This is a genomic window from Aeromonas sp. 75A (assembly GCF_051919425.1).
Taxonomy (GTDB): domain Bacteria; phylum Pseudomonadota; class Gammaproteobacteria; order Enterobacterales; family Aeromonadaceae; genus Aeromonas; species Aeromonas veronii.
Genome location: NZ_JBQBES010000002.1, coordinates 2,015,001 through 2,070,829 on the forward strand (window position 1 = coordinate 2,015,001; position 55,829 = coordinate 2,070,829).

55 protein-coding genes (1 of these 55 only partly in view) are annotated in these 55,829 nt (G+C 59.0%); 19 read left to right on the top strand and 36 right to left on the bottom strand.

What is annotated here, in order from left to right; genetic code table 11:
• Positions 1 to 107 precede the first annotated feature (107 nt).
• The 6 genes from ACTG2T_RS09255 to ACTG2T_RS09280 are packed head-to-tail and all read right to left on the bottom strand — an operon-like array spanning position 108 to position 4,935.
• Positions 108 to 1,286, bottom strand: a complete 1,179-nt coding sequence (locus tag ACTG2T_RS09255) for a hypothetical protein (protein ID WP_330125608.1) — start codon at positions 1,284 to 1,286, stop codon at positions 108 to 110.
• A 2-nt stretch (positions 1,287 to 1,288) separates the two neighbouring features.
• Positions 1,289 to 1,951 carry an energy transducer TonB gene (locus ACTG2T_RS09260; RefSeq protein WP_330125607.1) on the bottom strand — a complete coding sequence of 221 codons (663 nt, stop codon included), beginning with the start codon at positions 1,949 to 1,951 and terminating at the stop codon, positions 1,289 to 1,291.
• Entirely contained in the window at positions 1,948 to 2,349 is a 402-nt protein-coding gene (locus tag ACTG2T_RS09265) for an ExbD/TolR family protein (protein WP_005339369.1), read from the bottom strand. The genes ACTG2T_RS09260 and ACTG2T_RS09265 overlap by 4 nt, the downstream gene beginning before the upstream one ends.
• Positions 2,346 to 2,876: a MotA/TolQ/ExbB proton channel family protein gene (locus ACTG2T_RS09270; protein WP_005339367.1), complete on the bottom strand. Its 531-nt coding sequence runs from the start codon at positions 2,874 to 2,876 to the stop codon at positions 2,346 to 2,348. The genes ACTG2T_RS09265 and ACTG2T_RS09270 overlap by 4 nt, the downstream gene beginning before the upstream one ends.
• Positions 2,873 to 4,177, bottom strand: coding sequence for a MotA/TolQ/ExbB proton channel family protein (locus tag ACTG2T_RS09275; protein ID WP_330125606.1), 1,305 nt, complete (start codon positions 4,175 to 4,177; stop codon positions 2,873 to 2,875). The genes ACTG2T_RS09270 and ACTG2T_RS09275 overlap by 4 nt, the downstream gene beginning before the upstream one ends.
• Positions 4,174 to 4,935: a DUF3450 domain-containing protein gene (locus ACTG2T_RS09280; protein ID WP_005339362.1), complete on the bottom strand. Its 762-nt coding sequence runs from the start codon at positions 4,933 to 4,935 to the stop codon at positions 4,174 to 4,176. Before ACTG2T_RS09280 ends, ACTG2T_RS09275 begins: the two co-directional genes overlap by 4 nt.
• A 210-nt stretch (positions 4,936 to 5,145) precedes the next feature.
• On the opposite strand from ACTG2T_RS09280, the gene ACTG2T_RS09285 reads away from it, so the two are divergent.
• Positions 5,146 to 5,922: a helix-turn-helix transcriptional regulator gene (locus tag ACTG2T_RS09285; protein ID WP_005357256.1), complete on the top strand. Its 777-nt coding sequence runs from the start codon at positions 5,146 to 5,148 to the stop codon at positions 5,920 to 5,922.
• A 59-nt stretch (positions 5,923 to 5,981) separates the two neighbouring features.
• On the opposite strand, the gene glmS is transcribed toward ACTG2T_RS09285, so the two are convergent.
• Positions 5,982 to 7,814, bottom strand: a complete 1,833-nt coding sequence (glmS, locus tag ACTG2T_RS09290) for a glutamine--fructose-6-phosphate transaminase (isomerizing) (protein ID WP_005355853.1) — start codon at positions 7,812 to 7,814, stop codon at positions 5,982 to 5,984.
• 56 nt (positions 7,815 to 7,870) lie between these two features.
• Entirely contained in the window at positions 7,871 to 8,644 is a 774-nt protein-coding gene (locus ACTG2T_RS09295; protein WP_064335026.1) for a DeoR/GlpR family DNA-binding transcription regulator, read from the bottom strand.
• Between the two features lie 122 nt (positions 8,645 to 8,766).
• On the opposite strand from ACTG2T_RS09295, the gene blrA reads away from it, so the two are divergent.
• From blrA to creD, 5 genes are all read left to right on the top strand, one after another.
• Positions 8,767 to 9,441, top strand: a complete 675-nt coding sequence (blrA, locus tag ACTG2T_RS09300; RefSeq protein ID WP_033138557.1) for a beta-lactam response regulator transcription factor BlrA — start codon at positions 8,767 to 8,769, stop codon at positions 9,439 to 9,441.
• Positions 9,438 to 10,859: a beta-lactam sensor histidine kinase BlrB gene (gene blrB / locus ACTG2T_RS09305; protein ID WP_330125605.1), complete on the top strand. Its 1,422-nt coding sequence runs from the start codon at positions 9,438 to 9,440 to the stop codon at positions 10,857 to 10,859. The genes blrA and blrB overlap by 4 nt, the downstream gene beginning before the upstream one ends.
• 78 nt (positions 10,860 to 10,937) lie before the next feature.
• Positions 10,938 to 11,732 carry an OXA-12 family class D beta-lactamase gene (blaOXA, locus tag ACTG2T_RS09310; RefSeq protein WP_268011660.1) on the top strand — a complete coding sequence of 265 codons (795 nt, stop codon included), beginning with the start codon at positions 10,938 to 10,940 and terminating at the stop codon, positions 11,730 to 11,732.
• 83 nt (positions 11,733 to 11,815) lie between these two features.
• A complete protein-coding gene (locus ACTG2T_RS09315; RefSeq protein ID WP_157161684.1) occupies positions 11,816 to 12,295 on the top strand; it encodes a DUF1566 domain-containing protein in 480 nt (159 codons plus the stop codon).
• A 117-nt stretch (positions 12,296 to 12,412) separates the two neighbouring features.
• On the top strand, positions 12,413 to 13,789 hold the full coding sequence (gene creD / locus ACTG2T_RS09320) for a cell envelope integrity protein CreD (RefSeq protein WP_330125604.1): 1,377 nt from the start codon (positions 12,413 to 12,415) through the stop codon (positions 13,787 to 13,789).
• A 51-nt stretch (positions 13,790 to 13,840) separates the two neighbouring features.
• Here the strand turns inward: creD and glmU are convergent, their stop codons facing one another.
• From glmU to mioC, 15 genes are all read right to left on the bottom strand, one after another.
• Positions 13,841 to 15,202, bottom strand: a complete 1,362-nt coding sequence (gene glmU / locus ACTG2T_RS09325; RefSeq protein WP_139495515.1) for a bifunctional UDP-N-acetylglucosamine diphosphorylase/glucosamine-1-phosphate N-acetyltransferase GlmU — start codon at positions 15,200 to 15,202, stop codon at positions 13,841 to 13,843.
• A gap of 94 nt (positions 15,203 to 15,296) precedes the next feature.
• Complete coding sequence (locus ACTG2T_RS09330; RefSeq protein ID WP_005339345.1) at positions 15,297 to 15,725, bottom strand: F0F1 ATP synthase subunit epsilon; 429 nt, start codon at positions 15,723 to 15,725, stop codon at positions 15,297 to 15,299.
• Positions 15,726 to 15,743: 18 nt separating this feature from the next.
• Positions 15,744 to 17,132, bottom strand: a complete 1,389-nt coding sequence (atpD, locus tag ACTG2T_RS09335; protein WP_005339344.1) for a F0F1 ATP synthase subunit beta — start codon at positions 17,130 to 17,132, stop codon at positions 15,744 to 15,746.
• A gap of 33 nt (positions 17,133 to 17,165) precedes the next feature.
• The gene (atpG, locus tag ACTG2T_RS09340; RefSeq protein ID WP_005339343.1) at positions 17,166 to 18,032 is read right to left on the bottom strand and encodes a F0F1 ATP synthase subunit gamma; all 867 of its coding nucleotides are present in this window, start codon (positions 18,030 to 18,032) and stop codon (positions 17,166 to 17,168) included.
• A gap of 43 nt (positions 18,033 to 18,075) precedes the next feature.
• Positions 18,076 to 19,617, bottom strand: a complete 1,542-nt coding sequence (gene atpA / locus ACTG2T_RS09345; RefSeq protein WP_005339342.1) for a F0F1 ATP synthase subunit alpha — start codon at positions 19,615 to 19,617, stop codon at positions 18,076 to 18,078.
• A 15-nt stretch (positions 19,618 to 19,632) separates the two neighbouring features.
• A complete protein-coding gene (gene atpH / locus ACTG2T_RS09350; RefSeq protein WP_005339341.1) occupies positions 19,633 to 20,166 on the bottom strand; it encodes a F0F1 ATP synthase subunit delta in 534 nt (177 codons plus the stop codon).
• 13 nt (positions 20,167 to 20,179) lie between these two features.
• A complete protein-coding gene (gene atpF / locus ACTG2T_RS09355; protein ID WP_005339336.1) occupies positions 20,180 to 20,650 on the bottom strand; it encodes a F0F1 ATP synthase subunit B in 471 nt (156 codons plus the stop codon).
• A 54-nt stretch (positions 20,651 to 20,704) separates the two neighbouring features.
• A complete protein-coding gene (atpE, locus tag ACTG2T_RS09360; RefSeq protein WP_005307205.1) occupies positions 20,705 to 20,947 on the bottom strand; it encodes a F0F1 ATP synthase subunit C in 243 nt (80 codons plus the stop codon).
• A 58-nt stretch (positions 20,948 to 21,005) separates the two neighbouring features.
• Positions 21,006 to 21,788, bottom strand: coding sequence for a F0F1 ATP synthase subunit A (atpB, locus tag ACTG2T_RS09365; RefSeq protein WP_005339335.1), 783 nt, complete (start codon positions 21,786 to 21,788; stop codon positions 21,006 to 21,008).
• Between the two features lie 8 nt (positions 21,789 to 21,796).
• Positions 21,797 to 22,207 (bottom strand): ATP synthase subunit I, encoded by a 411-nt coding sequence (locus ACTG2T_RS09370; RefSeq protein ID WP_019445506.1) that lies wholly within the window; start codon positions 22,205 to 22,207, stop codon positions 21,797 to 21,799.
• Between the two features lie 190 nt (positions 22,208 to 22,397).
• A complete protein-coding gene (locus ACTG2T_RS09375) occupies positions 22,398 to 23,306 on the bottom strand; it encodes a ParB/RepB/Spo0J family partition protein (protein WP_330125603.1) in 909 nt (302 codons plus the stop codon).
• A complete protein-coding gene (locus ACTG2T_RS09380; RefSeq protein ID WP_005342341.1) occupies positions 23,303 to 24,106 on the bottom strand; it encodes a ParA family protein in 804 nt (267 codons plus the stop codon). Before ACTG2T_RS09380 ends, ACTG2T_RS09375 begins: the two co-directional genes overlap by 4 nt.
• Before the next feature lie 26 nt (positions 24,107 to 24,132).
• On the bottom strand, positions 24,133 to 24,759 hold the full coding sequence (gene rsmG, locus ACTG2T_RS09385; RefSeq protein ID WP_005339331.1) for a 16S rRNA (guanine(527)-N(7))-methyltransferase RsmG: 627 nt from the start codon (positions 24,757 to 24,759) through the stop codon (positions 24,133 to 24,135).
• A gap of 8 nt (positions 24,760 to 24,767) precedes the next feature.
• On the bottom strand, positions 24,768 to 26,657 hold the full coding sequence (gene mnmG, locus ACTG2T_RS09390; RefSeq protein WP_058056584.1) for a tRNA uridine-5-carboxymethylaminomethyl(34) synthesis enzyme MnmG: 1,890 nt from the start codon (positions 26,655 to 26,657) through the stop codon (positions 24,768 to 24,770).
• 506 nt (positions 26,658 to 27,163) lie between these two features.
• A complete protein-coding gene (gene mioC / locus ACTG2T_RS09395) occupies positions 27,164 to 27,613 on the bottom strand; it encodes an FMN-binding protein MioC (RefSeq protein ID WP_330125602.1) in 450 nt (149 codons plus the stop codon).
• A 396-nt stretch (positions 27,614 to 28,009) separates the two neighbouring features.
• On the opposite strand from mioC, the gene ACTG2T_RS09400 reads away from it, so the two are divergent.
• The 5 genes from ACTG2T_RS09400 to fhuB all read left to right on the top strand — a co-directional run bounded on the left by ACTG2T_RS09400 (position 28,010) and on the right by fhuB (position 35,541).
• Entirely contained in the window at positions 28,010 to 30,106 is a 2,097-nt protein-coding gene (locus ACTG2T_RS09400; RefSeq protein WP_330125601.1) for a TonB-dependent siderophore receptor, read from the top strand.
• A 79-nt stretch (positions 30,107 to 30,185) separates the two neighbouring features.
• Entirely contained in the window at positions 30,186 to 31,832 is a 1,647-nt protein-coding gene (locus ACTG2T_RS09405) for a multidrug ABC transporter permease/ATP-binding protein (protein WP_330125600.1), read from the top strand.
• Between the two features lie 46 nt (positions 31,833 to 31,878).
• On the top strand, positions 31,879 to 32,643 hold the full coding sequence (locus ACTG2T_RS09410; RefSeq protein ID WP_330125599.1) for an ATP-binding cassette domain-containing protein: 765 nt from the start codon (positions 31,879 to 31,881) through the stop codon (positions 32,641 to 32,643).
• A 34-nt stretch (positions 32,644 to 32,677) separates the two neighbouring features.
• On the top strand, positions 32,678 to 33,562 hold the full coding sequence (locus ACTG2T_RS09415) for an ABC transporter substrate-binding protein (RefSeq protein ID WP_330125610.1): 885 nt from the start codon (positions 32,678 to 32,680) through the stop codon (positions 33,560 to 33,562).
• Entirely contained in the window at positions 33,559 to 35,541 is a 1,983-nt protein-coding gene (fhuB, locus tag ACTG2T_RS09420; RefSeq protein ID WP_330125598.1) for a Fe(3+)-hydroxamate ABC transporter permease FhuB, read from the top strand. Before ACTG2T_RS09415 ends, fhuB begins: the two co-directional genes overlap by 4 nt.
• A gap of 71 nt (positions 35,542 to 35,612) precedes the next feature.
• On the opposite strand, the gene mnmE is transcribed toward fhuB, so the two are convergent.
• The 8 genes from mnmE to ACTG2T_RS09460 form a co-directional block, all read right to left on the bottom strand.
• Positions 35,613 to 36,974, bottom strand: a complete 1,362-nt coding sequence (gene mnmE, locus ACTG2T_RS09425; RefSeq protein WP_019445516.1) for a tRNA uridine-5-carboxymethylaminomethyl(34) synthesis GTPase MnmE — start codon at positions 36,972 to 36,974, stop codon at positions 35,613 to 35,615.
• Between the two features lie 98 nt (positions 36,975 to 37,072).
• Positions 37,073 to 38,719, bottom strand: a complete 1,647-nt coding sequence (gene yidC, locus ACTG2T_RS09430) for a membrane protein insertase YidC (protein WP_005355794.1) — start codon at positions 38,717 to 38,719, stop codon at positions 37,073 to 37,075.
• A gap of 5 nt (positions 38,720 to 38,724) precedes the next feature.
• Positions 38,725 to 38,973 carry a membrane protein insertion efficiency factor YidD gene (gene yidD / locus ACTG2T_RS09435; RefSeq protein ID WP_010672280.1) on the bottom strand — a complete coding sequence of 83 codons (249 nt, stop codon included), beginning with the start codon at positions 38,971 to 38,973 and terminating at the stop codon, positions 38,725 to 38,727.
• Complete coding sequence (gene rnpA, locus ACTG2T_RS09440) at positions 38,940 to 39,299, bottom strand: ribonuclease P protein component (protein WP_005339313.1); 360 nt, start codon at positions 39,297 to 39,299, stop codon at positions 38,940 to 38,942. The genes yidD and rnpA overlap by 34 nt, the downstream gene beginning before the upstream one ends.
• Positions 39,299 to 39,433 carry a 50S ribosomal protein L34 gene (gene rpmH, locus ACTG2T_RS09445; RefSeq protein ID WP_005307156.1) on the bottom strand — a complete coding sequence of 45 codons (135 nt, stop codon included), beginning with the start codon at positions 39,431 to 39,433 and terminating at the stop codon, positions 39,299 to 39,301. The genes rnpA and rpmH overlap by 1 nt, the downstream gene beginning before the upstream one ends.
• A gap of 270 nt (positions 39,434 to 39,703) precedes the next feature.
• Complete coding sequence (locus tag ACTG2T_RS09450) at positions 39,704 to 40,438, bottom strand: amino acid ABC transporter ATP-binding protein (RefSeq protein ID WP_128816799.1); 735 nt, start codon at positions 40,436 to 40,438, stop codon at positions 39,704 to 39,706.
• A 12-nt stretch (positions 40,439 to 40,450) separates the two neighbouring features.
• Positions 40,451 to 41,119: an amino acid ABC transporter permease gene (locus tag ACTG2T_RS09455; protein WP_330125597.1), complete on the bottom strand. Its 669-nt coding sequence runs from the start codon at positions 41,117 to 41,119 to the stop codon at positions 40,451 to 40,453.
• On the bottom strand, positions 41,120 to 41,878 hold the full coding sequence (locus ACTG2T_RS09460; protein ID WP_005339308.1) for an amino acid ABC transporter substrate-binding protein: 759 nt from the start codon (positions 41,876 to 41,878) through the stop codon (positions 41,120 to 41,122). It abuts the gene before it with no gap.
• A gap of 311 nt (positions 41,879 to 42,189) precedes the next feature.
• On the opposite strand from ACTG2T_RS09460, the gene dnaA reads away from it, so the two are divergent.
• The 4 genes from dnaA to gyrB all read left to right on the top strand — a co-directional run bounded on the left by dnaA (position 42,190) and on the right by gyrB (position 48,261).
• Positions 42,190 to 43,560 carry a chromosomal replication initiator protein DnaA gene (gene dnaA, locus ACTG2T_RS09465; RefSeq protein WP_005339307.1) on the top strand — a complete coding sequence of 457 codons (1,371 nt, stop codon included), beginning with the start codon at positions 42,190 to 42,192 and terminating at the stop codon, positions 43,558 to 43,560.
• A gap of 83 nt (positions 43,561 to 43,643) precedes the next feature.
• The gene (gene dnaN / locus ACTG2T_RS09470) at positions 43,644 to 44,747 is read left to right on the top strand and encodes a DNA polymerase III subunit beta (RefSeq protein ID WP_216956783.1); all 1,104 of its coding nucleotides are present in this window, start codon (positions 43,644 to 43,646) and stop codon (positions 44,745 to 44,747) included.
• A 2-nt stretch (positions 44,748 to 44,749) separates the two neighbouring features.
• Positions 44,750 to 45,853, top strand: a complete 1,104-nt coding sequence (recF, locus tag ACTG2T_RS09475; protein ID WP_005339305.1) for a DNA replication/repair protein RecF — start codon at positions 44,750 to 44,752, stop codon at positions 45,851 to 45,853.
• Positions 45,850 to 48,261, top strand: coding sequence for a DNA topoisomerase (ATP-hydrolyzing) subunit B (gene gyrB, locus ACTG2T_RS09480; RefSeq protein ID WP_005357188.1), 2,412 nt, complete (start codon positions 45,850 to 45,852; stop codon positions 48,259 to 48,261). The genes recF and gyrB overlap by 4 nt, the downstream gene beginning before the upstream one ends.
• Positions 48,262 to 48,354: 93 nt before the next feature.
• On the opposite strand, the gene ACTG2T_RS09485 is transcribed toward gyrB, so the two are convergent.
• Both ACTG2T_RS09485 and ACTG2T_RS09490 read right to left on the bottom strand, forming a co-directional pair.
• A complete protein-coding gene (locus tag ACTG2T_RS09485; protein WP_330125596.1) occupies positions 48,355 to 49,314 on the bottom strand; it encodes a helix-turn-helix domain-containing protein in 960 nt (319 codons plus the stop codon).
• 92 nt (positions 49,315 to 49,406) lie between these two features.
• On the bottom strand, positions 49,407 to 50,177 hold the full coding sequence (locus ACTG2T_RS09490) for an MBL fold metallo-hydrolase (protein ID WP_279488639.1): 771 nt from the start codon (positions 50,175 to 50,177) through the stop codon (positions 49,407 to 49,409).
• Positions 50,178 to 50,457: 280 nt separating this feature from the next.
• On the opposite strand from ACTG2T_RS09490, the gene ACTG2T_RS09495 reads away from it, so the two are divergent.
• On the top strand, positions 50,458 to 50,871 hold the full coding sequence (locus tag ACTG2T_RS09495) for an Hsp20 family protein (RefSeq protein WP_005339298.1): 414 nt from the start codon (positions 50,458 to 50,460) through the stop codon (positions 50,869 to 50,871).
• Positions 50,872 to 50,963: 92 nt separating this feature from the next.
• Entirely contained in the window at positions 50,964 to 51,404 is a 441-nt protein-coding gene (locus ACTG2T_RS09500; protein ID WP_005339297.1) for an Hsp20 family protein, read from the top strand.
• A gap of 72 nt (positions 51,405 to 51,476) precedes the next feature.
• Here ACTG2T_RS09500 and ACTG2T_RS09505 read toward each other — a convergent pair whose 3' ends face one another.
• The gene (locus tag ACTG2T_RS09505) at positions 51,477 to 52,727 is read right to left on the bottom strand and encodes a valine--pyruvate transaminase (RefSeq protein ID WP_279488638.1); all 1,251 of its coding nucleotides are present in this window, start codon (positions 52,725 to 52,727) and stop codon (positions 51,477 to 51,479) included.
• 293 nt (positions 52,728 to 53,020) lie between these two features.
• Between ACTG2T_RS09505 and ACTG2T_RS09510 the strand changes: the two genes are divergently transcribed.
• Positions 53,021 to 53,254: a hypothetical protein gene (locus ACTG2T_RS09510; protein ID WP_021230450.1), complete on the top strand. Its 234-nt coding sequence runs from the start codon at positions 53,021 to 53,023 to the stop codon at positions 53,252 to 53,254.
• On the opposite strand, the gene ACTG2T_RS09515 is transcribed toward ACTG2T_RS09510, so the two are convergent.
• Positions 53,184 to 54,008, bottom strand: a complete 825-nt coding sequence (locus ACTG2T_RS09515) for an AraC family transcriptional regulator (RefSeq protein ID WP_330125595.1) — start codon at positions 54,006 to 54,008, stop codon at positions 53,184 to 53,186. The genes ACTG2T_RS09510 and ACTG2T_RS09515 overlap by 71 nt on opposite strands.
• Before the next feature lie 92 nt (positions 54,009 to 54,100).
• Between ACTG2T_RS09515 and ACTG2T_RS09520 the strand changes: the two genes are divergently transcribed.
• Positions 54,101 to 55,228, top strand: coding sequence for a multidrug effflux MFS transporter (locus tag ACTG2T_RS09520; protein ID WP_330125594.1), 1,128 nt, complete (start codon positions 54,101 to 54,103; stop codon positions 55,226 to 55,228).
• Between the two features lie 4 nt (positions 55,229 to 55,232).
• Here the strand turns inward: ACTG2T_RS09520 and ACTG2T_RS09525 are convergent, their stop codons facing one another.
• On the bottom strand, positions 55,233 to 55,829 hold the 3' portion of the coding sequence (locus ACTG2T_RS09525; RefSeq protein ID WP_005357169.1) for a response regulator. Its footprint extends 87 nt past the window's final position; the window shows 597 of its 684 coding nt (coding positions 88–684); the start codon falls outside the window, past its right edge; it ends in the stop codon at positions 55,233 to 55,235.

A 55,829-nucleotide genomic window follows, 5' to 3' on the forward strand; every position in this document is an offset into this window, starting at 1 on the left:
GCGCATTATAGGGAGCGGCGCCGGGATGACAAGGGCTTTTTGCAAAAATGCGTTCGTTTGCTGAAAAAGCGAACTGAACGCCCCAAAACAACCCCTTGGCATCTCTTTTACGCCGCTTTTTTGCTCAATTCTTCGCTTTGTGCCCGGATATAGTTGACCCAGCTGGTTGCCTTCTGCTGCCAGTTATCCTGTTGCTGCAGCTCACGGGCCAGTTCCAGCGCCTGGGCATACTGCTCCTTATTAAGGTGTGCCTGCACCAGCAACGCTTTGGCGCGATTGCCTTGCTCGCCCTTCACCGACTTGATGGCAGCGAGCTGGGTCATGGCAGCATCAGTCTTGCCCTGTTGCAGCAGCAGTTCGGCGGCGCGCATGGCGGCTTTGGGCTGACCGTGCTGGTTGGCGAGCAGCTGCCAGCTATCGACCGCTTGTGACCACTCCCGGGCCCCTTCCCACAATTGGGCAAGCAGTTGGCGATTTTCAGCACTTTGCTTCATCTGTCCCTTGGCCATGGCCGCTTCCAGCAGACGGGCACCACGATAAGGCAGCCCTTGCCAGGCATAGAGACGGATCAGCTGATTGCGGGCAGACACATCATCCATCAGTTTTCTGTCGATAGCTGTTTGCAACAGAGCCAACGCCTGATCGCCGCGTTTGGCGGAGAGGTTGAGCGACACCGCCTGCTGCCACCATTTGCTCTCTTTGGGTTCGTGGCTGATCAACTCGGCCGCCTGATCGGCAGCCACGCCATAACGTTGCTGAGCGGTGAGGGCGGATAGACGAATAATGGCGGCCTGTTTCTGCCAACCCTTTTTCAACAACTGTTCGCTCTGACTGGCGGCGTCACCGTACTGCTTGTTGTGGTAATAGAGACCAGCCAGACGCAGGCGCAGCGCATCGTCTTGCTTGAGCGCCAGCGCCGCCTTGTAGCTGGCGATGGCACCCGACCAGTTGGATTGCTGGGCCTGAATATCGCCGCGCAGTCGCAGCAGCTGGAGCTGTTGTTGCTCGGGCCACTCTTTATAGGCAAGGGCCTGTTCGACATAACGGCTCGCCTGGGCGGTCTGTTGCAGATTGGCCGCCAGCGAGGCTTGCAACTGCGCCAGCCAGGCATGCTCGGCATCGCTATTTGGCTTGAGGCCGGACGCCTTGCTCTGGGCTTGTTGCCACTGACCGGACTGATAGAGCTTCATCACGGGTTCAAGCTGACGGGAGAAGTGAGGGCTGACCTCCATCGCCAGACAGGCTTGGCCGACCAGGGCCAGCAGACAAATCCAGATCCGCAACATAGTTATGACTCCAGTTTGAATTTGAGCGTGATGACTTGCACCAGCTTGTCGGTAGCGCCCGGTCTCGGCTGATAGCGCCACTTGTTGATCGCCTGAATGGCCGCCCGCTCGAACTGACGCTTGGGTTTGGCCTCGACCACTTCCACATCCTGCACGCCACCGTCGGCATTCACGCTAAAGCGCAGGGTGACGAATCCTTCGATCCCTGACTGCTGGGCACGATAGGGGTAGACCGGCTCGATCCGTTGCAGCGGCATCAGCATGTCACCTGCGCCGACACCCGCTCCCTGCTGCTGGCCATGGTAGTTGCCACTCAATACCGGTGCGGTACTGGTCGCCACTCCGGGGGCATAGACCTGCACCGCGCTGAGACTGGAGACCAGATCCAGACTCGGCTCAACGGCCGCCAAGGGGGCCGTGGCAGGCATCGGCAGCGGTGTCGAGGCCAATGCCGCGGGAGGCTCTGGCAGAGGTTCAGGCTCCTGCGGTACCGGACGCTCGCGCACCTGCACCTCGGTCACCTCGTTCTGCATATTGATGACGATGGGCTTCTGCTCGCTCGCCACCTTTTCGCCCCGGGGCGGTTCAACCAGCGTGGCCATGAACAGCAGGATACCCAGACTGAGGGCGATCCCCAGCCCCAGGCTCATCAGCTTGTATTTCATTTCGGTGCCACCGCCACGGCGATATTGGCGATACCCGCCGCCTTGGCCTCATCCATCACCCGCACCACCTTGCCGTGGGGCACACGCTCGTCGGCCTGGATCACCAGACTGGCATCTGGCTGCTCCGCCAGCAGACGGGCGATGGTGGCTTGTACCCGCTCCACATCGATCTGCTTGCGGTCGAGGAAGATCTGACCCTGTGCCCCGATCGCCAGCATGATGCTGGAAGATTTCTGCGCCTTGGCCTGACTGGCCTGGGGTCTGTGCACCTCGAGCCCGGCTTCGCGCACGAAGGAGGTGGTGACAATAAAGAAGATCAGCATGATGAACACGATATCCAGCATGGGAGTCATGTCGATCTGCACTTCGTCACGCTGGCGTTTGGATTGCCGTCTCATTGCATTACCTTCTCTTCTCGCAGGCCGTCCCGGGTCTTGGCCAGCGCACGCTTGGCCTGACTCTCGAGCCGACTGAGTAACAACACGCCGGAGAGCGCCACCACCATGCCTGCCATGGTGGGGATGGTGGCGCGGGAGATCCCGCCCGCCATGCTCTCCGGGTTAAAGCGGTTGGCCGCAGCCAACGCATCGAATACGCCGATCATGCCGGTCACAGTGCCCAGCAACCCCAGCATGGGGCAGAGCACCACCAGGGTGCGGATGAAGATCAGATGACGGTTCAGTTCCAGCTCCGCCTGTGCCAGCCAGCGGCTGCGGATCGCTCGGGCGTGCCAACTGTGGCGCTCGCTGCGGGCTTGCCAGCGGCCGAGCAGCTGTTGCTGCAGCGGGCCGAAACCCAGATTGAGGTAGAGCAGCCGCTCGATCATCAAAATCCACATCAGCACCAGCAGGGCCAGAATGACCCAGAGCACCGGGCCGCCACGGCCCATGAAGCTCTGCAGCTGTTGCCAGATGTCGAGCATCATGCTGCTCGCTCCATCCCGCCGTTATTGCTCTCGGCGCGCTCGGCCAGAATGCCGGCCACCTGCTGCTCCAGTACATTGGAAAGCTCGGTGAAGCGCGATTGCAGCAGGCTGTGGGCCAGGATCAGCGGAATGGCCGCCACCAGACCCTGTACCGTGGTAACCAGCGCCATGGAGATGCCGCCAGCCATGATCTTGGGATCGCCGGTACCAAACTGGGTGATGGCCTGGAAGGTGCCGATCATCCCGGTCACGGTACCGAGCAGACCCAGCATGGGGGCGATGGCCGCGATTACCTTGACCATGCCGATGCCGCGCTCCATGCGAGGAGTCTCCTGCAGGATCGCCTCATCAAGACGCAGCTCGAGGGTCTCCATGCTCAGCTCGGGGTGTTTGTCTGCCACCGTCAGCACCCGGCCGAGGGCGTTGTCGGCGTGATACTCGCCGCTCTTGAGCTGGCGGCGCACCCGACCCAGTTCGCGGGAGAGGCTCCACAGCCGTACCGCAGCGATACCCAAACCGATGGCGGCCAACAGCACGATAATGGCGCCGACCTGACCACCTTGTTGTACCTGCTGCCAGAAGGTGGGCGCCTGTGCCAGCATCGCCAGCAGAGTGCCATGCGAAGGATCCAGCGGCAGCGCTTCCCCTTCCTGACCCTGATAAGCCGCAACGGCAGAGAGCACGCTACCGGGCAGACCCAGTACCGGGCTCAGGCCTTCGGCGGTCGGTTGCAGGAAGCCTTCGCTCCCCAGCAGGGCAAAACTGCCAACCCGGGTCAGCGACTGCTCGCTGGCAGCCCCCTGGGCATCGAGCACCTTGCCGTTGAACCGGGCAATCCGGCCAGATTCGCGGATCTCCTGCAGCAGAGTGGCGGGCAGCAGGGCGAGGGCGGCGCGATCCGGCACCTGTTTATCCTGTGCCATGGCTTTCAGCGGGGCGAGACGTTCCGGGTACTGGCCCTCGACGGCGGATTCGCTCAGCAGCTTGACCGCATCGCTGGCGCCCTGACGGGTGACCGCGAAGATCTCGTTCATGTCGCCGGAGGCTTGCTCCCACTGGGCGTTAAGCTCGACCAGCTGCTTCTCGTTGCTGGCGAACTTGCCGGCCAGCTCCTTGCTCAAGCGCTGGGCCTCGGCCAGTCTGGCGCGGGCAGTGCCGAGCTCCTTGGCAACGGTCGCCAGATCTTGCTGAGCCTGCTGTTCACGAGCCTGTTCCTGCTGCTGCCACTCATCAGCGACAGCGGCATTGGCACCGCAGGAGAGAGCAATAAGGAGGGGGAACCACTTCATGGTGACTCTCATGATTGGGCCTCCTGACTGCGGCTGACAGAGAGGGGGACATTGAGCAACTGGGGAACTTTCTTGTCGGCGGCCACATCCATCGCCTCGGCGATAGGGGAGAGCCACTGGCTGTCGAGGGCTTGCCACTGCTTAGACTCGGCAGACCAGCGCCATGCCTGACTGCGATCGGCCGTCATTGCCAGCAGGGAGACCCGGCCCAGCGCCAGCACATCGACCCGACGCGGGGCACCATCCAGCTCCAGCTCGGCGGAATAGCTGTCCATCCGGCTGCCGTACTCGGCTTCAATCTGATATGCCTGCAGCAGCTGACGGAATTTCTCTGCCTCGCTAACGTCTGCGCGAGCCAGGGTCGCTTTCAACTGTTCAACCCGCGCCAAACGATCTTCCTTGCGCAGCGGGATGTCGTTTTGCACCAGCTGTTCCAGATCTGCCTGCATCTGCAACATCAGCGGGATCAAGCCCTGACGGGTCTCTTGCACCGCTTCCAGCTGCTGGCTCAATTTACCCAGCTCATTTTGCTGATCGGCCACCAGAGATTGCATGTAGCGGTTGTAGGCTTCGAGGTCACGCAGTTGCAGCTGGGCGTTTTGCAGCTCCAGTCGTGCGGCAACAGCGGCATCGGCGGCTTTTTCCACTCGCTGCTGGGAGGCTTTCCCGGCAGCTATGCTGTTCTTGAGGGCGGGAGCAACCAGCTCATCCCCGATGGCAGCAAAGTGGACTGACAGTGGCAGCAGGGCCACACCCCATAATTTGTTCATTGAAATACATCTTACTAATGATAACTATTATCATTATCTCAAATGCAGGGCGGACTGGCAACGAGAGGATTTTCTTGGCCTTTATGCACAAAAACAGGATAATTTTTAAGCACGCACGGAATAAGTGGCGCCAATAGCCACCGCACAAATATAAATAACGAGAAAAAATCTTTTCGATCAGTGTGATAGAGATCGAAAAAGGAGAAAGTAATGCTCAACGATGCGATCTGGGAACATATCGACAAGTTCACCAAGGCAACAAAAACCAGCGATATCCAGCAACTGCTGGAGCGCTTCAGTCATCAAATGGGCTTCGATTACTTTCGGCTGCTGATTATTTTCCCCATCAGCATGCAAAAATCCCACGTGGCACTGTTCAACAACTGTCCGACCACCTGGTTTGACGCCTACAGCGAAAACCAGTATCTGACCCAGGATCCGGTGGTCTATCTGGGGCTGAAACAGACCCAGCCGATCTTCTGGAACAAGCTCGACTGCGATTCGCCCTGGCTGCCCAGCGCCAGCCGCGACGTGATGAACCTGGCCGCCGATTTCGGGGTACGCAATGGCGTCTCCTTTCCGCTGCACACCCCGCAGGGGGAGCACGGCATCCTCTCATTCATCACCAAGGAGAAATCCAACTCCGACCTGATGTTTGAAAATGTCCCGCTGCTGTCGTTCTGCGCCAGCTATATCTTCAACTCCGCGCTGCAACTGATCAAAAGCAGACCTGATATGATGAAATACCTGACCGAACTGTCGGATCGGGAGAAGGAGTGCCTGTTCTGGGCCAGCGAGGGCAAGACCTCCTGGGAGATCGCCACCATCCTCGGCATCAGTGAGCGGACGGTCAACTTTCACCTGACCCAGGTGACCAACAAGACCGACTCGAAGAACCGCAGTCAGGCCATCGCCAAAGGGATCACCAGCGGTATCATAGTGCCCTCCCTCGACGAGGTCACCATCACCAACCTGCGGCTGTCGTAACCCCTCAGCCGAAACAAAAAGAGCCGCAATAGCGGCTCTTTTTCATTTGAGAGAGTGACTTACTCGACGGTCACCGATTTGGCCAGGTTGCGCGGCTGGTCCACGTCGGTGCCCTTGATCAGGGCGACGTGGTAGGAGAGCAGCTGCAGCGGCACGGTATAGACGATGGGGGCGATCACCTCTTCCACATGGTTGAGGTTCATGACCCGCATGGTCTCATCGCTCTTGAAGCCGGTATCGGCATCGGCGAACACGTAGAGGATACCGCCACGGGCGCGCACCTCTTCCACGTTGGACTTGAGCTTCTCCAGCAGATCGTTGTTCGGCGCCACCACAATGATGGGCATCTCGGCATCGATCAGCGCCAGCGGGCCGTGCTTCAGTTCGCCAGCGGCGTAAGCTTCGGCGTGGATGTAGGAGATCTCTTTGAGCTTGAGCGCCCCCTCCATGGCGATGGGGTACTGGCTGCCACGGCCGAGGAACAGGCTGTGCTGCTTGTCGGCAAACTCTTCGGCCAGGGTTTCGATATCCTTGGCCAGCGCCAGGCTCTCTTTAATACGCAGCGGCAGGGCTTGCAGCGCCTTGACCAGTTCGGCTTCGGCGGCGGCGCTCAGGTGGCCACGGCAGTGACCGACGGAGGCCACCAGCATCAGCAGGCCAGCCAGCTGGGTGGTGAACGCCTTGGTGGAGGCCACACCAATTTCTGCCCCCGCGCGGGTCATAAAGGCCAGATCCGATTCACGCACCAGCGAGGAGCCCGGCACGTTGCAGATAGCCAGCGAGCTCATGTAGCCGGATTCCTTGGCCAGACGCAGCGCCGCCAGGGTATCGGCGGTCTCGCCGCTCTGGGAGAGGGTCACCAGCAGGCTGTTGGGGCGCACTACCGATTTGCGATAGCGGAACTCGGAGGCGATCTCCACATCGCAGGAGACGCCAGCGATCTCTTCGAACCAGTAGCGAGCCACCATGCCGGAGTGATAGGAGGTGCCGCAGGCGACGATCTGGACGTGCTCGACCTTGTCAAAGATGGCGCGCGCGCCGTTGCCGAACGATTCGACCACCACGTGATCGCTGCCCAGACGCCCTTCCAGGGTGTTGGTGATCGCTTTGGGTTGCTCGTGGATCTCCTTGAGCATGTAGTGACGGTATTCGCCCTTGTCACCGGCATCGTGGGAGAGTTCGGACTCCTGCTCTTCGCGCACCACGGCGTTGCCGTTGGTATCGAAGATGTGCACGTCGCGGCGGGTCACTTCGGCCACATCACCCTCTTCCAGGAAGATGAAACGGCGGGTCACCGGCAGCAGCGCCATCTGGTCGGAGGCGATAAAGTTCTCGCCGATACCGCGGCCGATCACCAGCGGTGAACCGGAGCGGGCCACCACCACGCGGCTGTCGTCGCGGCTGTCCATCACCACGGTACCGTAGGCACCGCGCAGCTGCTTCACCGCAGTCTGCATGGCGGCCAGCAGGCTGCCGGCGCTCTTCAGTTCATGATGGACCAGATGGGCAATCACCTCGGTATCAGTGTCGGAGCTGAACACATAACCCAGCGCCTTCAACTCTTCCCGCAGCTCTTCGTGGTTCTCGATGATGCCGTTGTGCACCACCACGATATGCTCGGAGACGTGGGGGTGGGCATTGCGTTCGGAGGGCTCGCCGTGAGTGGCCCAGCGGGTATGGGCGATGCCAGTACCACCGTGGACGGACTGCTCGTCGAGCGCCTTGGCCAGCTCGGCCACCTTGCCCAGACGGCGAACCCGCTGCAACGGCTGGTTGGCGCTGAACACGGCCACACCGGCGGAGTCATAACCGCGGTACTCCAGACGGCGCAGGCCCTCTACCAGAATTTCAGCCACATCACGTTGGGCAACAGCCCCGACGATGCCACACATACACTTCTCCTTGAGATGCAAATCGTAAAGTCAGTTGGATGGTTCAGAGCTCGATGTCAGCAAGTGACCGGGGCGCAGATAAGCGTCACCCCCTGGGCTTGAATCTGTTCTCTGGCCTCGCTGGCCAGCCCCTCGTCGGTCACCAGGGTATGGATGCTCGACCAGGGAAGTTCGAGATTGGGGATCTTGCGGCCGATCTTCTCTGATTCGACCATCACAATGACCTCCCGCGACACCTCGGCCATGACCCGCGACAGGCCCACCAGCTCGTTGAAGGTGGTGGTGCCACGCTCCGGGTCGATGCCGTCGGCACCGATAAAGAGCTGGTCGAAGTCGTAGGAGCGCAGCACCTGTTCCGCCACCTGCCCCTGGAAGGATTCGGAGTGAGGGTCCCAAGTGCCACCGGTCATTAACAGGGTAGGCTCATTTTCCAGCTCGCGCAGGGCTCCGGCCACATTGAGGGAGTTGGTCATCACGATGAGGCCGCGCTTGTTGCCCAACATGGGGATCATGGCGCTGGTGGTGCTGCCGCTGTCGATGATGACGCGGTTGTGATCACGCAGCCGCTCGGCCGCCGCACGGGCAATGGCTAACTTTCGGTTCGAAACTTGTTCAGGGTTGACCTCGACCACCATCTCGTTCGGCAAGGGGACGGCACCACCGTAACGGCGCAGCAGCAGACCGCCGGTCTCCAGTACGGCCAGATCTTTACGGATAGTCACTTCGGAGGTAGAAAAGTGTTTGGCGAGGGCGTCGACGCTCACTTCACCCTGCTCTTGTACCAGGGTCACTATGGTGTGGCGGCGTTGTTGAGTATTACGTTTGGTCATTTTTAAGTTTCGATTCGAAAGAACATCGAAATATTAGCCCCTTTTTCGGAAAAATAAAACAGCAAATAGGATCCGATTTGGTTCGATGCCAGAATGGGGTGCCAATTTGCGACGAGGATGCCATGCAAAAGAGAGTCATCTGGCTGGTGGAGGATGAGGCCAGCATCGCCGACACCCTGATTTATGCCCTGCAGACCGACGGGTTCGAGGTGGAGTGGTTCATGCTGGGCCAGCAGTTGCTGACACGACTGGAACAGACGCGACCCGACTTCCTGATCCTCGATGTGGGGCTGCCCGACATCAGCGGCTTCGAACTCTGCAAGCAGGTGAGGGCGCTGACCGATATTCCCCTGATGTTCCTCACCGCCCGCAGCGAGGAGATAGACCGGCTGATCGGGCTGGAGATCGGTGCCGACGACTATGTGGCCAAACCCTTCTCGCCACGGGAAGTGTGTGCCCGGGTGCGGGTCATCCTGCGCCGCAGCCAGCCCGTCGCCCCCCAGCCCAGCGCCCTGCTGGTGCTGGATGAGGAGCGTGCCCGCATCCATTTTCGCGGCCAACCGCTGGCCCTCACCCGCTACGAATATCTGCTGCTCAAGACCTTGATGCAGGCGCCGGGCCGGGTCTACTCCCGCCAGCAGCTGATGGATCTGGTGTGGCAGGATGCGGAGGAGAGTCTGGATCGCACCGTCGATACCCATATCAAGACCATCCGCGCCAAGCTGCGCGAACATGATCCCGAAGCCAACCTGATCCTCACCCATCGCGGGCTGGGCTACAGCCTGGAGCTGGCATGAGACTCGGGTTGCAACTGCTGTGCGGCCTGCTGCTGATCTTCGCGCTGGCCGCCTGGTTCGTGCTGGAGATCTTCGTCGAGGAGATAAAACCCGGGGTGCGCAGCGCCACCGAGGATACCCTGGTAGACATGACCCAGCTGCTGGCACCGCTGGCGCTCGATGATCTGAAAGAGGGCAATATGATGAACGGGCGGTTGGCCAGCGCCTTCGCCCGTCTCAACCAGAATCCCATCAATGCGATGATCGACGGCCACCTCAAACAGCAGGCGGAGTACCGCATCTATGTGACGGATCGGCAGGGGGTGGTGATTTACGACTCCGACGGCACGGATCTGGGCAAGGACTATTCCCGCTGGAACGATGTCTACCGCACTCTGCGCGGTCAGTATGGCGCCCGCAGCACCCGCACCGATCCCGACGATGCCGCCAGCTCGACCATGTATGTGGCGGCACCGCTGCGGGAGGGGACAGAGATCATCGGCTCCCTCACCGTCGCCAAACCCAATCGCACCCTGATGCCCGCCATCGAGCGGGGTGAACGGGAACTGCTGCAGGCCGCCGGCCAGATGCTGTTCATCTCGCTATTGATCGGCAGTCTGCTGGTTTGGTGGCTCAACCGCTCCATCGGCAAACTGGTGCACTATGCCGAATCGGTCAGCAAGGGGGAGGCGGCACCGCTGCCGCAACTGCACACCGTCGAGCTGGATCGGCTCGGCCACGCCCTCGAAACCATGCGCCACCAGCTCGATGGCAAGAGCTATATCGAGGGCTATGTCCACAGCCTGACCCACGAGTTGAAGAGCCCGTTGGCCGCCATTCGCGGGGCAGGGGAGATCCTGGCCGAAACGCCGCCGCCCGAGGTGGCCAGGCGCTTTATCGGCAATATCAATCAGGAGAGTGCCCGCATGCAGCAGCTGATCGAGCGAATGCTGCAACTGGCACGGCTGGAGTCGGGGCAGGGGCTGGATCGGCAAGCGGTAGAGCCGGCCGGGCTCGGCAAGCGGGCGCTCGATGCCCGCCAGATTATCGCCCAGCGCCGGCAGGTAGCGCTGGTGGCTGAGCTGGCCAGCGCGCCGAAACAGAAGTGGGACCCGCTGCTGGTGGAGCAGGCCATCGGCAACCTGCTGGACAACGCCATCGACTTTTCACCGGCAGGCGCCAGCGTCACTCTCAGCGGCACCCAGCAGGAGGATGGCTACTGTTTTCGGGTCACCGACAGCGGCCCCGGCATTCCCGACTACGCATTGCCACGGATCTTCGAGCGCTTCTACTCCCTGCCGCGCCCCGACAAGGGGAAGAGCAGTGGTCTCGGGCTCAGTTTTGCCCATGAGGTGGCCCACCAGCATGGCGGCCGTCTGACCCTCGCCAACCGGCCGGAGGGCGGTGCAGTGGCCGAACTCTGGCTGCCGCTCATCTAGCAACGGCCACTTCACATTCACCACACAGAGCGGCGCTATCCTGCCGCTCTTTCACTTATCAACCCAAGGAATCGCCCCATGTCTCGCCTGCTTCTTTCCGGCCTGCTGGCTACCGGTCTACTCTGCGCAGTGCCGGCCTCTGCCGCCAGCGGCTGTTTTCTCTATGCCGACGGCAACGGTCAGACCCTCTCCAGCGAAGGGGACTGCTCCAGCCAGCTGCCGCCCGCATCCACCTTCAAGATCCCGCTGGCACTGATGGGATATGACAGTGGCTTTCTGGTGGATGAAGAGCATCCGGCGCTGCCCTACAAGCCGAGCTATGACGGCTGGCTGCCCGCCTGGCGTGAAACCACTACCCCGCGCCGCTGGGAAACCTATTCGGTGGTCTGGTTCTCCCAGCAGATCACCGAGTGGCTGGGGATGGAGCGCTTCCAGCAATACGTCGACCGCTTCGACTACGGCAACCGGGATCTCTCCGGCAATCCGGGCAAGCATGACGGTCTGACCCAAGCCTGGCTCAGCTCCAGCCTCGCCATTAGTCCGGAGGAGCAGGCTCGCTTCCTCGGCAAGATGGTGAGCGGCAAGCTGCCGGTCTCGGCGCAGACCCTGCAATACACCGCCAATATCCTCAAGGTGAGCGAGATCGACGGCTGGCAGATCCACGGCAAGACCGGCATGGGCTACCCGAAGAAGCTGGATGGCAGCCTCAACCGCGATCAGCAGATCGGCTGGTTCGTCGGCTGGGCCAGCAAACCGGGCAAGCAGCTCATTTTCGTTCATACCGTGGTGCAGAAACCGGGCAAGCAATTCGCCTCTATCAAGGCGAAAGAAGAGGTGCTGGCCGCCCTGCCTGCACAACTTAAAAAGCAGTGAGCTCGCTTCCCGCCAGATAATCCCCGATAACCACGGTCAGCCCACCAGCAACGGGCTGACCGTCATACGTACACGAGACAAACATGAAATCATTTCTATTGCTGCTCTGGCTTCCGGCCAGCATGGCGCTGGCTGCCTGCGATCTCTCCGACCGCCTGACGCGGCAGGGAGAAGTCATCCATGATCGGCTAAACCACCTCGAATGGCAGGCGTGCAGTCTGGGCAGCCAGTGGCAGGAGGGGAAAGGGTGCGTGGGCACACCGGCCCTGCTGACGCTGCTTGAAGCCAAGGATGAAGCAGCCCGCCTTGGCGAGGGGTGGCGACTCCCCACCATCGAGGAGCTCTTCACCCTGCTCGACGAAAATTGCCGGGCGCCGATGACAGACCCGCGCTTCTTCTCCGATATCCATGACAACGGGGAAAATTCAGCCCCCTACTGGACCTCCAGCTCCATTGAGGAGATGCCGGAACTGGTCTATTACATCGACTTTATGCACGGACTCATCGACGGCCACACCGATCGTTTCGCACAAGCCGCTCGGTTGGTGCGCTCCCGCCCCTGAACAATCCAACGGCGTCTGATGGCGCCGTTTTTCAACAGTTCACCGCCACTTCACACAAGCCCATCACCACTTCACGCCGGACTGACAGACTCACTCCATCAAACAAGGAGACGTGTCATGGTCAAACAGATATTCACCCACAAGATCTTTCTGCTGCTGTTGCTCAGCCTGTTGTTGATGGTGCCGGTGCAATCCATCATGGAGCTCAACCGGGAGCGTCAGGCTTACCGCAATCAGGCCATTCACAGCATCATGGCCAGCAGCAGCGGCCCGCAACGACTGATGGGGCCCATTATCGTGCAGCCCTATACCCGTTCGGTGACGGTCGAGCAGGAGGGCAAGCGCTTCGTCCGTCAGGAGCAGATCTACCGCTACCTGCTGCCGGAGCAGTTGGATATCAAGGCCAACATGGAGGTCACCCCGCGCAAGCTGGGCATCTATCAGGCGCAGGTCTATCAGACCCGGCTCTCCCTCTCGGGCCGCCTGCCAACCCGGCAGAGTCTGCTGAATGACACGACCTCACCGCTCGGTGAAACGGCCGAGCTGGTGGCGGGCAAACCCTACCTGAGCCTGGTGCTCTCCGATGCCCGCGGCATCAACAGCGTCCCCGAGCTGCAGCTTGGCACACAGCGGATCCCGTTTACCCCCGGCGCCCGCCTCGGTGACGCACTGGCGGGTATCCATGCACCGCTCGACAGCCTGCCGCAGCAGGATGGCACCTTCCATCTGGAGCTCAATCTGCAGGGGATGAACGCCCTTGATATAGTTCCGCTGGGCAAGGAGAGCACCCTGCAGATGGCGGGCAACTGGCCCCACCCCAACTTTATCGGTGACTTTCTGCCGGGCAGTCGCACCCTGAGCCCACAAGGGTTTGAGGCCAACTGGCAAACCAGCTGGTTCGCCAGCGACATGGAGACCCGCTTCAACCGGATGATGAACGGGGGCGATAGCCATCTCTCCACCTTCAGCGTCAGTCTGGTGCAGCCGGTGGATCACTATCAACTCAATGAGAGGGCGGCCAAATATGCCCTGCTGTTTATCGGCCTCACCTTTATCAGCTTCTTTATGTTCGAGCTGCTCAAGGGGCTGAGGGTTCACCCGATCCAGTACGCGCTGGTGGGCATGGGGCTGGCCATCTTCTATCTGGTGCTGCTAGCGCTGACCGAACACCTCGGCTTTGGCTGGGCCTATCTGGTGGCCGCGCTGGCCAGCGTGCTGCTCAACGGCTTCTACCTCAGTCATGTGCTGGGCGGCCGGAAGCAGGGGATCGGCTTCGCTGCGCTGCTCGGGCTGGTCTATGCCATCCTCTACAGCCTGCTGCAGGCCGAAGAGATAGCTCTGCTGCTCGGGTCCCTGCTCTTGTTCGCCACCCTGGCGCTGATCATGCTGCTGACCCGCAAGCTCGACTGGTATCAGGTGATGGACTACAGCGCCCCCGCCACCACATGGGCGGCCCCCCAGTCATCGACCAGTGACACCAGCCATAAGTCATAAGCCAAAAAAACCGGCGCCATCAGGCGCCGGTTCTATTTTATTGATCGGGCATCACTTCTTCTTGACCGGGCGAGCCCAGTTCTTGATGTGGCGCTGGGGCACCCGAGTGATCACCAGCTCGTTCTCGGCCACATCCTTGGTGATGGTGGAACCCGCCCCCAGAGTCGCCCCCTTACCGATGCGAACAGGCGCTACCAGTTGGGTATCAGAACCGACGAACACATCGTCCTCGATAATGGTCTGGAATTTGTTGACCCCGTCGTAGTTGCAGGTGATGGTACCGGCACCGATATTCACCCCGGCTCCGATCTCGGCATCACCCAGATAGGTCAGATGACCGCACTTGGAACCAACCCCAAGACGGGCCTTCTTCATCTCGACGAAGTTGCCAACGTGCGCATCCTGCTCCAGAACCGCCCCCGGACGCAAGCGGGTAAACGGACCCACTGAGCACTGATCTGCCACCTGTGCACCTTCGATAACCGAGTAGGGTTTCACCTCGGTGTGATCGCCAATGACGCAATCTTTCAGTACGCAACCGGCTCCGATACGAACGTGATTGCCGAGAGTCACCTTGCCCTCAATGATGACGTTTGCATCAATAACGACCTCTTCACCAATTTCCAAAACCCCACGCAAATCAAAGCGTGCAGGGTCGATCATGGTTGCACCTGCAATCATCAGTTTCTCGGCCTGCATCTGCTGATAGCTGCGCTCAAGCTGAGCCAATTGCACCCGATTGTTGGCCCCTTCCACCTCGGCGGCACGCTCCGGATGAACGGCGGCAATCGGACAATTATCGCCGTGAGCCATTGCGATCACATCGGTCAGATAGAACTCGCCCTGGGCGTTTTTGTTGTCGAGACGAGACAACCATTGACGCAACTGGCCCCCATTGGCCACCAGCACGCCGGTGTTCACCTCTCGGATCGCCAGCTGTTCGGCGTTGGCATCCTTCTGCTCGACGATGCCGACTACCTGACCATTTTCACGGACGATACGGCCATAACCGGTGGGGTTGTCCAGTACCACAGTCAGCAATGCCATACCGTTTTCAGCCTTGGCAGCCAGCAGTCGCTGCAGGGTCTCTGGCTGGATCAGCGGGGTATCGCCGTAGAGCACCAGCACATCGTCTTCATCCTTCCAGAACGGGATAGCTTGGGCGACGGCGTGACCGGTCCCCAGCTGCTGCGCCTGCAGCACCCAGTTCACATCGGCCGCCACGATCCGCTCTTTCAGCAGCTCGGCACCGTGGCCATAGACCAGATGCAGCTGCTCGGCACCGACCTGACGAGCGGTATCGATCACATGGGAAACCATGGGTTTGTTGGCTACCGGGTGGAGTACCTTGGGCAGGGAAGAGCGCATACGGGTACCTTTACCCGCCGCCAGGATCACGACGTTGAGGGACATAAATTGGCCTTTGGAACATGAGGAAATACTCGGCGGAGTCTATCCAACGGGTAAAAAAAAAGCGACCCGAAGGTCGCTTTTTACATCACCGTTATTAGCGGTAATTCTTTTTGACGATATCGATGACTCGCAGTTGAGCCATCGCCTTGGCCAGCTCGGTGGCGGCCTGGGCGTAGTCGATATCACCATGGGAGCTGTGGATCCGCTCTTCGGCTGCGCGCTTGGCTTCCTGGGCTTTCGCCTCATCCAAGTCGTCAGCACGAATCGCGGTGTCCGCCAGCACGGTCACGGATTCAGGTTGTACTTCCAGCATACCGCCAGAGATGTACAGCACCTCTTCAGTTCCGTTCTGCTTCACCAAGCGGACCAGGCCCGGCTTGATGGCAGTCAGCAACGGAGCATGACCGTGGCGGAGACCCAACTCACCTTCGGAGCCTGATACCTGAGCGGATTGCACGCGACCGGAAAACAGTTTTCCTTCGGCGCTCACCACATCCAGGTGAAAGGAGATCATCTCTGCCATGGGCCCTCCTGTCGAGGCTTACAGTTTCTTGGATTTCTCGACGACTTCGTCGATACCGCCAACCATGTAGAACGCCTGCTCGGGCAGATCGTCATACTCGCCTTTCAGGATGCCCTGGAAACCACGGATGGTCTCTTTCAGCGGCACGTATTTGCCCGGAGAACCGGTAAACACTTCTGCTACGAAGAACGGCTGGGACAGGAAACGCTCGATCTTACGGGCACGGGCTACGGTCAGTTTGTCTTCTTCTGACAGTTCATCCATACCCAGGATGGCGATGATGTCCTTCAGCTCTTTGTAGCGCTGCAGTACGGTTTGAACGCCACGAGCGGTCTCGTAGTGCTCTTTGCCAACCACCAGCGGATCCAGCTGACGAGAGGTAGAGTCCAGCGGGTCAACGGCCGGGTAGATACCCAGTGCCGCGATTTGACGGGACAGTACGACGGTCGCATCCAGGTGGGCGAAGGTGGTCGCCGGAGACGGGTCAGTCAAGTCATCCGCAGGAACGTAAACGGCCTGTACGGAGGTGATGGAACCGGTCTTGGTGGAGGTGATACGTTCTTGCAGAACACCCATCTCCTCGGCCAGGGTCGGCTGGTAACCTACTGCGGAAGGCATACGGCCCAGCAGTGCGGATACTTCAGTACCGGCCAGGGTGTAACGGTAGATGTTGTCCACGAAGAACAGCACGTCACGACCCTCGTCACGGAACTTCTCGGCCATGGTCAGGCCGGTCAGCGCAACGCGCAGACGGTTTCCGGGCGGCTCGTTCATCTGACCGTAAACCAGAGATACTTTGTCCAGTACGTTGGACTCCATCATCTCGTGGTAGAAGTCGTTACCCTCACGGGTACGCTCACCTACACCGGCGAACACAGAGTAACCACTGTGCTCGATCGCGATGTTACGGATCAGCTCCATCATGTTTACGGTTTTGCCTACACCGGCACCACCGAACAGACCAACCTTACCACCCTTGGCGAACGGGCATACCAGGTCGATAACCTTGATGCCGGTCTCCAGCAGATCGTTGCTGTTGGACTGATCTTCGTAGCTGGGGGCAGCGCGGTGGATAGACCAGCACTCTTCTTCACCGATCGGACCTTTTTCGTCGATTGGCTCACCCAGTACGTTCATGATCCGACCCAGAGTCGCAGTACCGACCGGAACCTGGATGGATTTACCGCTATTCACTACTTCCAACCCACGACGCAGACCGTCGGAGGAGCCCATGGTGATGCAACGAACGACGCCGCCACCGATCTGTTGCTGAACTTCCAGCACCAGACCCTGGCCTTGACCTTCGCTAACGACCTTCAGTGCATCGTACACCTGGGGCACGGCATTCTGCGGGAACTCGATGTCCACCACAGCGCCGATGATTTGGACGATGAAACCGTTACTCATGTCAAATCCTCTAAACCTTTGATAACCCTTGCCTTACACCGCAGCAGCACCGGATACGATCTCTGTCAGCTCCTGGGTAATACTGGCCTGACGGGCCTTGTTGTATACCAGTTGCAGATCGTTAATCAGGTTACCGGCGTTGTCAGTCGCGGCTTGCATGGCAACCATTCGGGCTGCCTGTTCACTTGCCAAGTTTTCCACTACCCCCTGGTAAACCTGAGATTCGACATAGCGAACCAGCAGGGTATCCAGCAGCTTCTTGGGATCTGGCTCATAGAGGTAATCCCAGTGGTGTTTCTTGGCGAGCTTGCTGTCTTCAGTTACGGGCAAAGGCAGCAGTTGATCGACCCGTGGTTGCTGCACCATGGTGTTGACGAACTTGTTGTACACCAGATACAGCTTGTCAATCTCACCGTTGTCGTAAGCCTTCAGCATGACCTTGACTGAACCAATCAGGTCATTGACGCTCGGACTATCGCCCAGTCCTGCGACATGAGCTTTAACCTTGGCGCCGTGCCGTTCAAAGAAGTTGGAGGCCTTGTTACCGATCAGTGCCAGGTCAACCTTGGCACCTTTCGCGCTCCATTGCTTCATATCATTGAGGGCAGCCTTGAACAGGTTGATGTTCAGACCACCACACAGGCCACGGTCGGTGGAGACGACGATGTAACCCACTCGCTTGACCTCACGTTCGATGAGGTAGGGGTGCTTGTATTCCAAGTTCCCCTGAGCGATATGGCCGATCACCTTGCGCATGGTTTCAGCGTACGGACGGCTGGCAGACATGCGTTCCTGCGCACGGCGCATTTTGCTTGCTGCCACCATTTCCATAGCGCCGGTGATCTTCTGAGTGTTTTTCACACTCCCGATCTTGTTACGTATCTCTTTTGCGCCGGCCATCTCTTACTCTCCATCAAGTGGCAGCTCACGCTGCCACACACGCTTACCAGGTCTGGGTTGCTTTGAAGCTATCCAGCAACGCAGTCAGCTTGCCAACGATCGCGTCGTTGTAGTCGGCTTTGGCATTGATTTCAGCCATCAGCTCGGCATGCTGGGTATTGGCGTAAGAGAGCAGAGCGGCTTCGAAGTCGACGATTTTGTTCAGCTCGACATCGGAGAGATAGCCTTTCTCGGCGGCGAACAGCACCAGAGACTGGTGAGCCACGCTCAGCGGAGAGTACTGCTTCTGCTTCATCAGCTCGGTCACTTTCACACCGTGATCCAGCTGCTTGCGAGTCGCCTCGTCCAGATCGGAAGAGAACTGGGCGAATGCCGCCAGTTCGCGATACTGGGCCAGCGCGGTACGGATACCACCGGACAGCTTCTTGACGATCTTGGTCTGAGCAGCGCCACCTACACGGGATACAGAGATACCCGGGTCAACCGCCGGACGAATACCGGAGTTGAACAGCTGTGAAGTCAGGAAGATCTGACCATCGGTGATGGAGATCACGTTGGTCGGAACGAACGCAGATACGTCACCCGCCTGGGTTTCGATGATTGGCAGCGCAGTCAAAGAACCGGTTTTGCCTTTCACTTCACCCTTGGTGAACTTCTCTACGTACTCGGCGTTAACGCGAGCAGCACGCTCCAGCAGACGGGAGTGCAGATAGAAAACGTCACCCGGGTAAGCTTCACGTCCTGGCGGACGGCGCAGCAGCAGGGAGATCTGGCGATAAGCTACAGCCTGCTTGGACAGGTCATCATAGATGATCAGCGCGTCTTCACCGCGGTCACGGAAGTATTCACCCATGGAGCAACCGGCATACGGAGCCAGGTACTGCAGAGCAGCCGCTTCGGAGGCAGAGGCAACAACCACGATGGTGTTGGCCAGGGCGCCGTGCTCTTCCAGCTTGCGCACTACGTTGGCGATGGTGGAGGCCTTCTGGCCAATCGCAACATAGACACACTTAATGCCGGAATCTTTCTGGTTGATGATGGTGTCGATCGCGATGGCGGTCTTACCAACCTGACGGTCACCGATGATCAGCTCACGCTGGCCACGACCGATAGGGATCATGGCATCGATGGCTTTCAGACCGGTCTGGACCGGCTGGTCAACAGACTTACGCTCGATAACGCCCGGTGCGATCACTTCGATCGGCGAGAAGCCATCGTTGTCGATCGGACCTTTACCGTCGATCGGCTGACCCAGGGTGTTCAACACCCGGCCCAACAGACCACGACCTACCGGCACTTCCAGAATGCGGCCAGTACCTTTTACTTTCATTCCTTCTGACAGACCGTCATAGGAACCCATAATCACCGCACCGACGGAGTCACGCTCCAGGTTCAATGCCAGAGCGTAGCGGTTGCCCGGCAGCTCGATCATCTCACCCTGCATGGCATCAGCCAGGCCGTGAATACGAATGATACCGTCGCTCACAGAGACGATAGTACCTTCGTTACGCGCTTCGCTCTTTACATCAAACTGCGCAATGCGCTGCTTGATCAGCTCGGCGATTTCAGTGGAATTCAGTTGCATGCTCTAATACCCCAATCAAGATTGCAGCGCGTCAGCCATGCGATCCAGCTTACCGCGGACTGTGCCGTCGATTACCAGATCACCGGCCTTGATGAGCACCCCGGCCATCAAGGACGCATCGATGCTGCAATTCAGCTTCACTTTGCGCGCGAGACGTTGTTCCAGAGAAGCCTGAATATTGGCTTTCTGCTGGTCGGTCAGTTCGATCGCCGAAATCACGTCAGCCTGAACCTCTTTATCCAGTTCAGCTTTGAACGCTACAAATTCAGCAACGACCGCCGGCAGCACACCCAAGCGACCATTCTCGGCCATCACCCGGATCAGGTTCTGGCCATGCACGTCGAGTTGCTCACCGCAGACACCGACAAACAGCGTTGCCAGCTCTTCGGCGGCCACAGAGCCGTTTACCAGGTTGTGCATGGTCTCGTTTTCCACTACTTGCGCAGCGAAACCGAGCATACCCAGCCACTGGTCAACCGCCTTGTGCTCAACGGCAAACTCGAAAGCAGCCTTGGCGTAGGGGCGAGCGATTGTAGTCAGTTCAGACATAGCCCCGTTCCCGTTACAGTTCTGCTACCAGTTTGTCGACGATGTCGCTGTTGGCAGCCTGGTCGATTTGACGCGCCAGGATCTTCTCTGCACCAGCAATGGCAAGAGCAGCAACCTGCTTACGCAGTTCTTCTTTGGCACGATGACGTTCAGCTTCGATCTCGGCACGGCCCTGAGCCAGGATTTTTTCCCGCTCAGACTGGGCACCAGCGGCAGCTTCATCAATGATCTGGGCTTTACGTTTGTTAGCCTGCTCAATGATTTCAGCAGCCTGCAGCTTGGCTTCTTTCAGCTGATCGGTGGCGTTGGCCTTGGCCAAATCCAGATCTTTCTTGGCACGTTCGGCAGAAGAGAGACCGTCAGCAATAGCTTTCTGACGGGCTTCGATGGCTGCAATCAGCGGCGGCCATACGTACTTCATGCAAAACACTACGAAGAAGAAAAAAGCAATTGCTTGGCCGAGGAGGGTGGCATTGATATTCACAGCCGATGTCCTCTTAAGTTAGTTAATGGGTTATGCCTGGAGAGTCGTAACGACTTAGCCAGCAACCGCAAACATCACGTACAGACCCAGACCAACGGCGATCATCGGGATCGCATCCACCAGACCCATTACGATGAAGAACTGGGTACGCAGAACAGGGATCAGATCCGGTTGACGAGCAGCACCTTCCAGGAACTTGCCACCCAGGATACCGATACCGATGGAAGCGCCGATAGCAGCCAGACCCATCATCATTGCAGCAGCGATGTACAGCAGGTCCATGTTCAAGTTTTCCATGAGGATCTCCAGTTATTTAGATGTAATTGATTGTATAAAAAGGATTATTTGAGTTGCATCAACCATGGTCTTCCTGCGCCATCGACAGATAGACGATGGTCAGAACCATGAAAATGAATGCCTGCAAAGTGATGATCAGGATGTGGAAAATTGCCCAAGGCACGGACAGGATCCACTGTGACCACCAGGGTAACAAACCAGCAATCAGGATAAAGATCAGTTCGCCAGCATACATGTTGCCGAACAGTCGAAGACCCAGAGAAACAGGTTTGGAAATCAGCGTAACAGTTTCCAGGATGAGGTTAACCGGGATGGCCGCCGGGTGGTTGAAAGGCTGAAGCGTCAGCTCCTTCACAAACCCGCCGATACCCTTGACCTTGATGCTGTAATACAGGATCAAGAAGAACACGCCCAAAGCCATGGACATGGTGATGTTAACGTCAGCAGAGGGAACCACACGCAGATAGGGAATACCCATCAATTGTGCAGCGTGAGGGATAAAGTCAACGGGGATCAGATCCATGAAGTTCATCAGGAAGATCCACACAAACACCGTCAGCCCCAAAGGTGCGATGACCTTGTTGCGACCGTGAAAGATGTCTTTGACGTTACCATTCACAAACTCGACCAGCATCTCCACAAAGCACTGCAGCTTACCCGGCACCCCGCTGGTAGCGTTAACGGCTACTTTGCGGAACAGCAGGATAAACAGGGCGCCTAGCACGACGGAAAATACCATTGAGTCGATATTGACCGTCCAGAACCCGGACCCGACTTGAAGGTGGGTCAGGTGGTGGGAGATATATCCCTGAGGAGTCAGGACTTCTCCGGTTGCAGACATGAGTTTTCCTAATAGTGGTTGTTAAGCGTGAATGAAACCATCCACTGTACAACGAGGGCGAGGATATAAGTGGCGAAAAACGAGACGGTAACGACCTCGACTCCCGCACCAAACATCAGGGCGAATAGACCTGTTGTAGAAATGAGCTTAATCCCTGCCCCACCATAAAAGTCCCGCAAAACCAAGCCCACACTCTCGGTTGTCACCTTGCGGCGCAGCACCCAGACAGTAAACAAGGCTTGAGGAACCCAGTACATCCCCCCTCCATAGAGGGCGGAATAACCGGCGCTGGCACCAGTCAGGTAAAACCAGACGGCACTCATCGCCAGGATCAGGATGAGCTGACAAACGAGCATAACCAAGGCCAGTGTCAAACCTTCCAAGGCTATTTTCTGCTTCACCAACCTACCCCTGAACATTACAGAACTGTAAAAAATCGGGATCCGAAGACCCCATGTTAACAGCTCTTAAAGCCGGTCAAATTATACCCTTGAGGGCAGCTATTGCAATATGACAAAAATCCTTAATTTTTGCGGCTTTCCGCGGCAAATCAGGGTTATGGTCATATCAAAAGGAATGGATGTTTTATTACTACAAAAAGCGTAAAAATCACGATTCCGACACGCCAAAATAGCCCAATATATGGTCCAAATCGGACAAATTCTCGTAACTTATTACTAACTTCCCGCTATCCCGCTTGCCAGGCTGAAGTTGCACCTGATTGCCAATTTTTTCTGCCAGTTGGCGCTCCAGGTAGCCGATCTGCGGATCACGGGCCGGTTCGACCCTGGCTTTTGCCGGTTCGAGCGCTTTTTGCACCAGCTTCTCGGTATCGCGTACAGTCAGCCCTTTCTGGGCAACCAGCTTGGCCAGTTCAGACTGGGCCTGGCCGCTCAGGGCCAGCAGGGCACGGGCATGGCCCATGTCGAGGTCGCCATGCTCGACGAAACGCTTCACGTCGTCGTTGAGCTGGTTGAGACGCAACAGGTTGGTCACCGTGGTGCGGGACTTGCCCACCGCCTCGGCCACCTGCTGGTGGGTGAGTTCGAATTCGGTCAGCAGTCTTTGTAGAGCGACCGCCTCTTCGATGGCATTAAGGTCTTCCCGCTGAATATTCTCAATCAGCGCGATGGCGACGGCAGCCTCGTCGGGTACATCCTTGACTATGCAGGGCACCACCTCGAGCCGCGCCAGCTGGGACGCGCGCCAGCGCCGTTCACCGGCAATGATTTCGAAGGATTGTTCGCCGAGAGGGCGTACCACGATGGGCTGGATCACCCCCTGGGCGCGGATGGAGTTGGCAAGCTCTTCCAGTGCATCCTGGGACATGTCTTTGCGGGGCTGGTACTTGCCGGACTGCAACCACTCCACCGGCAGCTTGCGCAGCTCGCCCTGATTGGTGGGGGCCATGGCCTCTTCAGTACGTTGATCGCTCATCACCTGTTTCTGGCGGGCAGCCGTGCTGGTACTGAGCAGAGCATCCAGCCCCTTGCCCAGTCCACGTTTTTTCGGAGTCATATGCTCTCTCGGTCTGCGATGGTCGCCTGACGTTCCTGCTCCTGGCGGCGCAGGATCTCGCCAGCCAGTGCCAGGTAGGCCTTGGCGCCCACCGATGATTTGTCATAGTGCATGGCCGGGGCACCGAAACTCGGGGCCTCAGCCAGTCTAACGTTGCGGGGAATGATGGTGCGGTAGACTTTGTCGCCAAAGTGCTGTTTTAGCTGATCGGACACATCATTGGCCAACCGGTTGCGGTGATCGAACATGGTGCGCAGCACCCCTTCGATCTTGAGATCCGGATTGACCACGGCGGCCAGCTTGCTGATGGTGTCGACCAGGGCGGTGAGCCCCTCCAGCGCGTAATATTCGCACTGCATGGGCACCAACACGGAGTCGGCGGCGGCCATGGCGTTCACGGTCAGCATGTTGAGAGAGGGCGGGCAGTCGATGAAGACGTAGTCGTATTTGTCCCGCACCGAAGCCAGCGCATTGCGCAGGCGGATTTCGCGGGCGAAAAATTCCATCAGACGGATTTCGGCCGCGGTCACGTCGGCATTGGCGGCGATCAGGTGATAACCCCCGGTAGTTTCGGGGATGATCACTTCGCTGATGGGGGCATCCTCGATCAGCAGCTCATAGGCGGTGCGCTCGACGTCATACTTGTCGACACCGCTGCCCATGGTGGCATTGCCCTGCGGATCCAGATCGATCACCAGCACCTTGCGCCGGGTGGCAGCCATGGAGGCGGCCAGATTCACACAGGTGGTGGTTTTACCCACTCCACCCTTCTGGTTGGCTATGGCGATGACTTTTCCCACACGATCCCCTAAATGAAACTGCGCCCCTATTCGGGCTGGATATGTTTGAATTCCAGCAGATGACGTTCGCCTTCCAGTTCCGGCACCCGCAACTCATGACAGGCTACCAGACGGATATTGGCAGGCAACTGGGCCAGCTCCTGCTCGGGATATTGTCCCTTGAGTGCCAGGAAGCAACCCTGTTCTGACGGCAGGTGGTGACACCAGCTCAGCATGTCCTCCAGCGAGGCAAAGGCTCGACTCAGTACACCATCAAACCCCACCTCAGGTTGATACTCTTCAACCCGGGATTTGACCGGCGTCACATTGGTCAGACCCAGCTCCTGGATCACCTGACGGATGAAGTTGATCCGCTTACCCAAACTGTCGAGCAGGACGAACTGCTTGTCCGGATTGATGATCGCCAGCGGCAATCCCGGCAGGCCGGGACCTGTCCCCACGTCGATGAAGCGCTCACCGTGCAAGTGGGGGCTTACCACCAGGCTATCGAGGATATGCTTGACCAGCATGGCGTCCGGATCTCGCACCGAGGTGAGATTGTAAGCCTTGTTCCACTTGTGCAGCAACTCGACCAACTGCACCAGCTGGCTCTTTTGGGTATCGGTGATAACAATTTCGGCCTGCTTGAGCAGGCCGTTCAATCTTTCCAGCATGGGATTCCTCAGGCGGTTTTACGCAGCAGGCCGTGTTTTTTCAGGTGAACCAGCAGGATGGAGATGGCCGCCGGGGTGATGCCGGAGATGCGGGAAGCCTGACCAATGGTCTGCGGCTTGGCATCGTTCAGCTTGGCTTTCACCTCGTTGGAGAGGCCGTTCACCTCGCGATAGTCCAGATCCAGCGGCAGCAGGGTGTTCTCGTTGCGCAGCTGCTTTTCCACTTCATCGTGCTGACGCTCGATGTAACCGGCGTACTTGATCTGGATCTCAACCTGTTCGGCCGCGGCAGGATCGGTCACGGAGGGGCCAACCCCTTCGATGGCCATCAGCGCATCATAGGTCACCTCTGGGCGACGCAACAGCTCTTCCAGACTCTGTTCGCGGGTCAGCGGGGTGTTGACCAGGGCGTTGACTGCCTCCAGTGACGGATGTTGCGGGTGGATCCAGGTTGAACGCATGCGCTGACGCTCCAGCTCGACCTGTTCCATCTTGGCGTTGAATTTGCTCCAGCGCTCGTCATCCACCAGACCCAGTTCGCGACCGATGGCAGTCAGGCGGATATCGGCGTTGTCTTCACGCAGCAGCAGGCGGTATTCGGCGCGGCTGGTGAACATGCGGTAAGGCTCGCGGGTCCCCAGGGTGGAGAGATCGTCCATCATCACGCCCATGTAGGCCTGATCCCGACGAGGATTCCAGGGATCCTTGTCCTGGGCACGCAGGGCCGCATTCAGGCCGGCCATCAGGCCTTGTGCCGCAGCCTCTTCGTAACCGGTCGTGCCGTTGATCTGGCCAGCGAAGAACAGGTTTGGAATGCACTTGCTCTCCATGTTGGCCTTGAGATCCCGCGGATCGAAGAAATCATATTCGATGGCATAGCCGGGGCGGGTGATGTGGGCGTTCTCGAAGCCGCGCACGGAACGGACGATCTGCACCTGCACGTCAAACGGCAGGCTGGTGGAGATACCGTTCGGATAGAGTTCGTGGGTGGTCAGGCCTTCCGGCTCGACGAAGATCTGGTGCGCCGTCTTGTCGGCGAAACGGGTGATCTTGTCTTCGATCGACGGGCAGTAGCGCGGGCCGATCCCCTCGATCACCCCGGCGTACATGGGGCTGCGATCCAGGTTATTGCGGATCACCTCGTGGGTGCGCTCATTGGTATGGGTAACGTAGCAGGGCACCTGACGGGGATGCTGGCTGGCATCGCCAATAAACGAGAAGACCGGACGAGGATCGTCGCCATGCTGTTCCTGCATCACAGAGAAATCGACACTGCGGGCATCGATGCGCGGCGGTGTGCCAGTCTTGAGACGATCGATGCGCAGCGGCAGCTCACGCAGGCGCTGGGCCAGAGCGATCGAGGGAGGATCCCCGGCACGGCCGCCCTTGTAGTTTTCCATCCCGATGTGGATCAAACCATTCAGGAAGGTACCGACCGTCAGCACCACAGTTTTGCCGCTGATGCGGATCCCGCTTTGGGTGACCACACCGGCAACACGATCCCCGTCCATGATCAGATCGTCACAGGCTTGCTGGAAGATCTTCAGGTTCGGGTAATTCTCCAGCATCTGGCGAACGACGGCCTTGTAGAGCAGGCGATCCGCCTGGGCACGGGTGGCTCGCACTGCCGGGCCTTTAGAGGAGTTGAGGGTGCGGAACTGGATCCCGCCAAGATCGATGGCACGTGCCATGATCCCGCCGAGTGCGTCAACTTCCCTGACCAGGTGTCCCTTGCCGATCCCGCCGATCGCCGGATTACAGGACATGTGTCCCAGCGTATCGATATTGTGGGTCAGCAACAGGGTGTTCATGCCCATACGGGCTGCCGCTGTTGCTGCTTCGGTTCCGGCATGACCGCCACCGACGACGATCACATCAAATTGTTCATGGTATTGCATTGGGATCACCTTGATCTGCACGCCTGAAGATCTTTATTTGCCTGGGCTAAAGGGCGGAACATTCTATCTGTTTCGCGTCCTGAGGGGAACGTCTACTTAACGTTCAGTATGAAGGGAGGATCCACTAATTAGATCTTAAGGATCTTTAGATCGATCTTTTACTGGATCTCTTATTAGGATCCGCCCTTTCTGTTGATAAGCACTTTTTGATCATAAATCATTAATTTAAGGACGATCCTAGCTTGTGGAAAAGCTTGGATCCTGGCCCGGTGAACGAGGGGATAACCAGGACTTTTATACACAGAGGTCTGTCGGTCTGGATCTAATACATGGATAACTATAGGTTTTGCAGAGCTTTACACCGTAGTTATGCACATTACCCCTGGGCGTTGTGGGTAACCTTGTAGAACAACTCCCCCGGATCAATCTGTTAATAACATGGTGGATAGTCGATCTGGGGATAAGTGGGGAGATCAAGCTTTTTTTCAGGATCTCCCGTGCGCTGATCAGGCGATCATCGTCATCCAGTCGCGGATCCACACTTCTGCGGCATCTTCGGGGATCTCGTGTTGGGTCACATCAATGTCGAGCCGCTCGCCGATCCGGCTGGCACCGCACTCGGCCAGCAGCCGATCCAGCGTCTTGCCACCCTGGCAAAAGGTGTCATAACTGCTGTCGCCAAGGGCGATCACGCCATATTTCAATGAATTAAGATCCGGATGCTGCTCGGCAAGATCCTTGGCGAAGGGTTGCAGGTTGTCGGGCACATCCCCGGCACCATGGGTGGAAGTGACCACCAGCAGGATGGATCCCGCATCATCGAGCACCTCTGCCAGCTTGGCCGGGTTGTGGATCCGGGTCTGGTGGCTAGCCTGTTCCAGCAGGTTGGCGACGTGGTCTGCGACATATTCGGCGGCGCCCAGCATGGAGCCGACGACGAGATTGATTTTGGCCATGGAATGGATCCTGATTTCAGACAAAGAAACGGAAAGCCGGATTCTACCGCCAAAGGGTGTGGATAAATATGGATAAAGCTTGGGGATAATGGATCCAGTCAGATAATGCCACCGGATCCATCCCGTCGATCTTTTTTCTGCTTCTTTATATTCCTCTTCATTTTCTTCTCCACCCATGGCTCTCCTGATGGCTCCGATCTCCCGCGAAATCCTGCCAACGAAGCAGTTAGATAACAATGCAGATGCAAATGATTAGCAATTATTGAATCGATTCGATCACGGATCCTGTAGTAGGATTGCGCTGCTTTATTCGCCCATGGAACAGGGTGATGTCGTGGCAAACGACCACAAATAACAATTAAAACAACATAACTCATTGATAAACGAGACTTTAATATGATTGCGCAAAAATACACTTTAGGACCCGGCAAGAAGGGCGCCTTCGGCGTGCTTTCGCTCTCCGGTTTGCTCGTCTCCCTGCCGCTGATGGCCGAACAAACCACCGCTGAGCTGCCCAAAGCCAGCGAAACCATGGTGGTGACCGGTACGGCCATGAAGGTGGAAGTGCCGATGGCCGAGACCCCTCGCGCCGTCTCCGTGGTTAATCGCGAGGAGCTGGATCAGCACGCCGTGTTGCAGCTGGATGAAGCGATTCGCTACCGTTCCGGCGTATTGGCCGGTCTCTATGGTTCCGACAACAACACCGACTGGTTCAAGGTACGTGGCTTCGATGCCGCCTCTTATCTGGATGGCAACCGGTTGTTTGGCACAGGCTACTACGTCTGGACGCCGGAACCGTTTGGTCTGGAGAGTGTGGAAGTGCTGAAGGGGCCAGCCTCGATCCTTTACGGTGAGGCGCCTCCGGGCGGGGTGATCAATGCCATCAGCAAGCGACCGACCGCCACGCCGCAAGGGCAGGTAGATCTGCAGCTTGGCAGCCGGGATCATCGTCAGGTCGGGGTGGACGTCTCTGACGCGCTCTCCGACAACAGCCGCTACCGGATGGTTGCTCTTTATAAAGAGCGTGATGGTGTGCTTACCGGTACTTACAACGATCGGGTTTATCTGGCGCCCAGCGTCACCTTCGATCTTTCGGATCGTACCAGCCTGACCCTGCTGGCCAGTTTCCTGCACGACGAAGGGGTCCCGACCAACGGCTTCTTCCCGGTCTATGGCACCCTGAATACGTCAGGTGGCCAGATTGATCCATCCACCAACCTGAGCCAACCGGATTACGATCGCAACCGCAATACCCAGATCTCCACCGGTTATGAGCTGGCCCACCAGCTCAACCAGAGCTGGGAGTTCAAGCAGAACGTCCGCTTCAACTACAACGATCTGCTGCTGCGCCAGACCTATATCTTCCCGACCTATGAAGGCACAACCGCCAGTCGTGGCCTGGTTTACCGTGATGGCAATACCAAGAGTGCCACCATGGACAACCAGATGGTGGGCTACTGGAACACCGACAGCACCGAGCAGACCTTGTTGCTGGGGGTTGATCTGCAGCGTCATGTCAATGAAGGGGTCGAGGCCGACAACTACGCCATGGGCACCATCAATACCATGAACCCGGATTACAGCGGCTTCCCCGGTTTTGACGAGTCGACCGCCACTCACCAGAAGAGCAGCAAGGGCCAGAGCGGCCTCTATGCCCAGCACCAGATCCGCTGGGACGATCGCTGGTTGCTGACTGCCGGTGGCCGTTTTGACTATGTGGAGACCCACAACACCAATACCAGCAAGGACGAGCGCCAGTACGATCACGAGCTCTCCCTCTCGGGCAGCCTGATGTATCTGGCCGACAACGGCCTCTCTCCCTACTTTGCCTATGCCGAGTCGTTCGAGGTGCTGCCGGGGATCGATCCTAACACCCGAAACTCCTACAAGCCGCTCAAGGGCAAGCTCTACGAGACCGGCGTGAAGTATGCGCCTGCCTTCCTCGACGGTTACATCAATCTGGCGCTGTTCGATCTGGTCCAGACCAACTCGCTGGTCTCTACCGGTTCCGGCCAGCAGACCCAGGCGGGTGAAGTGACCTCTCAGGGGATTGAGCTGGAAGGGAGCGTGCAGGTGACCGATGCGCTGCGTCTGACCGCTGCTTATACCTACACAGATGCCAAAACCAACGACACCGGCAGTGGCGATCGCCGTGCCAGCCTGATCCCTCGCCACCAGGCCTCCTTCTGGGGCAACTACAAGGTGCAGCAAGGGGTGGCTTCGGGTCTGGAGCTGGGTACCGGTGTACGTTATATCGGTTCCAGCGTGGGTATTGGCGCCGTGAATGCGGATTTCACCCCCATCTACGGCTCTGCCGAGGTGCCGGCCCATACCGTCTGGGATGCGATGATCGGGTATGACTTTGCCAAGAACTGGCGTGCCCAGCTCAACGTCAACAACCTGCTGGGTGAAACCTACGTGGCCAGTTGTGACTATTACTGCTACTACGGCGAGCCGCGCAGCGTAGTGGGCAGCATCAACTACCGCTGGTAATCGAAGTCGGGCGGGAACCGGATTCCCGCCCTTCTTTTCACCCGCAGTTGTTCTGACCTCTCTGGAATACCGGTCCGTTATGGAACTCTTGTCTCTGGTTTATCGCCAATATCGTTGGCCTTTTATCGCCATTACCCTGCTCAGTCTGCTCAGTGCCGTCAGCGGGATTGGCGTCATTGCTTTTATCAATCAGTCTCTTATCGAATCTATAGGTGATCCGCTGCCGATCCTCGGTCAGTTGGTCGGCTTGATAGTGCTGCTGCTGGTGGTCACACTCGGATCTCAGTTGGCCCTGACCACTCTCGGTCACCATTTTGTCTACCGGTTGCGTGGCCGTCTGCTCAAGCAACTGCTGGATAGCGATGTCGCCCGCATCCGCCAGATTGGTCAGGGGCCGCTGCTGGCCTCCCTCTCCAGCGATATCGGCCAGATCACCATCGCCTTCGTGCGCCTGCCTGAGCTGGTGCAGGGGCTGGTACTCACGCTGGGCTCTGCCCTATATCTTGGCTGGCTCTCTCCGGCCCTGCTCGGGGTGACCGCACTCTGGGTCACCGTCACCATGGTGGTGGGCTGGTTGCTGGTGAACCGTGTTTATCGCCATCTCTCCCACATGCGTCAGGCTGAAGATCGGCTCTATCAGAACTATCAGGCCATCATTGCTGGCAGCAAGGAGCTGGCGCTCAACCGCGAGCGGGCTCACTTCGTCTATCACCAGCTCTATGAGCAAAATGCCCGTGACTATCGCCAGCAGATCATTCGCGCCGACACCTATCACCTGAGCGCGGTGAACTGGTCGAATATCATGATGCTGGGGGCCATCGGTCTGGTCTTCTTTCTGGCCAACGGCCTTGGCTGGGCCAACACCAATGTGGCCGCCACCTTCGCCCTGACCCTGCTGTTCCTGCGCACCCCGCTGTTGCAGGGGATTGGCGCCCTGCCGACCCTGCTTGCCGCTCAGGTGGCGTTCGACAAGATCGCCGCCCTCAATCTGGCCGAGCCGGATGCGGACTTCCCGTTGCCGCCCGCCATCCGCCCCTGGCAGCGTATCGAGCTGGAGCAGGTGAGCTTTCACTATCAGGGGGAGGGCGGCTTTGCCGTTGGCCCCATCGATCTGGTCATCGAAAAGGGGGAGCAGATCTTCATCATCGGCGGCAATGGCTCCGGCAAGTCGACGCTGGCCATGCTGCTGACCGGTCTTTATCAGCCGGTATCGGGCCGCATCCTGTTGGATGGTGAACCCGTCACCGATCGCAACGGCTATCTGGCGCTCTTCTCCGCCATCTTCACCGACTATCACCTGTTCCAGCACCTGCTGGGGCCGGAACCCAAGGATGAGCTGGTGGCTGAGTGGCTGGAGCGGTTGCAGATGGGCAGCAAGCTCACCATCGAGGATGGCTTTATCGCCGATATCGATCTCTCCCAAGGGCAGCGCAAGCGGGTCGCCCTGCTGCTGGCGCTGGCCGAGCAGCGCGAGGTGATGCTGTTTGACGAGTGGGCTGCGGATCAGGATCCCCAGTTCCGCCGCATCTTCTATCAGGTGCTGTTGCCGCGCCTCAAGGAGATGGGCAAGACGGTGATTGCCATCAGCCACGACGATCACTACTTCCCGCTGGCCGATCGTCTGCTGGAGATGCGTCAGGGCCAGCTCACCGAACTGACCGGGGCGCGGCGCGCCGAAGTGAGCCGTGATGCGATTGCCCACCTGGATTGCGAGGTGCCGGCTTGATGCCGGCACCGATGAGACTGGCGGCAAGCCAGCACAGGAATTGCTTATGTTCGAGATGAAATCAGCCAGCTTCACGGTCAATGACCGCACGCTGCTGCACCCCACCGACCTGCGTTTCGAGCAGGGACAGGTCTATGGCCTCATCGGCCACAATGGGTCGGGCAAATCGACCCTGCTCAAGCTGCTGGCACGCCAGCAACCCCTCAGCGACGGCGAGATCCTGTTCGATGGCAAGCCGCTGCCCGACTGGGGCAATCGGGAGTTTGCCCGTCAGGTGGCCTATCTGCCCCAGCATCTGCCGAGCGCTGAGAATCTGCTCGGGCGGGAGCTGGTGGAGATGGGCCGCTACCCCTGGCGTGGCCTGCTGGGCCGGATGGGGGCGGAGGATCACCGTCAGGTCGATCGGGCCATCGCCCTTACCCATACCGAACACTTTGCCGATCGGCTGGTGGATACCCTCTCCGGCGGCGAGCGGGGCCGGGTCTGGCTGGCGATGCTGCTGGCCCAGGAGAGCCGCTTCATCCTGCTGGACGAGCCGCTGGCCGCGCTGGACGTGGCCCATCAGGTGGAGGTGCTGACGCTGGTCAAGCAGTTGAGCCGTCAGCTAAACCTCGGGGTCATCATCGTCATTCACGACATCAATATGGCCTCCCGCTTCTGCGATCGGCTGGTGGCGCTCCACTCCGGCCGCCTGCTCACCCACGGTGAACCTGAGGGGATCATGACCAGCGAGACTCTGCACGCCATCTATGGCATTCCGATGGAGGTCATTCGCCACCCGGCTTATGCTCATCCCATCGCCATCGTCTGACCGGGGGGCTCTCTTGAACCGTTTATTGAAGAAGATGGCACCCTGCCTTATTAGCCTGCTGCTGCCACTAGCGGCGCAGGCCGACATATCTCCGAGCGCCTCTGCACCGCTACCCCGTATCGCCACTGTCGACTGGACCATAGCCGAAACCCTGCTGGCACTCGGGGTGACTCCGCTGGCGGTGGGGGATGCAGGCCCCTATCAGGCCTGGGTCGGCGAGCCACGGTTGCCCGCCAGGGTGGTGGATATCGGCCTGCGTACCCAGCCCAACCGTGAGCTGCTGGCGGAGCTCAAACCCGATCGTATCCTCATCTCGCCGCTGGCGGCCCCGCTGGCGCCAACTCTTTCCCGCATCGCGCCGGTGAGCACCATCGCCCTCTATGATGGGCAAACCGATCTGTGGCAGAGACTGCACGAGGTGACCCTGACCCTCGCCCGCATGGTGGGCAAAACCGCCGAGGGCGAACGGCTGCTGGCCGGGCTGGATCGGGATCTCGCCAGCATGCAGGCCAGATTGCCTGCGGATCTGCCGCCCCTGCTGGTGGTGCAGTTTATCGATGAGCGCCATGTGCGGGTGTTTGGTCGCCACAGCCTGTTCGATGCGGTGATGACGCGGCTCGGGCTGCGTAATGGCTGGCAGGAGCAGACCAATGACTGGGGTTTCTCGGTGGTCAGCATCGAGCAGTTTATGACCTTGCCAACCGCTCGGCTGGTGGTGGTCGATCCCATCCCGGTAGGGGTGAGCGAACGGCTGCAGGAGCCTGGGCTGTGGCAGCATCTGCCGCTGGTACGCCAAGCCCCCGTGCTGCATCTGCCTGCGGTCTGGAGTTTTGGCGGCGTACTTGCTGCCCGCCGTTTCGCCGGTCTGCTCAGCGATGCAATGCTGCAAGATGCCGAGCGTATGGAGGCGAGCCGATGAAGCGACTGCTCACATCGCCGCTGCTGCGGCCGGTCTCGATCCTGCTGGGGTTGACCCTCTCGCTCGCGTATTGGGAGCTGGCTCGCCAGCTGCCCGGTGCGCTCTGGTGGAAGAGCCTCTTCGCCCCCAATCTGAATGACGTCAGCCAAGCAGTGGTGCATTTCAGCTGGCTGCCCCGCTTGGCGGTCACCCTGCTGGCCGGGGCGGCGCTCGGGCTGGCGGGCATCCTGATGCAGCAGGTGCTGCGCAACCCGCTCGCGTCACCGACCACCTTGGGGGTGGCCTCCGGTGCCCAACTGGCGTTGATGATGGTGACCCTGTTTGCCCCCTCCTGGTTGCTGTTGGGGCGGGAGTGGATCGCCATGGCCGGTGGCAGCCTCGCGATGGCACTGGTGTTTGCCCTGGCCTGGCGTCGCCAGCTCAATCCGGTGGTCATCGTCTTTGCCGGGTTGGTGATCAACCTCTATCTGGCGGCCATCAGCATGGGACTCTTGCTGTTCTTTCAGGAGGAGCTGAAAGGTTTGTTGGTGTGGGGCAGTGGCTCGCTAGTGCAGAACAGCTGGAGCGGGGTGAGTTACCTGTTGCCCCGCCTGCTGGCAGCCGCTGCGCTGGCCGCAGTACTGGTGCGCCCGCTGGCGGTGCTGGAGCTGGATGATGCCAGCGCCCGCAGTCTGGGGGTCTCCCTGCAGCATCTGCGTTTTGCCGGACTTGGGCTGGCGGTGTTTGTCACCGCTTGCGTGGTGAGCGTGGTGGGGCTGATCGGTTTTATCGGGCTGGCCGCACCCGCCATGGTGCGGTTGCTCGGGATCCGCCAGCTCGGCCAGCGGCTGCTGTGGGCTCCAATCCTCGGCGCCCTGCTGCTGGCGGCGACCGATCTGTTGCTGCAGATTCTGAGTCGCTTCTGGCCAGTCTTGATCCCCACCGGCGCCATGACCGCCCTGCTGGGGGCGCCGCTGCTGCTTTGGCTGATCCCGCGCCTTGGCATCAAATCGGGTGCGCCAAAGGCAAACGCCGGCCTGCTGGTGGCTCGCCATCCGGCACCGGCTCGCCTTATCGGCCTGTTGCTGGTCGGGCTGTTGCTGGCCGTGGTCGCCTCCCTGCTGGTTGGACAGGGAATGACGGGCTGGAGCTGGCCGAGCTGGCTCCGCTGGCAGGCTCAACTGGAGTGGCGGTTGCCGCGCACTCTGGCGGCGGGAGCTGCTGGCGTGTTGCTGGCGCTGGCGGGCACCCTGTTGCAGCGAGTCAGCAACAACCCGATGGCGAGCCCGGAGCTGCTGGGGGTGAGCGGTGGCACCTTTATGGGGGTGATTGCGACGGCGCTGTTGCTGCCTGCATTGCCCCTGCCGCTGATGCTGTCCGGTGGCCTGCTCGGTGCCTTCTGCTGCCTGTTGCTGCTGGTGGTGGTTAATCGCAAGCACGGCTTCCAGCCGGAGCGGATCCTGCTCTCCGGTATCGCCATCACGGCGTTGTTTGAACCGCTGCAGGCCATCGCGCTGGCCAACGGTGACATGCGGGTGCAGCAACTGCTCTCCTGGATGTCCGGTTCTACCTATTACGTCACCCTGCCGGTGACCTATGGGCTGGTGGGGCTGGCGCTGCTGATGCTGGCCGCCTGCCTGCTGGTGAGCCGCTGGCTCGATCTGCTGCCGATGGGGGCGGCGGTAGCCGCCGCACTCGGCATTCGCCTCAACCGTGCCCAGCTCGCTATCCTGCTGCTGGTGGCCGTGCTCACTGCCAGCGCCACCATGGTGGTGGGGCCGCTCTCGTTCGTCGGTCTGTTGGCGCCACACATGGCCAAGCTGATGGGGTTGGTGCGGGCACGCTGGCACCTGCTTGGGGCCGCCGCTTCCGGCGCCCTGCTGATGGTATCGGCGGACTGGGTCGGCCAGCAGATCCTCTTCCCGCAGGAGGTGCCGGTCGGGCTGGTCTCCACCTTGTTAGGGGGCGCTTACTTCATGTGGTGCCTGCGTCGCCTCTAGGTTTGTGGACAAAAAATGCACAACAAAAAGCCCGGGATGAACCCGGGCTTTTTGTTGTCTGCCAGACCGGCTTACTTGCCGATGCAGAAGCTGGAGAAGATACGGCCCAGCAGATCGTCGGAGCTGAACTCGCCGGTGATCTCGGAGAGGGACTCCTGCGCGAGGCGCAACTCTTCGGCCACCAGCTCGCCGGCCACGAACACTTCCAGCTGCTCTTTGGCTACCAGCAGGCGCTCGGCGGCACGCTCCAGCGCATCCAGATGGCGGCGGCGGGCCATAAAGCCCCCTTCGGTGTTGCCTTGGAAGCCCATGCAGGCTTTCAGGTGCTCGCGCAGGGCGGGCAGCCCCAGCTCGGTTTTGGCGGAGATGCGGTAGACGGCGTGGCCCTGCTCCTGACTCGGTGCAAGATCCTCGCCGGTCAGGTCGGCCTTGTTGCGAATGACGGTGAGGCCGATGTTTTTTGGCAACCGATCAACAAATTCCGGCCAGATCTCGCGCGGGTCAACCGCGTCTGTGGTGGTGCCATCCACCATAAACAGCACCCGGTCGGCCTGTTCGATCTCGGCCCAGGCGCGTTCGATACCGATCTGCTCCACCTTGTCCTGGGTGTCGCGCAGACCGGCGGTGTCGATGATGTGCAGCGGCATGCCATCGAGATGGATATGCTCGCGCAGCACATCGCGGGTGGTACCGGCGATCTCGGTGACGATGGCCGACTCACGGCCCGCCAGGGCATTTAGCAGGCTCGATTTGCCGGCGTTGGGACGACCGGCGATCACCACCTTCATCCCTTCCCGCAGCAGGGCGCCCTGTTTGGCTTCCCCGCGCACGTCGTCCAGCTCGGACATGATGGCGTAGAGGTCGCCCGCCACCTTGCCGTCGGAGAGGAAGTCGATCTCCTCGTCCGGGAAGTCGATGGCCGCTTCCACATAGATGCGCAGCCGGATCAGGCTTTCCACCAGTTGCTGGATTTTGCTGGAGAACTGCCCCTGTAGGGAGTGCATGGCGCTGCGGGCGGCCTGTTCGCTGGAGGCTTCAATAAGGTCAGCGATGGCTTCGGCCTGGGCCAGATCCAGCTTGTCGTTGATGAAGGCGCGCTCGCTAAACTCGCCGGGGCGGGCAGGGCGGATGCCATCGATTTTCAGAATGCGGCGGATCAGCATGTCCATGATGACGGGGCCGCCGTGGCCCTGCAGCTCCAGCACATCCTCGCCGGTGAAGCTGTTGGGTGCTTTGAACAGCAGGGCGATGCCCTGATCCAGTACCTGGCCTTGCTCATCCTTGAACGGCAGATATTCGGCGTAGCGCACCCGCGGGAGCTTGCCGAGCACTATCCCGGCGACCTGTTCGGCGGCGGGGCCGGAGACCCGGACTATGCCGACGCCACCACGGCCTGGCGCGGTGGCCTGGGCCACGATCGTATCTGTTGTCATCTTGCTTGGCTCGTTTGTTCGCTGATAGGAAAACGTAGTGGGGACATTGTAATAAAAAAGGCGGCCCGAAGGCCGCCTCTTTTGTCATCACGGGAAGATTAGCTGCGTGAATGCAGTCCTTTCTTCTCCAGCTGACGATAGATGATGGTCTGCTGGATGATGGAGATGACGTTGCTCACCAGCCAGTAGAGAGTCAGGCCAGCCGGGAACCAGAGGAACATGAAAGTGAAGATGATCGGCATGAACTGCATCACTTTCTGCTGCATCGGGTCGGTTACGGTGGTCGGGCTCATCTTCTGCAGATACCACATGGAGGCACCCATGAGGATTGGCAGCACGAAGAAGGGGTCCTTCACTGACAGGTCAGTGATCCACAGGGCAAACGGCGCGTGACGCAGTTCAACGGATTCCATCAGTGCCCAGTAGAGGGCGATGAAGATCGGCATCTGAACCAGGATCGGCAGGCAGCCACCCAGCGGGTTGACCTTCTCCTTCTTGTACAGCTCCATCATGCCCTGAGACATCTTCTGGCGGTCATCGCCGAAGCGCTCGCGCAGGGCCGCAATCTTGGGTTGCAGCATGCGCATCTTGGCCATGGAGGTGTACTGGGCCTTGGTCAGCGGGAACATGATGCCGCGCACCAGCAGGGTCAGCATGATGATGGCCAGACCCCAGTTCTGGACGAAACCGTGGAACACGGTCAGCAGCCAGTGCAGCGGTTGGGCGATGAACCACAGCCAGCCGTAGTCGACGGTCAGGTCGAGGTGGTTAGCCACCTTGGCCATCTGGTCTTGCAGCTTGGGACCAACCCACAGCTTGCTGGTCACTTCGGCCTGTTGGCCGGCGGCCACGTCAACCAGCGGCGCCTTGTAACCGATGATGGCCTGGCCTTTGCCCGGGATCACACGGCTGTAGAAGCTGTTGGTATCGTCGGCATTCGGTGCCCAAGCAGAGACGAAGTAGTGTTGCAGCATGGCGACCCAACCACCCTTGGTGGTCTTGTTCAGGTCGGCATCCTTCATCTCGTCGAAGGTGTACTTCTTGTAGCGGGTATCTTCAGTGGAGAAGGCACCACCACGGTAAGCGCTGGCTACCATGGCATGACCTTCCTGATCCTTCGGCGTTGCTACGGTCTGCTTCAGCTGACCATAGAACTGCACCTGAACCGGCTCGGCAGATTTGTTGTCGATCTTGTAATCAACGCCAACGGCATAGTCGCCACGCTTGAGGATGAACTCCTTGGTGAAGACCACGCCCTTGCTGTCGGTCCAGGTCATCGGAACGACGACTTGATCCTGACCATCGGCCAGCTGATAGCTGGTCTGGGCGGCTTCATAGGTAGGACGACCTTCGGCCTGACTGTCCGGACCGTTGCGACCCACCAGACCGCTCTGGGCGATATAGAGGTGCTCAGGCTTGCTGGTCAGCAGCACGAACGGTTGGTCCTTGCCCTCTTCCAGTTTGTGAGACAGCAGTTCGGCAGACACGACGTCACCACCCTGGGTATCCAGGGTCAGCTTGAGCACGTCAGAGGAGACGGTGATCAGCTTGCGTGCGGCAGTCGCGTTGGCTTGCTCGGAAACCTGAGGAATATCACCGGTTTGACCGGCTTCAGGTACGAAATGTTCGGTTTGGGCCACGGTAGTCGGGGCCGGCTTCGGAGCCTTGTCGGACTCCCACTGTTGCCAGAGCAGAAAGCTCACGAACAGCAAACCGATCAGGAGTAGATTGCGTTGTGATTCCATAGTCTTCAGTTTCTTCGCTTTGGTTGCGGAACCGGGTCATAACCACCCTCGGATAAGGGATGGCATTTTAATAGACGTTTGCTAGCTAACCAAACGCCTTTTATGAAACCGTGAAGTCGGATGGCTTCTATCGCAAATTGGGAACAAGTTGGAGTAAAACGGCAGCGCGGCCCGAGCAGAGGGCTAATGATTAGCTGATACAGGCGTATCAGTTTGATAGCTACCCATTGCAACGGCGTGACAGAGTGCGCCATAGCTTTTCCAGTAACTTGAACAGTTCCTCGTTATCCATCTCTTTCACACCGGCTTTGGCGATCACCACGATGTCGATAGCGGGCAGCTGATGTTGTTTGAGGCGGAAACTTTCCCGGACCACCCGTTTGACACGGTTACGCCAGACGGCACGCTTGAGTGCTTTTTTGGGCACAGCGAGACCAAGACGAGAGTGTTCGAGTGAATTGGGGCAGGCGAGAAGCGTAATTTGCGGGGAAGCAGCCCGGACAGGCTCGGCGAAAACGCGTTTGAAGTGTTCGGGAGTTAACAGACGTAACTCCCGAGAGAAGGTGTGCTGGGTAGGCATTAAACTACCAGACGGGCACGACCCTTGGCACGACGAGCGGCCAGAACTTTACGACCGTTGGCAGTTGCCATGCGGGCGCGGAAACCGTGAGAGCGCTTGCGCTTCAGGTTGGACGGTTGAAAAGTACGTTTCATGATTCGATTCCGTATTTCTGTACAGTTTTGATTGTCACACTTAGCCGACGCGCCAGCTATAGCGTGTGACGACTAGCAAAAGAGGCCGAATTCTAAACAGAGTTCGGCTTTTAGTCAATCCGCCGTACCCTCTCATCCTGCCATGGTCTTGAAAAGGCCACTGCCGAGCGTGAGGATCCAGAGGATCAAGGGCTCCGGATTATACTGGCAACCCGGGGTTAAACAAGGGATCCCTCAATAAAAAAGGCGGCCAGGCCGCCAAAGAGAGAGCTATTTAAGGACTTTCCGCAAGAACTCCCGGGTACGGGGATCCTTGGGATCGACCAATATCTGATCCGGCGGGCCCTGCTCGACGATCCGCCCTCCTTCCATGAAGATCACCCGATCGGCAACATCACGAGCAAATTCAATCTCATGAGTCACCACCACCATGGTCTGGTGCTGGCGGGCCAACTCTTTCATCAGTCCCAAAACCTCGTCGACCCACTCGGGATCGAGGGCCGAGGTGGGCTCGTCAAACAGGATCACCTTGGAGTGGGCCGCCATGGCGCGGCCAATGCCGACCCGTTGCTGCTGGCCGCCGGAGAGGGAGGCCGGATAGGCATCCTGCTTGTCGGCAAGACCAATGTCCTTGAGGATGCCGAGCGCTGTGGCGCGGGCCTCCGCTTTTGGCTGCTTCCAGACGGTGATCAGCCCTTCGGCGATGTTGTCGAGCGCTGTTTTGTTGGCAAAAAGGGCGTAGTTCTGGAACACGAAGGAGGCCCGTTTGCGCAGCTCGATCGCCTGCTGTTCGCTGGCCTTGGCCAGGTTGAGCTGCAGATCGTCGATGGCAAGGGTGCCCGCATCCGGGGTCTCCAGCAGGTTCAGGCAGCGCAACAGGGTCGACTTGCCGGTGCCGGAGGGACCGATGATGACGACAATTTCCCCCTTTTTGACCTCCAGATCGATGCCGTTGAGCACTTGATTGCCGTGATATGCCTTGGAGAGGCCGGTTAGCTTGATCATGAGAGCCCTCCTTTAATAGGCACGGTTGAGACGCATTTCCAGCAGATGCTGCAAGCGGGTAAAGAAGATCACCACTACCCAGTAGATCAGCGCCACCGCCATAAAGCTCTCGAAGAACTTGAAGGAGGAGGAGGCTTCCATCTGCGCCTTGCCCATGATCTCGGCCACCCCCAGGGTGAAGGCCAGCGAGGTGCTCTTGATCATGTCGATGAAGTAGTTCATCAGCGACGGGGTGGCGATGCGTGCCGCCTGCGGCAGGATGATCCGCTGCATCGCCTGATAACGGCTCATGCCGATACTGAGCGCCGCTTCCATCTGGCTTTTGTGAATGCCGAGGATGGCTGCTCGGATCGACTCGGCCATGTAGGCGGCGAAGTGCAGGGTCAGACCGACGATGGCGGCAGTAAAGGCATCCATCCCCACGAAGATCGGGAACAGTTGCGGCAGTCCGTAGTAGAGCAGGAACAGCTGAACGAGTAGCGGTGTACCCCGAAAGAACGAGATATAGAGCATCGCCAGCCAGTGGATCGCGGGGACGCGAAACACCCGTACTATCGCCAGGGCCAGCGAGAGTACGAGTGCCAGCACGAATCCCCACAGGGCCATCTCCATCGTGGTGCCCAGGTATTTGAGCAGGATGGGAAACAGCCCCAGCGTGTATTCGAGGTCAAATTCCATCATTTATTTGTCGGTGATGTCGGAAGCGAACCATTTCTCGGAGATCTGACGCAGGGAGCCGTCCTTGCGCATAGCGGTCAGGGCCTCGTCGACCTTCTTCAGCAGCGCCTGTTTCTCCGGGGTCTTCAGGAAGGGCAGGGCGTTCTCGATAGTCTCGAACGGTGCGCCAGCCTGTTGCAGCGGCAGCTTGGACTCTTTGATCAGTTGGGCGGTGGAGACGCGGTCCATCACGAAAGCATCGATGCGACCCAGGGCGACATCCTGCTCGAAGGCGGAGTCATAGGTGCGGATATCGATCTTCTTGTTCGGGTCATTCTTGCGCAGCAGCTCTTCGAAGTTGGAACCCAGGTTCACGGCCACCTTCTTGCCTTCCAGATCCTTGATGCCGTGGATGGTGCTGTTGCCCTTGCGGACCACGATCTGGGCGCCGTCATAGACGTAAGGCTGGGAGAAGTCGTACTTCGCCTTGCGCTCGTCGGTGATGGTGATCTGGTTGGAGATGGTGTCGATGCGGCCAGTTTCCAGCATGCCGAACAGGCCGGAGAAGCTGGCGGTCACGAATTCGACCTTGTAGCCGGTGCGCTCGCCGATCTGGTTCCACATATCCACTTCAAAGCCTTGCAGCTTGTCCTGCTTGACGAAGGTGAACGGGAAATATTTGCCGGACATGCCGACCTTGATGGTCTCCTGGGCGATGGCCTGACCGGACAGGGTGGCGAGCAGGATGGCTGCGCCGGAAATCAGTTTGATGGATGTTTTCATGGTGTTTCTCTCTCTCAATGTCTTGTATTTGTAGTTGTAATAACTGGTTTGGCCCTGATGTTATTGGAATAAAATTTAAAAAATAAATGACATTTGGTTATATGAAATAACAGGAGAGAAGCACGGGATCGACCAATCCGGACGGTGGATCAAGCTGTGGGTAACTTTGGGGATGAAATCTGATCCAAAGGCGCTGGATCCTTGAAAGTCAAGGATCTTATTTGCTGGATCCACCGGGCGATGGCTGGAGATCCGGCGGCTAAAAACGTAGAATAGCCGGTCTTTAGTTAATCAATCGACAGGAGTTTAGAGTGACTGCTTCGCTATGGCAGCAGTGCCTTAACCGGCTGCAAGATGAGTTGCCCTCGGCAGAATTCAGCATGTGGATCCGGCCGCTTCAAGCGGAGTTGAGTGACAATACTCTGACCCTGTATGCACCGAATCGCTTTGTTCTGGACTGGGTACGAGACAAGTATCTCATCCGGGTTAACGGCATCATCAACGAACTCTGCGGGGTCGACGGCCCCGCCCTGCGTTTTGATATAGGCAATCGTCCCCATCCTGTTGCTGTCGCCAGAGCACCGGTACAGGGTGCCGCGCCTGTGAATAACTTGCAGAAGAGCTGGGAAAGCAAGGCTGAAGCCAAGCCCGAGCCGAACCACAAGAGCAACACCAACGTGAACTATACCTTCGAGAATTTCGTCGAGGGTAAGTCCAACCAGTTGGCGCGTGCGGCTGCCCGTCAGGTAGCGGACAATCCGGGTGGTGCTTACAACCCGCTGTTCCTCTATGGCGGCACTGGCCTGGGTAAAACCCACCTGCTGCACGCCGTTGGCAATGCCATCAAGGAGAGTAAAAAAGATGCGAAAGTCATCTATATGCACTCCGAGCGGTTTGTTCAGGACATGGTGAAAGCGCTGCAAAACAACGCCATTGAAGAGTTCAAGCGTTACTACCGCAGCGTCGATGCCCTGCTCATCGATGACATCCAGTTCTTCGCCAACAAGGAGCGCTCCCAGGAGGAGTTCTTCCATACCTTCAATGCCTTGCTGGAAGGTAACCAGCAGATCATCCTGACCTCGGATCGCTATCCGAAGGAGATCAACGGTGTAGAAGATCGCCTCAAGTCCCGCTTCGGCTGGGGCCTGACCGTGGCGATCGAACCGCCGGAGCTGGAGACCCGCGTCGCGATCCTGATGCGCAAGGCAGACGAGAACCAGATCCATCTGCCGGACGAAGTGGCCTTCTTCATTGCCAAACGTCTGCGATCCAACGTCCGTGAACTGGAAGGCGCCCTCAACCGGGTGATCGCCAACGCCAACTTTACCGGCCGTGCCATCAACATCGATTTCGTGCGCGAAGCGCTGCGCGACCTGTTGGCACTGCAGGAGAAGCTGGTCACCATCGACAATATCCAGAAGACGGTGGCGGAGTACTACAAGATCAAGCTGGCGGATCTGCTCTCCAAGCGTCGTTCCCGCTCTGTTGCCCGTCCGCGCCAACTGGCGATGGCACTGGCCAAGGAGCTGACCAACCACAGTTTGCCGGAGATAGGTGATGCCTTTGGTGGCCGTGACCACACTACCGTTCTTCATGCCTGCCGCAAGATCGAGCAGCTGAAGGAGGAGAGTCACGACATCAAGGAGGATTATTCCAACCTGATCCGTACCCTTTCTTCCTGATAACGGAATCGAGTGGACAGATGCAGCGCGAATATTCCAACCTGATCCGAATCTTTTCCTCCTAATCACAACGGAGAGCACAGATGCAGCTCGAAATTAGCCGTGAGGCCCTGTTACGTCCTCTGCAACTGGTGTCCGGCGCCCTCGGCGGCCGACCGACCCTGCCGATCCTTGGCAACGTGCTGCTTGATGTCAGCAACGGTCTGCTGTCACTGACCGGTACCGATCTCGAAGTAGAGATGATCGGTCAGGTCTATCTGAACGGGGCCAGCGAAGATGGCCGCACCACAGTACCGGCGCGCAAGCTGCTGGATATCTGCCGTGGTCTGCCGGAAGGCGCCGAGATCCGTCTCAATACCGAAGGCGAGCGCCTGATCATCCGGTCCGGTCGCTCCCGCTTCAACCTCTCGACCCTGCCGGCGACCGAGTATCCGAACATCGAGGATTGGGAATCCGTGCTCGAGTTCGATATCAGCCAGCTGGAATTGAAGAAGCTGATCGATGCGACCCAGTTCTCCATGGCCAGCCAGGATGTACGTTACTACCTGAACGGCATGCTGTTCGAGAGCGAAGGTCACGGTCTGCGTACCGTGGCGACCGACGGTCACCGTCTGGCCACCTGCCGCCGCGAGGTAGTAGGGGAATCGCTGCCCGATCATCAAGTTATCCTGCCGCGCAAAGGGGTACTGGAGCTGGTGCGTCTGCTGGAGGCGGAAGACAAGCCGGTGCGGCTGCAGATCGGTCGCAGCAACCTGCGTGCTGCGCTGGACGGCTTCATCTTCACCTCCAAGCTGGTGGATGGCCGCTTCCCGGATTGGCGCCGCGTCATTCCGCGCAACAGCGACAAGGCCTTGATCGCCGGCCGTGAGGATCTGCGTCAGGCGTTTGCCCGCGCCGCCATCCTCTCCAACGAGAAATTCCGTGGGGTGCGTCTCAATCTGCAGGAAAACCTGCTGCGCATCACCGCCAACAACCCGGAACAGGAAGAAGCCGAAGAGCTGCTTGACGTACAATATGCCGCTGGCGAGATGGAGATCGGCTTTAACGTCTCTTATGTGCTTGACGTGCTGAATACGTTAAAATGTGAGCAAATCCGGGTTAGCCTGAGCGATTCCGTCAGCAGCGCCATTATTGAGGATTTTGAACATCAGGATGCTCAGTACGTGGTAATGCCGATGCGGATCTAGTCGTGTCCCTGGTCAAACTCCAGCTCAGCGACTTTCGCAATATCCAGCAAGCCAGTCTCAAGCTGTCGCCCGGCCTCAACATTTTGGTCGGGTGCAATGGCAGCGGCAAGACCAGCGTGCTGGAAGCCATTCACTACCTTGGTCTGGGGCGCTCCTTTCGCACTCATTTGACCGGGCGGGTCATCCGCCAGGGGGAGAGGGCCTTTACCCTGTTTGCCCAGTGCGAGCTGGAGGGGCGTCAGGTACCGATCGGTCTTGCCAAAGACAAGAGTGGCGAGACCCAGCTCAAGATTGCTGGGGCACAGGCCCAGCGGCTGGCCGATTTGGCGGAGCTGTTGCCGGTGCAGTTGATCCATCCCGATGGTTTCAACCTGCTGACGGGCGGGCCTCAGGCTCGCCGCGCCTGGCTCGATTGGGGCGTTTTCCATCAGGAGCCGACCTTCTTTGCCCTGTGGGGACGAGTGCGGCGGCTGCTGAAACAGCGCAATGCACTGTTGCGCCAGAGCACCCAATATCGCCAGCTGGCGTTCTGGGATCAGGAGCTGGTGCGGCTGGGGGGGGAGCTGGCCGAGTTTCGCGCCAGTTATTGTCAGGCCATTACGCCCCTGATCAAGGAGATGACGGCGGATTTTCTGCCGGAATTCGATATCAGTCTCGGCTTTTACCGGGGCTGGGAGAAAGATACTCCCCTCGGCGATCTGCTGGAGGCGGGGTTTGAGCGGGATCGGGCGCTGGGCTATACCGGTGTCGGTCCACAAAAAGCCGATGTGCGCCTCAAGGCGAACGGGGTGCCCGCTCAGGATATTTTGTCCCGGGGTCAGCTGAAGTTGCTGGTCTGCGCCATGCGACTGGCCCAAGGGCTCTATTTGAATCAACATAGCAGCCGTGGCTGTATTTTTTTAATTGACGATTTTGCCTCTGAACTGGATGTCGACAAGCGCCGCTTGCTGGCCGCAAGGCTGAAGCAGTGTGCGTCCCAGGTGTTTATCACCGCCATCGACACCGGTCAGCTCGCAGACATGATGGATGCGAATGACTGCAAGTTGTTCCACGTGGAACAGGGTAAAATCTCCGAAACGTTAGAGAAGGCAGAGAGTAAGCTATGAGTGAAAATACTTACGACTCCTCGAATATCAAGGTGCTGAAGGGCCTGGATGCGGTCCGCAAGCGCCCGGGGATGTATATCGGCGATACGGATGATGGCTCGGGTCTGCACCACATGGTGTTCGAGGTCGTCGATAACTCCATTGACGAGGCGCTCGCTGGCTACTGCTCCGATATTCTGGTCAAGATCCATTCCGACGGTTCTGTCTCTGTGCGTGACAATGGCCGGGGTATCCCGGTAGACATGCACGAGGAGGAGGGCCGCTCCGCCGCAGAGGTCATCATGACCGTGCTGCACGCAGGCGGTAAGTTTGATGACAACTCCTACAAGGTTTCCGGTGGTCTGCACGGCGTGGGTGTCTCGGTCGTTAACGCCCTCTCTGACAAGCTGTTGCTGACCATTCGTCGTAACGGTCACGTCTACGAGCAGACCTATCATCTGGGTGAGCCACAGGCGCCGCTCAAGCAGATTGGCGACAGCACCGGCACCGGTACCGAAGTTCGCTTCTGGCCGAGCCCAGCCATTTTCAGCGATACCCTGTTCCACTACGAGATCCTGGCCAAGCGCCTGCGCGAGCTCTCCTTCCTCAACTCCGGTGTCTCCATCCGTCTGCAAGATGAGCGTGATGGCCGCGAGGCGCATTTCTGCTACGAGGGTGGCATCAAGGCATTCGTTGAATACCTGAACCAGAACAAGACCCCGATCCACCCGAAGGTGTTCCATTTCACCACCGAGCAGGATGGTATCGGCGTTGAAGTGGCGATGCAGTGGAACGACGCCTATCAGGAAGGGGTCTACTGCTTCACCAACAACATCCCGCAGCGGGATGGTGGTACTCACCTCGTTGGCTTCCGTACCGCGCTGACCCGTACTCTGAACTCCTATATGGACAAAGAGGACTACAGCAAGAAGGCCAAGTCTGCCGCCAGTGGCGACGACGTGCGTGAAGGTCTGATTGCCGTTATCTCCGTCAAGGTGCCGGATCCCAAGTTCTCCTCCCAGACCAAAGACAAGCTGGTCTCTTCCGAAGTGAAGACCGCAGTTGAGCAGGCGATGGGTGAGAAGCTGGCGGACTTCCTGCTGGAAAACCCGGGCGATGCCAAGATCGTGGTCAACAAGATCATCGATGCGGCCCGTGCCCGTGAAGCGGCCCGCAAAGCCCGCGAACTGACCCGCCGTAAAGGCGCGCTGGATATCGCCGGTCTGCCCGGCAAACTGGCTGACTGTCAGGAAAAAGACCCGGCTCTCTCCGAACTCTACATAGTGGAAGGGGACTCTGCTGGCGGTTCCGCCAAGCAGGGTCGCAACCGTAAGAACCAGGCCATCCTGCCGCTCAAGGGTAAAATCCTGAACGTGGAGAAGGCCCGTTTCGACAAGATGATCTCCTCGCAAGAGGTGGGCACCCTGATCACCGCACTGGGTTGCGGTATCGGTCGCGACGAGTACAACCCGGACAAGCTGCGTTATCACAACATCATCATCATGACCGATGCGGACGTCGATGGTGCGCACATCCGAACCCTGCTGCTGACCTTCTTCTATCGTCAGATGCCGGAAATCATCGAACGTGGCTACGTCTACATCGCCCAGCCGCCGCTCTATAAAGTGAAGAAGGGCAAGCAGGAGCAGTACCTGAAAGACGAAGACGCGCTGCTGCAGTACCAGACCGCCATGGCGCTGGATGGTGCGACCCTGCACGTTAACGAGTCTGCCCCGGCTATCGGTGGCGAGGCACTGGAGCGCCTGGTCAACCAGCACCGCTCGGTGACTCACCTGATCACCCGCATGTCTCGTCGTGCGCCGGAAGCCGTGCTGACCCAGCTGATCTATCAGCCGGAGTTGAACGAAGCGCTGCTGAACAGCGAGAGCGATCTGCTGGCCTGGTGTCAGGGTATGGAAGCCGTGCTCAACGAGAGCAACCACGGTATCCAGTACCAGATCCAGGTTCGTCGTGACGAAGAGCGCAGCCTGTACGTGCCGCACGCCGTGGTACGTCAGCACGGTGTCGACCGCGAATATCCGCTCAGCTACGACTTCCTGCAGTCCGGTGAGTACCGTCAGCTGGTCTCGCTGGGCAAGGAGATCGCCAACCTGATCGAGGAAGGTGGTTTCATCAAGCGTGGCGAGAAGGTCAAACCGGTTGCCAACTTCGTGGAAGCCGTCGAGTGGCTGATGGGCGAAGGCAAACGCGGCATCTACATCCAGCGCTATAAAGGGCTGGGTGAGATGAACCCGGACCAGCTGTGGGAAACCACCATGGATCCGGAAGCCCGCCGCATGCTGCGCGTCACCATCGACGACGCCGTTGGTGCTGACCAGCTCTTCTCCACCCTGATGGGTGATGCCGTTGAGCCCCGTCGTGACTTTATCGAGACCAACGCCCTGCGCGTAGCCAACCTCGACGTCTAATCGACGCTGTCAGCTCGATATACAAAAGCCGCTCACAGGGAGCGGCTTTTTGTTTTTCTGACCACGTTCCACGTGAAACATCGAGTCTGTGTATCAGGGGTTTTGGCTGCGAAAAGATCGGCGCCACTCGCTGGGGGAGATGGCAAAGCGGCCGCGGAAGTGGTTGCGCAGAGAGGTGGCACTCTTGAAGCCAACCAGCTCGGCAATGCGATCGATGGAATGACCGCTCACTTCCAGCAGCTCCTGACTGCGCCTGAGCCGTTCTGCCAGCAGCCAGTCACCCACCGAGAGGCCGGTAGCCTGATGAAAACGGCGGGTAAAGGTGCGCCGACTCATCAGGGTGTGGGCTGCCAGAGAGTCCAGGGTGTGAGGCTCGGCCAGATGGGCACGCAGGTGATCGAGCAACTGGTTCATTCTGACATCGCGGGTGGAGGCGGGCACCGGCTGCTCGATAAACTGGGCCTGACCCCCTTCCCGGTGGGGCGGGATCACCAGCCGCCGCGCCACCTTGTTGGCGATGGCCGAGCCGTGGTACTGGCGCACCAGATAGAGGCAGCAGTCCAGCCCGGCAGCGGTGCCTGCCGAGGTGACCAGTCCATCGTCATCCACATAGAGGGCATTGGTATCTAGCTGCACGCAGGGAAAGCGGCGGCAGAAATCCTGCTCGTATTCCCAGTGGGTCGATGCTTTGCGACCATTAAGCAGTCCGGCGTAGGCGAGCGCATAGGTGCCGAGACAGAGCCCGACCAGTCGGGCACCTCTGGCTCTGGCGGCAATCAGGGCATCGATCAGTGCTGCGGGTGGTCGGGCTGCCGGGTCGTGCCAGAAGGGGATGACGATGATCTCCGCCTCGGCCAGCACCTCCAGCCCATGGGGAGCCTGAATGGTGAAGCCTTGCGCCGAGTGTGAGTGGCGGTTGCCATCACCGCAGCAGATCTTGAGCTCGAACAGCGGCTGGCCCGGCAGGATGTCGCCGAAGATGAGGCAGGGGACGGCGCAGTGAAAAGGGCTGAAGTGATCGAAGGTCACCACGGCAACGATCGGGGTGGGCATTATGTTGGCTCCTCTCTGTGCGCAGACCACTCATCATAAGCGTCTGACAGTGAAAGCCGAAGGGCCATGTCTGGCATGGCCCCCCCTGCGGGTCACAGTGATATCGCCTCGCCATCTTGCGGCACCCGTACCCGATCCGTCATGCCCCGGTCCATCAGATAGTCGCGTAGCTCCTGGCGTGACAGCACGGCGTGGTTGACCGCCTCCATATGGCTGGCGATCAGCGTGGCTTGCGGTGCGGCCTGATAAACGGCGGCGACATCCTCCTTGCCCATGATGATGGAACCGAGTCCGGGCACCTGTGCATCGCCGCAGTTGAGGATGATGACCTCAGGCTGATGCTGTTGCAGGGCTTGCTCGACCGTGGGATGCCAGATGGTATCACCGGCCAGATAGAGGCACTGCTCATCGGGGTGGGAGAAGACCACGCCGCATACCTCTCCCATGCGCTCGCCCAGTACCGCCATCAACTGGTCGCTGCCATGCTGACCACTGGTCTGCTGCAGGCGAATGCCGGCAAACTCGGGCTGGTCGCTCAGCAGGCGCACATCCTCAAAGCCACTGGCACGAATGGCATCGGCATCCTTCTGATGTTGCACCAAGAGCGGCAGATGCTTGGGGATCAGGGCTCTGGCGGCATCATCCCAGTGGTCGGGATGGTCGTGGGTGACGATAACGGCGTCCACATCGACCAGCTCATTGATCGGTAGCGGCAGCTCGACCAGCGGATTGCGCAGATGGCTGTTGGCGGTGCCCTCAAAGCCGGGGAAGGCTCCCTTGGCCGAGAGCATGGGGTCGATCAGAAAGCGGGTGCCGGCATAGTCGAGCAGCAAGGTGGCGTTACGAACCTGGGTAATCTTCATGAGATGGCTCCATGTTGGCTGGTGGATATGCAACCAATTATGGAGTGCGGAGCGCATTGCCATCAGTGGCCCACGGGTCGATTATCATCACTATCGGGCCAACAGGTTGATGTTCTACAGGTCGGAGCGGTCATTTAAAAAATTTGAAAAAATCCCCTTGAAAGGAAAAAGTGAGCCCCTATATAGGTAACAAGGCCGGAACGCTCGACAGAGGTTTCGACCAGGCGCCCGTCCATAAGGAGGGCAAACAATCCGTTATCGCTCATAAGAGGGTAATACTATGCGTTCTATCGACTTTTCTCCGCTCTATCGTTCTGCCATCGGTTTCGATCGTCTGGCCAATCTCATCGAATCTGCGGCCAGCAATGGCAATGCCGGCTATCCCCCCTACAACATCGAGCAACTGGGTGATAACGACTACCGCATCAGCATGGCGGTGGCAGGCTTTACCCAGGAAGAGCTGGAGCTGAGCTTCCAGGAAAATCTGTTGACGGTGAAGGGCAACAAGCAGGCCGACACCGGGCGCAACTATCTCTATCAGGGGATCGCCGAACGTGGTTTCGAGCGCCGCTTCCAGCTGGCCGACTATGTGCGGGTGAAAGGGGCCGACCTGAAAAACGGCTTGCTGCACATCGAGCTGGTGCGTGAAGTGCCCGAGGCGATGAAGCCGCGCAAGATAGAGATCAACGGCTGATAGCTCGAATTCACTGAAATTTTAAAATTTCCCGGGTGCCGATGACGGGCCTGTGGAGAGTTGAACCTGTTGCTTATTAGAAGGATAGGATTATGCGTAACCTCGATTTTTCTCATCTCTATTCCAACGCCGTCGGCTTCGAGCGGATGGCCCGTGAGCTGGAAGGTCTGTTCGAGCAGAAGACCGCAGCTTACCCCCCGTACAACATTGAAAAGCGCGATCAGGATGGCTATCGCATCACGGTCGCCGTGGCTGGCTTCGAGCGCGAAGAGCTGGAGCTGGAGACCGAAAACGGCACCCTCAAGGTGAAGGGGCGCAAAGGGGCCGCGGCTGGTGAGCGTCAGTTCCTCCATCAGGGGATTGCCGAGCGTGACTTCGAGCTCGCCTTCAAGCTGAGCCAGCACGTGGAAGTGCAGGGTGCCAAGCTGGAGCATGGTTTGTTGACCATCGACTTGGCTCGCGAACTGCCGGAGGCGCTCAAGCCCCGCGCCATCCCCATCGGCAAACCCGAGCAGCTGGCGCTGCCCGGCTAAGCAAACCGGATCGCGATAGACAACAAAGGCCTGCATCTGCAGGCCTTTCTGTTTTTGTATCGCTGGATTGGATTAACCAGCGTAGAGGGTGTTGATCTCGTCGGCCAGAATGGCGATGCCGCGGCGCACCAGCTCCTCGCTCTGGGAGTAGTTGAGGCGGATGCACTCCTGGCTGTGGCGCCACTCGGGGTCATCGATGCCGGGGAAGAAGTAGTGACCCGGCACGATCAGCAGGTTCTTCGCCTTCAGTCGCTCATAGAGCTCCTGACAGTGGATCGGTAAATCTTCAAACCAGAGCCAGAGGAAGAGAGCCCCTTCAGGCTTGTGGATATGGAAGCGCGGGTCGGGGATCGCTTCGCGCAGCAGCTGCACCGCCAGCTCCGCCTTCTGCTGATAGAAGGGCTTCACCACCTGTTCGCTGAGGGCGATGATCTCGCCGCTCTCGATCATCGGGATGGTGATGGCGGGGCCCAGACTGCCCGGCGCCAGATTGATGATGCCGCTCAGGTTGGTGATGGCCTGAATGATCTTCTCGTCAGCGATGACGATGCCGCAACGGGTGCCCGGCAGGCCGAGCTTGGAGAGGCTCATGCAGAGGATGGTGTTGGCGTTCCAGAATGGCTTGGCTTCGCTGAAGATGATGCCCGGGAAGGGGACGCCGTAGGCGTTGTCGATCAGCAGCGGAATCCCCTTGTCGCGGGCGATCTGATCGAGGTGTTCGATCTCTTCATCGGTCAGCACATTGCCGGTGGGGTTGGTTGGGCGGGAGACGCAGATCACCCCGATATCGTCACCCACCTGCAGACTCTCGAAATCCACGTGGTATTTGAACTGGCCATCGGGCAGCTTCTCGATGGTGGGTTTGTAGGCCACGAAGTAGTCGTCGGCCAGCGCCGAGTCGGCATAGCCGATGTATTCGGGGGCGAGCGGGAACAGCACCTTCTTCTTGCGGCCATCGGCAAATTCGCCGGCCAGCAGGTTGAACAGGTAGAAGAAGGCATTCTGGCTGCCGTTGGTCAGGGCGATATTGCGGGCCGAGATATCCCATCCCAGCTCCTTGCTGAGCAGGGCGGCCAGCGCTTTGGTGAACCTGTCTTTGCCCTGTGGGCCGTCGTAGTTGGCCATCGCTTTGACCAGCTCGCCGTTGTCGAGCAGGCTCTTGGCCTCGGCCTGAAAGCGTTCCAGCATGGCGGGTATGGAGGCTGGATTGCCGCCACCCAGCATGATGGCGTCCGGATTGGTCAGCCCCTGATTGAGGTCATCCATGAGTTGGGTAATGCCGGCGTGGCGAGTGAACTTCTCGCCGAACAAGGAAAATTCCATTCAGTGACAGATCCAGATTTGAGTTACGGGGATGTAGCACCATAGCTCAGTTTAAAAGCGGGTGTCGATCAAAAAGATGGGACGTTCCACGTGGAACATGGTGCAAAAATCAAGCGTGGTTAAAAGCACCAACTGTTGGTTTAAAAATGACCGAGCGGGATGCATTTTGCGACTCAATTTGGTATCGATATATAGTTAATTTAAACAAAATCATCATGTTATGAATTGCGTGAGGATTGGCACAACTATTGGAATAGCTATCTGGTCATCTCAACCATACCGGAGCAAACCAGATGAAAAGCCTGATCGCTACCCTGATTGTGAGTGTCCTGAGCCTGAACGTGATGGCCAACGAAAACCCGCGGCCCGAGCTGGAGAGTGCCCAGCTGGAGCAGGATGTGCAGAGCGAGTTGCAACAGGCATCTCATGCCGTGGTGCAGGATGCGCTGCACAATCTCAAGCCGCTGGCGCTGGATACCCTGGTGGTGGAGGCGAGTCAGGCTGTGGCGACTCACCCCGAGAGTTGAGGTAGCGCAGGGGGGTCTGTCCCGTATGTTGTTTGAAGAAGCTGATAAAGGCACTGTCGCTGGAGAACTCCAGCGCAGCGGCAATCCGGCTGATGGGCTCGCTTTCTGCCAGCAGCTCCATGGCGCGCAACAGCCGCCACTGCTGACGCCACGCCTGATAGCTCATGCCGGTCTCCCGCATGAAGATGCGGCCAATGGTCTTGTCACTGGCACCCACCCGCTCGGCCAGCCGGTTGAGCCGATCGGGCAGGGCATCCCCCCGCTTCAACTGCTGTAGCCAGTCGCCCAGTCTGGGAGCGGTCGGCAGCGGCAACTGCCACGACTCCCGCGGTGCCCGCTCCAACTCCTCCATAAACAGTGCCACCGTCCGTTGTTGCTGCTCTTGCGGTTTGTCCCACGGCCAGAGTGCCATCCGTTCGATCAGTTCGTGCAGCAGCGGATTGACTGCCAGCACTTCGACCGTGCCGGGCAACTCGGGGTGCGGCTGGAAGTAGAGGGAGCGGTAGGCTACCACACCGCGCATCAATACCCGGTGGGCAGTGCACGCAGGCAGCCAGGCGGCGCGGGTGGGCGGCAGCAGGCAGACCCGACCTTCCAGCTCCATGGTCATGCAGCCGGATTGGGCGAACAGCAGCTGATGGCGCTGATGTTGATGCAGACCCGAGTCGTGCCAGCCGAGGGCGGAGGCGATGCCGATCACGCTGCCGGTCAGCTGGTCAGGGTCAAAAGGGTGATCGGGAAGAATAAAGGCCATATGTCCGATTTTTGATGTTTATAGTCCTGCTTATTGTAATCAGACAATTGGCATCTCTCTAGAATGGCGACCTCTTGTGAAGGAGGTTTGTCATGAACAACAAGTTGCCACCGCTCTGGCTGGTGGTGGGATTGATGATGTTTCCCCAAATTGTGGAGACCATCTACAGCCCGGTCCTGACCCACATCGCTACCCAGTTTCAGGTGAGCGAGGGGCAGGCATCCCAGACCCTGTCGGTCTATTTTCTGGCGTTTGCGGTGGGCGTGGTCTGCTGGGGACGGCTCTGCGATCTGATTGGGCGGCGTCCTGCCATGCTGGCGGGTCTGCTCACCTATGGTGTAGGCACCCTGCTGGCACTGCTGGCCAATCAGTTTGAAACCCTGCTGCTGGCCCGGGTTATCTCGGCCTTTGGCGCTGCGGTGGGATCTGTGGTGACCCAGACCATGCTGCGCGATAGCTATCAGGGCAGCGATCTGGCGCGGGTCTTCTCGGTGATGGGCATTGCGCTCTCCCTGAGCCCGGTGCTGGGGTTGCTCAGTGGCGGCCAGCTGGCGAGCGGGTTCGGCTATCTCGGAGTGTTCAGCGGTCTGCTGGTCCTGGCGGTAGGTTTGCTGCTGGTGACCTGCTGGCAGTTGCCGGAAACCCGTCCGGCCACCAGCCAGCGAGTCGCGCTCTGGCCGCTGGCGTGCCGGATGATGAAGGATGTCGGACTCTGGCGCAGTGCCATGCTGGTCGCCCTGTTCAACACTATGCTGTTTGGCTACTACAGTCTGGCCCCATTCCTGTTTGCCGGATTGGGATTGAGCACCAGCGAGTTTGGCTATTCGGGGATCTTGCTGGCGCTGGCGACTCTGCTCGGCAGCCTGCTCAACAAGCATCTGCTGGGGAGGGGGTGGCTACCGTCATTTCTGGTCAGGTTGGCTTGCGCTCTGGCGCTGGTCGCCGGGCTGCTGGTCTGGGCGAGTCAGTCCAGCCTCTGGTTCCTGTTGCCCATGATGGGGGTGGTGGTGGCCTTCGGGCTGGCTATCCCCAATGTGTTGAGTCAGGCGCTGTTGGCCTATCGCGAGGTGGCAGGCAGCGCTGGCGCCCTGTTCGGGCTTGGCTACTACCTGCTGCTCAGTCTGGGGTTGGCGGTGGCGGCCGGATTGCAGGATCTCGGCCTGTTGCTCAGTGGCTGCGGTCTGCTGGCACTGCTTGGCTGCGGGCGTCGTTCCACGTGAAACGTCAGTTGCCGATAAAGCGGTAGCCGATACCTGATTCGGTCTCGATAAGCGTCGGTTGCTGGGGGTTATCCCCCAGCTTTTTGCGCAGACTGGCGATGACGATGCGCAGGTAGTGGGTATCCTCCTTGTGGCTCGGCCCCCAGATGTCGTTGAGCAGCTGGGTCTGCATCACCAGCTTGCCGGGGTGGCACACCAGCGCCTGCAGCAGGGCGAACTCCTTGCGGGATAGGGGGATCTCCTCGTCTTTCATGGTCACCTTGTGGCTGCTGACATCAAGCGTCAGGCCGCATTGGGGGAAGTGGCGTCGCTCGCCGCTGCTGACGCCAGCCCGTTGGCGCAAGAGCACACGGATGCGGGCCATCATCTCGCCGATGCCGAACGGCTTGCTCATGTAGTCGTTGGCACCGGCATCCAGCAGCCGCACCTTCTCCTGCTCCGAATCGCGGGCCGACAACACCAGCACAGGATTGGGGTGGTGTTCGCGAATGGCCTGCAACACCTGAATGCCATCGCCGTCAGGCAGGCCGAGATCGAGGATCACCAGATCAGGGTTGAGGTGGCGATACTGCTCCAGCCCTTCATTGACCCCCACCGCCTC

What these genes read in the sequence shown, in the direction of transcription:
- ACTG2T_RS09255 (WP_330125608.1), bottom strand. Translation starts at nt 1,286, where the DNA reads ATGTTGCGGATCTGGATTTGTCTGCTGGCCCTGGTCGGCCAAGCCTGT.
- ACTG2T_RS09260 (WP_330125607.1), bottom strand. Translation starts at nt 1,951, where the DNA reads ATGAAATACAAGCTGATGAGCCTGGGGCTGGGGATCGCCCTCAGTCTG.
- ACTG2T_RS09265 (WP_005339369.1), bottom strand. Translation starts at nt 2,349, where the DNA reads ATGAGACGGCAATCCAAACGCCAGCGTGACGAAGTGCAGATCGACATG.
- ACTG2T_RS09270 (WP_005339367.1), bottom strand. Translation starts at nt 2,876, where the DNA reads ATGATGCTCGACATCTGGCAACAGCTGCAGAGCTTCATGGGCCGTGGC.
- ACTG2T_RS09275 (WP_330125606.1), bottom strand. Translation starts at nt 4,177, where the DNA reads ATGAGAGTCACCATGAAGTGGTTCCCCCTCCTTATTGCTCTCTCCTGC.
- ACTG2T_RS09280 (WP_005339362.1), bottom strand. Translation starts at nt 4,935, where the DNA reads ATGAACAAATTATGGGGTGTGGCCCTGCTGCCACTGTCAGTCCACTTT.
- ACTG2T_RS09285 (WP_005357256.1), top strand. Translation starts at nt 5,146, where the DNA reads ATGCTCAACGATGCGATCTGGGAACATATCGACAAGTTCACCAAGGCA.
- glmS (WP_005355853.1), bottom strand. Translation starts at nt 7,814, where the DNA reads ATGTGTGGCATCGTCGGGGCTGTTGCCCAACGTGATGTGGCTGAAATT.
- ACTG2T_RS09295 (WP_064335026.1), bottom strand. Translation starts at nt 8,644, where the DNA reads ATGACCAAACGTAATACTCAACAACGCCGCCACACCATAGTGACCCTG.
- blrA (WP_033138557.1), top strand. Translation starts at nt 8,767, where the DNA reads ATGCAAAAGAGAGTCATCTGGCTGGTGGAGGATGAGGCCAGCATCGCC.
- blrB (WP_330125605.1), top strand. Translation starts at nt 9,438, where the DNA reads ATGAGACTCGGGTTGCAACTGCTGTGCGGCCTGCTGCTGATCTTCGCG.
- blaOXA (WP_268011660.1), top strand. Translation starts at nt 10,938, where the DNA reads ATGTCTCGCCTGCTTCTTTCCGGCCTGCTGGCTACCGGTCTACTCTGC.
- ACTG2T_RS09315 (WP_157161684.1), top strand. Translation starts at nt 11,816, where the DNA reads ATGAAATCATTTCTATTGCTGCTCTGGCTTCCGGCCAGCATGGCGCTG.
- creD (WP_330125604.1), top strand. Translation starts at nt 12,413, where the DNA reads ATGGTCAAACAGATATTCACCCACAAGATCTTTCTGCTGCTGTTGCTC.
- glmU (WP_139495515.1), bottom strand. Translation starts at nt 15,202, where the DNA reads ATGTCCCTCAACGTCGTGATCCTGGCGGCGGGTAAAGGTACCCGTATG.
- ACTG2T_RS09330 (WP_005339345.1), bottom strand. Translation starts at nt 15,725, where the DNA reads ATGGCAGAGATGATCTCCTTTCACCTGGATGTGGTGAGCGCCGAAGGA.
- atpD (WP_005339344.1), bottom strand. Translation starts at nt 17,132, where the DNA reads ATGAGTAACGGTTTCATCGTCCAAATCATCGGCGCTGTGGTGGACATC.
- atpG (WP_005339343.1), bottom strand. Translation starts at nt 18,032, where the DNA reads ATGGCCGGCGCAAAAGAGATACGTAACAAGATCGGGAGTGTGAAAAAC.
- atpA (WP_005339342.1), bottom strand. Translation starts at nt 19,617, where the DNA reads ATGCAACTGAATTCCACTGAAATCGCCGAGCTGATCAAGCAGCGCATT.
- atpH (WP_005339341.1), bottom strand. Translation starts at nt 20,166, where the DNA reads ATGTCTGAACTGACTACAATCGCTCGCCCCTACGCCAAGGCTGCTTTC.
- atpE (WP_005307205.1), bottom strand. Translation starts at nt 20,947, where the DNA reads ATGGAAAACTTGAACATGGACCTGCTGTACATCGCTGCTGCAATGATG.
- atpB (WP_005339335.1), bottom strand. Translation starts at nt 21,788, where the DNA reads ATGTCTGCAACCGGAGAAGTCCTGACTCCTCAGGGATATATCTCCCAC.
- ACTG2T_RS09370 (WP_019445506.1), bottom strand. Translation starts at nt 22,207, where the DNA reads ATGTTCAGGGGTAGGTTGGTGAAGCAGAAAATAGCCTTGGAAGGTTTG.
- ACTG2T_RS09375 (WP_330125603.1), bottom strand. Translation starts at nt 23,306, where the DNA reads ATGACTCCGAAAAAACGTGGACTGGGCAAGGGGCTGGATGCTCTGCTC.
- rsmG (WP_005339331.1), bottom strand. Translation starts at nt 24,759, where the DNA reads ATGCTGGAAAGATTGAACGGCCTGCTCAAGCAGGCCGAAATTGTTATC.
- mnmG (WP_058056584.1), bottom strand. Translation starts at nt 26,657, where the DNA reads ATGCAATACCATGAACAATTTGATGTGATCGTCGTCGGTGGCGGTCAT.
- mioC (WP_330125602.1), bottom strand. Translation starts at nt 27,613, where the DNA reads ATGGCCAAAATCAATCTCGTCGTCGGCTCCATGCTGGGCGCCGCCGAA.
- ACTG2T_RS09400 (WP_330125601.1), top strand. Translation starts at nt 28,010, where the DNA reads ATGATTGCGCAAAAATACACTTTAGGACCCGGCAAGAAGGGCGCCTTC.
- ACTG2T_RS09405 (WP_330125600.1), top strand. Translation starts at nt 30,186, where the DNA reads ATGGAACTCTTGTCTCTGGTTTATCGCCAATATCGTTGGCCTTTTATC.
- ACTG2T_RS09410 (WP_330125599.1), top strand. Translation starts at nt 31,879, where the DNA reads ATGTTCGAGATGAAATCAGCCAGCTTCACGGTCAATGACCGCACGCTG.
- ACTG2T_RS09415 (WP_330125610.1), top strand. Translation starts at nt 32,678, where the DNA reads ATGGCACCCTGCCTTATTAGCCTGCTGCTGCCACTAGCGGCGCAGGCC.
- fhuB (WP_330125598.1), top strand. Translation starts at nt 33,559, where the DNA reads ATGAAGCGACTGCTCACATCGCCGCTGCTGCGGCCGGTCTCGATCCTG.
- mnmE (WP_019445516.1), bottom strand. Translation starts at nt 36,974, where the DNA reads ATGACAACAGATACGATCGTGGCCCAGGCCACCGCGCCAGGCCGTGGT.
- yidC (WP_005355794.1), bottom strand. Translation starts at nt 38,719, where the DNA reads ATGGAATCACAACGCAATCTACTCCTGATCGGTTTGCTGTTCGTGAGC.
- yidD (WP_010672280.1), bottom strand. Translation starts at nt 38,973, where the DNA reads ATGGCGCACTCTGTCACGCCGTTGCAATGGGTAGCTATCAAACTGATA.
- rnpA (WP_005339313.1), bottom strand. Translation starts at nt 39,299, where the DNA reads ATGCCTACCCAGCACACCTTCTCTCGGGAGTTACGTCTGTTAACTCCC.
- rpmH (WP_005307156.1), bottom strand. Translation starts at nt 39,433, where the DNA reads ATGAAACGTACTTTTCAACCGTCCAACCTGAAGCGCAAGCGCTCTCAC.
- ACTG2T_RS09450 (WP_128816799.1), bottom strand. Translation starts at nt 40,438, where the DNA reads ATGATCAAGCTAACCGGCCTCTCCAAGGCATATCACGGCAATCAAGTG.
- ACTG2T_RS09455 (WP_330125597.1), bottom strand. Translation starts at nt 41,119, where the DNA reads ATGATGGAATTTGACCTCGAATACACGCTGGGGCTGTTTCCCATCCTG.
- ACTG2T_RS09460 (WP_005339308.1), bottom strand. Translation starts at nt 41,878, where the DNA reads ATGAAAACATCCATCAAACTGATTTCCGGCGCAGCCATCCTGCTCGCC.
- dnaN (WP_216956783.1), top strand. Translation starts at nt 43,644, where the DNA reads ATGCAGCTCGAAATTAGCCGTGAGGCCCTGTTACGTCCTCTGCAACTG.
- gyrB (WP_005357188.1), top strand. Translation starts at nt 45,850, where the DNA reads ATGAGTGAAAATACTTACGACTCCTCGAATATCAAGGTGCTGAAGGGC.
- ACTG2T_RS09485 (WP_330125596.1), bottom strand. Translation starts at nt 49,314, where the DNA reads ATGCCCACCCCGATCGTTGCCGTGGTGACCTTCGATCACTTCAGCCCT.
- ACTG2T_RS09490 (WP_279488639.1), bottom strand. Translation starts at nt 50,177, where the DNA reads ATGAAGATTACCCAGGTTCGTAACGCCACCTTGCTGCTCGACTATGCC.
- ACTG2T_RS09495 (WP_005339298.1), top strand. Translation starts at nt 50,458, where the DNA reads ATGCGTTCTATCGACTTTTCTCCGCTCTATCGTTCTGCCATCGGTTTC.
- ACTG2T_RS09500 (WP_005339297.1), top strand. Translation starts at nt 50,964, where the DNA reads ATGCGTAACCTCGATTTTTCTCATCTCTATTCCAACGCCGTCGGCTTC.
- ACTG2T_RS09505 (WP_279488638.1), bottom strand. Translation starts at nt 52,727, where the DNA reads ATGGAATTTTCCTTGTTCGGCGAGAAGTTCACTCGCCACGCCGGCATT.
- ACTG2T_RS09510 (WP_021230450.1), top strand. Translation starts at nt 53,021, where the DNA reads ATGAAAAGCCTGATCGCTACCCTGATTGTGAGTGTCCTGAGCCTGAAC.
- ACTG2T_RS09515 (WP_330125595.1), bottom strand. Translation starts at nt 54,008, where the DNA reads ATGGCCTTTATTCTTCCCGATCACCCTTTTGACCCTGACCAGCTGACC.
- ACTG2T_RS09520 (WP_330125594.1), top strand. Translation starts at nt 54,101, where the DNA reads ATGAACAACAAGTTGCCACCGCTCTGGCTGGTGGTGGGATTGATGATG.